This is a genomic window from Halolamina salina (genome assembly GCF_054653455.1).
In genome coordinates, this window is the sequence record NZ_BAAIGE010000002.1 from 2,401,291 (window position 1) to 2,454,097 (window position 52,807).

At 70.1% G+C, this 52,807-nt stretch carries 61 protein-coding genes and 2 tRNA genes (2 of these 63 running past the window's edge); 32 read left to right on the top strand and 31 right to left on the bottom strand.

The genetic code is table 11. The annotated features are described in order from the left end of the window. Window positions 1–430: the 5' portion of a DNA polymerase sliding clamp gene (locus ACYQZ5_RS12835; protein WP_459846395.1), read on the bottom strand. Its footprint begins 365 nt before the window's first position; 430 of the gene's 795 nt are visible here — the first part of the coding sequence; it begins with the start codon at window positions 428–430; the stop codon falls past the left edge of the window. 113 nt (window positions 431–543) lie between these two features. Here ACYQZ5_RS12835 and ACYQZ5_RS12840 point away from each other — a divergent pair, with 113 nt between their 5' ends. Continuing rightward, a complete protein-coding gene (locus ACYQZ5_RS12840) occupies window positions 544–1,101 on the top strand; it encodes a DUF8102 family protein (protein WP_379731655.1) in 558 nt (185 codons plus the stop codon). Here the strand turns inward: ACYQZ5_RS12840 and ACYQZ5_RS12845 are convergent. From ACYQZ5_RS12845 to ACYQZ5_RS12870, 6 genes are all read right to left on the bottom strand, one after another. Then, window positions 1,098–2,210 (bottom strand): ABC transporter substrate-binding protein, encoded by a 1,113-nt coding sequence (locus ACYQZ5_RS12845; protein ID WP_379731656.1) that lies wholly within the window; start codon window positions 2,208–2,210, stop codon window positions 1,098–1,100. The genes ACYQZ5_RS12840 and ACYQZ5_RS12845 overlap by 4 nt on opposite strands. A gap of 312 nt (window positions 2,211–2,522) precedes the next feature. Next, a tRNA-Ser gene (locus ACYQZ5_RS12850) sits at window positions 2,523–2,607 on the bottom strand. 41 nt (window positions 2,608–2,648) lie between these two features. Beyond that, complete coding sequence (locus ACYQZ5_RS12855; RefSeq protein ID WP_379818710.1) at window positions 2,649–3,143, bottom strand: DUF7519 family protein; 495 nt, start codon at window positions 3,141–3,143, stop codon at window positions 2,649–2,651. 55 nt (window positions 3,144–3,198) lie between these two features. Continuing rightward, window positions 3,199–4,473 carry a DUF58 domain-containing protein gene (locus ACYQZ5_RS12860; protein WP_459846398.1) on the bottom strand — a complete coding sequence of 425 codons (1,275 nt, stop codon included), beginning with the start codon at window positions 4,471–4,473 and terminating at the stop codon, window positions 3,199–3,201. Next, entirely contained in the window at window positions 4,470–5,030 is a 561-nt protein-coding gene (locus ACYQZ5_RS12865; RefSeq protein ID WP_459846400.1) for a DUF7269 family protein, read from the bottom strand. Before ACYQZ5_RS12865 ends, ACYQZ5_RS12860 begins: the two co-directional genes overlap by 4 nt. After that, window positions 5,027–5,989, bottom strand: a complete 963-nt coding sequence (locus ACYQZ5_RS12870; protein WP_459846403.1) for a DUF4129 domain-containing protein — start codon at window positions 5,987–5,989, stop codon at window positions 5,027–5,029. Before ACYQZ5_RS12870 ends, ACYQZ5_RS12865 begins: the two co-directional genes overlap by 4 nt. Window positions 5,990–6,109: 120 nt before the next feature. Here ACYQZ5_RS12870 and ACYQZ5_RS12875 point away from each other — a divergent pair, with 120 nt between their 5' ends. Further along, window positions 6,110–7,159 carry an NAD(P)/FAD-dependent oxidoreductase gene (locus ACYQZ5_RS12875; RefSeq protein ID WP_379818665.1) on the top strand — a complete coding sequence of 350 codons (1,050 nt, stop codon included), beginning with the start codon at window positions 6,110–6,112 and terminating at the stop codon, window positions 7,157–7,159. On the opposite strand, the gene ACYQZ5_RS12880 is transcribed toward ACYQZ5_RS12875, so the two are convergent. Continuing rightward, window positions 7,146–8,204 (bottom strand): zinc-dependent alcohol dehydrogenase family protein, encoded by a 1,059-nt coding sequence (locus ACYQZ5_RS12880; RefSeq protein WP_459846405.1) that lies wholly within the window; start codon window positions 8,202–8,204, stop codon window positions 7,146–7,148. The two genes, ACYQZ5_RS12875 and ACYQZ5_RS12880, sit on opposite strands and share 14 nt — an antisense overlap. Before the next feature lie 54 nt (window positions 8,205–8,258). Continuing rightward, the gene (locus tag ACYQZ5_RS12885) at window positions 8,259–8,687 is read right to left on the bottom strand and encodes a nuclear transport factor 2 family protein (protein ID WP_379733109.1); all 429 of its coding nucleotides are present in this window, start codon (window positions 8,685–8,687) and stop codon (window positions 8,259–8,261) included. A 125-nt stretch (window positions 8,688–8,812) separates the two neighbouring features. On the opposite strand from ACYQZ5_RS12885, the gene ACYQZ5_RS12890 reads away from it, so the two are divergent. From ACYQZ5_RS12890 to ACYQZ5_RS12930, 9 genes are all read left to right on the top strand, one after another. Then, the gene (locus tag ACYQZ5_RS12890) at window positions 8,813–9,718 is read left to right on the top strand and encodes an NAD(P)H-binding protein (protein WP_379818662.1); all 906 of its coding nucleotides are present in this window, start codon (window positions 8,813–8,815) and stop codon (window positions 9,716–9,718) included. After that, on the top strand, window positions 9,718–10,422 hold the full coding sequence (locus ACYQZ5_RS12895; RefSeq protein ID WP_379732748.1) for a DUF7530 family protein: 705 nt from the start codon (window positions 9,718–9,720) through the stop codon (window positions 10,420–10,422). The genes ACYQZ5_RS12890 and ACYQZ5_RS12895 overlap by 1 nt, the downstream gene beginning before the upstream one ends. Before the next feature lie 122 nt (window positions 10,423–10,544). Further along, window positions 10,545–12,776 carry a type II/IV secretion system ATPase subunit gene (locus ACYQZ5_RS12900; RefSeq protein WP_459846408.1) on the top strand — a complete coding sequence of 744 codons (2,232 nt, stop codon included), beginning with the start codon at window positions 10,545–10,547 and terminating at the stop codon, window positions 12,774–12,776. Beyond that, window positions 12,773–14,680, top strand: coding sequence for a type II secretion system F family protein (locus ACYQZ5_RS12905; RefSeq protein ID WP_459846410.1), 1,908 nt, complete (start codon window positions 12,773–12,775; stop codon window positions 14,678–14,680). The genes ACYQZ5_RS12900 and ACYQZ5_RS12905 overlap by 4 nt, the downstream gene beginning before the upstream one ends. Beyond that, window positions 14,677–15,483, top strand: a complete 807-nt coding sequence (locus tag ACYQZ5_RS12910) for a DUF7289 family protein (protein WP_459846412.1) — start codon at window positions 14,677–14,679, stop codon at window positions 15,481–15,483. Before ACYQZ5_RS12905 ends, ACYQZ5_RS12910 begins: the two co-directional genes overlap by 4 nt. Next, the gene (locus ACYQZ5_RS12915; protein WP_459846414.1) at window positions 15,480–15,950 is read left to right on the top strand and encodes a DUF7266 family protein; all 471 of its coding nucleotides are present in this window, start codon (window positions 15,480–15,482) and stop codon (window positions 15,948–15,950) included. The genes ACYQZ5_RS12910 and ACYQZ5_RS12915 overlap by 4 nt, the downstream gene beginning before the upstream one ends. Then, window positions 15,947–16,603, top strand: a complete 657-nt coding sequence (locus ACYQZ5_RS12920; RefSeq protein WP_459846416.1) for a DUF7263 family protein — start codon at window positions 15,947–15,949, stop codon at window positions 16,601–16,603. The genes ACYQZ5_RS12915 and ACYQZ5_RS12920 overlap by 4 nt, the downstream gene beginning before the upstream one ends. Further along, on the top strand, window positions 16,596–17,003 hold the full coding sequence (locus ACYQZ5_RS12925; RefSeq protein WP_379818161.1) for a DUF7262 family protein: 408 nt from the start codon (window positions 16,596–16,598) through the stop codon (window positions 17,001–17,003). Before ACYQZ5_RS12920 ends, ACYQZ5_RS12925 begins: the two co-directional genes overlap by 8 nt. Next, a complete protein-coding gene (locus tag ACYQZ5_RS12930; protein WP_459846418.1) occupies window positions 16,991–17,539 on the top strand; it encodes a DUF7261 family protein in 549 nt (182 codons plus the stop codon). Before ACYQZ5_RS12925 ends, ACYQZ5_RS12930 begins: the two co-directional genes overlap by 13 nt. Before the next feature lie 10 nt (window positions 17,540–17,549). Here the strand turns inward: ACYQZ5_RS12930 and ACYQZ5_RS12935 are convergent, their stop codons facing one another. Both ACYQZ5_RS12935 and ACYQZ5_RS12940 read right to left on the bottom strand, forming a co-directional pair. Then, the gene (locus ACYQZ5_RS12935) at window positions 17,550–17,921 is read right to left on the bottom strand and encodes a hypothetical protein (RefSeq protein WP_379732024.1); all 372 of its coding nucleotides are present in this window, start codon (window positions 17,919–17,921) and stop codon (window positions 17,550–17,552) included. Window positions 17,922–17,979: 58 nt separating this feature from the next. Beyond that, window positions 17,980–18,591: a translation initiation factor IF-2 subunit beta gene (locus ACYQZ5_RS12940; RefSeq protein ID WP_379732023.1), complete on the bottom strand. Its 612-nt coding sequence runs from the start codon at window positions 18,589–18,591 to the stop codon at window positions 17,980–17,982. Window positions 18,592–18,748: 157 nt separating this feature from the next. Between ACYQZ5_RS12940 and ACYQZ5_RS12945 the strand changes: the two genes are divergently transcribed. The 3 genes from ACYQZ5_RS12945 (at window position 18,749) to ftsZ (ending at window position 20,816) form a co-directional block, all read left to right on the top strand. After that, window positions 18,749–19,252: a double zinc ribbon domain-containing protein gene (locus ACYQZ5_RS12945; protein WP_379732022.1), complete on the top strand. Its 504-nt coding sequence runs from the start codon at window positions 18,749–18,751 to the stop codon at window positions 19,250–19,252. A gap of 187 nt (window positions 19,253–19,439) precedes the next feature. Then, window positions 19,440–19,613, top strand: a complete 174-nt coding sequence (locus ACYQZ5_RS12950; protein WP_379732021.1) for a transcriptional regulator CdrS — start codon at window positions 19,440–19,442, stop codon at window positions 19,611–19,613. Window positions 19,614–19,616: 3 nt separating this feature from the next. Next, complete coding sequence (ftsZ, locus tag ACYQZ5_RS12955) at window positions 19,617–20,816, top strand: cell division protein FtsZ (RefSeq protein ID WP_379818160.1); 1,200 nt, start codon at window positions 19,617–19,619, stop codon at window positions 20,814–20,816. Between the two features lie 42 nt (window positions 20,817–20,858). Here the strand turns inward: ftsZ and ACYQZ5_RS12960 are convergent, their stop codons facing one another. From ACYQZ5_RS12960 to ACYQZ5_RS12970, 3 genes are read right to left on the bottom strand one after another with little or no spacing between them, the layout of a single operon-like run. Beyond that, complete coding sequence (locus ACYQZ5_RS12960) at window positions 20,859–21,503, bottom strand: DUF7095 family protein (protein ID WP_379732095.1); 645 nt, start codon at window positions 21,501–21,503, stop codon at window positions 20,859–20,861. Between the two features lie 43 nt (window positions 21,504–21,546). Further along, window positions 21,547–22,848 carry a threonine synthase gene (gene thrC / locus ACYQZ5_RS12965; RefSeq protein WP_379818159.1) on the bottom strand — a complete coding sequence of 434 codons (1,302 nt, stop codon included), beginning with the start codon at window positions 22,846–22,848 and terminating at the stop codon, window positions 21,547–21,549. 42 nt (window positions 22,849–22,890) lie between these two features. Next, window positions 22,891–23,271, bottom strand: coding sequence for a helix-turn-helix domain-containing protein (locus ACYQZ5_RS12970; RefSeq protein ID WP_379732098.1), 381 nt, complete (start codon window positions 23,269–23,271; stop codon window positions 22,891–22,893). 116 nt (window positions 23,272–23,387) lie between these two features. Between ACYQZ5_RS12970 and ACYQZ5_RS12975 the strand changes: the two genes are divergently transcribed. The 8 genes from ACYQZ5_RS12975 (at window position 23,388) to ftsY (ending at window position 27,738) form a co-directional block, all read left to right on the top strand. Next, window positions 23,388–24,077, top strand: a complete 690-nt coding sequence (locus ACYQZ5_RS12975) for a DUF5828 family protein (RefSeq protein WP_379732099.1) — start codon at window positions 23,388–23,390, stop codon at window positions 24,075–24,077. A 111-nt stretch (window positions 24,078–24,188) separates the two neighbouring features. Beyond that, window positions 24,189–24,719, top strand: a complete 531-nt coding sequence (locus ACYQZ5_RS12980; RefSeq protein ID WP_379818158.1) for a hypothetical protein — start codon at window positions 24,189–24,191, stop codon at window positions 24,717–24,719. Window positions 24,720–24,769: 50 nt separating this feature from the next. Beyond that, entirely contained in the window at window positions 24,770–24,922 is a 153-nt protein-coding gene (locus tag ACYQZ5_RS12985; RefSeq protein ID WP_049981178.1) for a 50S ribosomal protein L39e, read from the top strand. After that, complete coding sequence (locus ACYQZ5_RS12990; protein ID WP_379732532.1) at window positions 24,922–25,200, top strand: 50S ribosomal protein L31e; 279 nt, start codon at window positions 24,922–24,924, stop codon at window positions 25,198–25,200. The genes ACYQZ5_RS12985 and ACYQZ5_RS12990 overlap by 1 nt, the downstream gene beginning before the upstream one ends. A 6-nt stretch (window positions 25,201–25,206) precedes the next feature. Further along, window positions 25,207–25,872 carry a translation initiation factor IF-6 gene (locus ACYQZ5_RS12995; RefSeq protein ID WP_379818157.1) on the top strand — a complete coding sequence of 222 codons (666 nt, stop codon included), beginning with the start codon at window positions 25,207–25,209 and terminating at the stop codon, window positions 25,870–25,872. A 133-nt stretch (window positions 25,873–26,005) separates the two neighbouring features. After that, window positions 26,006–26,182: a 50S ribosomal protein L18Ae gene (rpl18a, locus tag ACYQZ5_RS13000; RefSeq protein WP_379732530.1), complete on the top strand. Its 177-nt coding sequence runs from the start codon at window positions 26,006–26,008 to the stop codon at window positions 26,180–26,182. Further along, window positions 26,182–26,640, top strand: a complete 459-nt coding sequence (gene pfdA / locus ACYQZ5_RS13005; RefSeq protein WP_379732529.1) for a prefoldin subunit alpha — start codon at window positions 26,182–26,184, stop codon at window positions 26,638–26,640. Before rpl18a ends, pfdA begins: the two co-directional genes overlap by 1 nt. A gap of 6 nt (window positions 26,641–26,646) precedes the next feature. After that, window positions 26,647–27,738 carry a signal recognition particle-docking protein FtsY gene (ftsY, locus tag ACYQZ5_RS13010; protein ID WP_379818156.1) on the top strand — a complete coding sequence of 364 codons (1,092 nt, stop codon included), beginning with the start codon at window positions 26,647–26,649 and terminating at the stop codon, window positions 27,736–27,738. Between the two features lie 13 nt (window positions 27,739–27,751). Here ftsY and ACYQZ5_RS13015 read toward each other — a convergent pair whose 3' ends face one another. After that, complete coding sequence (locus tag ACYQZ5_RS13015; protein WP_459846425.1) at window positions 27,752–28,900, bottom strand: PQQ-binding-like beta-propeller repeat protein; 1,149 nt, start codon at window positions 28,898–28,900, stop codon at window positions 27,752–27,754. A gap of 78 nt (window positions 28,901–28,978) precedes the next feature. Here ACYQZ5_RS13015 and ACYQZ5_RS13020 point away from each other — a divergent pair, with 78 nt between their 5' ends. The 7 genes from ACYQZ5_RS13020 to ACYQZ5_RS13050 all read left to right on the top strand — a co-directional run bounded on the left by ACYQZ5_RS13020 (window position 28,979) and on the right by ACYQZ5_RS13050 (window position 34,756). After that, window positions 28,979–29,500: an Ntn hydrolase family protein gene (locus ACYQZ5_RS13020; RefSeq protein WP_379818567.1), complete on the top strand. Its 522-nt coding sequence runs from the start codon at window positions 28,979–28,981 to the stop codon at window positions 29,498–29,500. A gap of 43 nt (window positions 29,501–29,543) precedes the next feature. Next, on the top strand, window positions 29,544–30,203 hold the full coding sequence (locus ACYQZ5_RS13025) for a twin-arginine translocation signal domain-containing protein (RefSeq protein WP_379732259.1): 660 nt from the start codon (window positions 29,544–29,546) through the stop codon (window positions 30,201–30,203). A gap of 39 nt (window positions 30,204–30,242) precedes the next feature. Continuing rightward, the gene (locus tag ACYQZ5_RS13030; RefSeq protein ID WP_379818565.1) at window positions 30,243–30,809 is read left to right on the top strand and encodes a hypothetical protein; all 567 of its coding nucleotides are present in this window, start codon (window positions 30,243–30,245) and stop codon (window positions 30,807–30,809) included. Between the two features lie 63 nt (window positions 30,810–30,872). Further along, complete coding sequence (locus tag ACYQZ5_RS13035) at window positions 30,873–32,252, top strand: signal recognition particle protein Srp54 (RefSeq protein WP_379732257.1); 1,380 nt, start codon at window positions 30,873–30,875, stop codon at window positions 32,250–32,252. Between the two features lie 74 nt (window positions 32,253–32,326). Continuing rightward, window positions 32,327–33,577 (top strand): MFS transporter, encoded by a 1,251-nt coding sequence (locus ACYQZ5_RS13040; RefSeq protein WP_459846427.1) that lies wholly within the window; start codon window positions 32,327–32,329, stop codon window positions 33,575–33,577. A gap of 43 nt (window positions 33,578–33,620) precedes the next feature. Then, window positions 33,621–34,202, top strand: a complete 582-nt coding sequence (locus ACYQZ5_RS13045; protein ID WP_379818564.1) for a magnesium transporter — start codon at window positions 33,621–33,623, stop codon at window positions 34,200–34,202. Further along, a complete protein-coding gene (locus ACYQZ5_RS13050; RefSeq protein WP_379730870.1) occupies window positions 34,199–34,756 on the top strand; it encodes a magnesium transporter in 558 nt (185 codons plus the stop codon). The genes ACYQZ5_RS13045 and ACYQZ5_RS13050 overlap by 4 nt, the downstream gene beginning before the upstream one ends. Here the strand turns inward: ACYQZ5_RS13050 and ACYQZ5_RS13055 are convergent. The 3 genes from ACYQZ5_RS13055 to ACYQZ5_RS13065 are packed head-to-tail and all read right to left on the bottom strand — an operon-like array spanning window position 34,753 to window position 37,043. Then, the gene (locus ACYQZ5_RS13055) at window positions 34,753–35,997 is read right to left on the bottom strand and encodes a chloride channel protein (RefSeq protein ID WP_379730869.1); all 1,245 of its coding nucleotides are present in this window, start codon (window positions 35,995–35,997) and stop codon (window positions 34,753–34,755) included. The genes ACYQZ5_RS13050 and ACYQZ5_RS13055 overlap by 4 nt on opposite strands. Then, window positions 35,998–36,465 carry an RNA-binding domain-containing protein gene (locus ACYQZ5_RS13060; RefSeq protein WP_379730868.1) on the bottom strand — a complete coding sequence of 156 codons (468 nt, stop codon included), beginning with the start codon at window positions 36,463–36,465 and terminating at the stop codon, window positions 35,998–36,000. Continuing rightward, a complete protein-coding gene (locus tag ACYQZ5_RS13065; protein WP_379730867.1) occupies window positions 36,462–37,043 on the bottom strand; it encodes an AAA family ATPase in 582 nt (193 codons plus the stop codon). Before ACYQZ5_RS13065 ends, ACYQZ5_RS13060 begins: the two co-directional genes overlap by 4 nt. A gap of 84 nt (window positions 37,044–37,127) precedes the next feature. Here ACYQZ5_RS13065 and ACYQZ5_RS13070 point away from each other — a divergent pair. Then, window positions 37,128–37,227, top strand: a tRNA-Arg gene (locus ACYQZ5_RS13070). A 492-nt stretch (window positions 37,228–37,719) separates the two neighbouring features. Here ACYQZ5_RS13070 and thsA read toward each other — a convergent pair. The 12 genes from thsA to ACYQZ5_RS13130 all read right to left on the bottom strand — a co-directional run bounded on the left by thsA (window position 37,720) and on the right by ACYQZ5_RS13130 (window position 50,770). Continuing rightward, window positions 37,720–39,372, bottom strand: a complete 1,653-nt coding sequence (gene thsA, locus ACYQZ5_RS13075; RefSeq protein ID WP_379730872.1) for a thermosome subunit alpha — start codon at window positions 39,370–39,372, stop codon at window positions 37,720–37,722. Window positions 39,373–39,616: 244 nt separating this feature from the next. Continuing rightward, window positions 39,617–41,047: a V-type ATP synthase subunit B gene (locus ACYQZ5_RS13080; RefSeq protein WP_379730866.1), complete on the bottom strand. Its 1,431-nt coding sequence runs from the start codon at window positions 41,045–41,047 to the stop codon at window positions 39,617–39,619. After that, on the bottom strand, window positions 41,047–42,813 hold the full coding sequence (locus ACYQZ5_RS13085; RefSeq protein ID WP_379730865.1) for an ATP synthase subunit A: 1,767 nt from the start codon (window positions 42,811–42,813) through the stop codon (window positions 41,047–41,049). The genes ACYQZ5_RS13080 and ACYQZ5_RS13085 overlap by 1 nt, the downstream gene beginning before the upstream one ends. Before the next feature lie 2 nt (window positions 42,814–42,815). Beyond that, window positions 42,816–43,142 (bottom strand): V-type ATP synthase subunit F, encoded by a 327-nt coding sequence (locus ACYQZ5_RS13090; protein WP_379730864.1) that lies wholly within the window; start codon window positions 43,140–43,142, stop codon window positions 42,816–42,818. After that, on the bottom strand, window positions 43,139–44,194 hold the full coding sequence (locus ACYQZ5_RS13095; protein WP_379730863.1) for a V-type ATP synthase subunit C: 1,056 nt from the start codon (window positions 44,192–44,194) through the stop codon (window positions 43,139–43,141). Before ACYQZ5_RS13095 ends, ACYQZ5_RS13090 begins: the two co-directional genes overlap by 4 nt. Then, complete coding sequence (locus ACYQZ5_RS13100; RefSeq protein WP_379730862.1) at window positions 44,191–44,772, bottom strand: V-type ATP synthase subunit E; 582 nt, start codon at window positions 44,770–44,772, stop codon at window positions 44,191–44,193. The genes ACYQZ5_RS13095 and ACYQZ5_RS13100 overlap by 4 nt, the downstream gene beginning before the upstream one ends. A gap of 21 nt (window positions 44,773–44,793) precedes the next feature. Beyond that, window positions 44,794–45,051, bottom strand: coding sequence for an ATP synthase subunit K (locus tag ACYQZ5_RS13105; RefSeq protein WP_053946888.1), 258 nt, complete (start codon window positions 45,049–45,051; stop codon window positions 44,794–44,796). A 183-nt stretch (window positions 45,052–45,234) separates the two neighbouring features. After that, the gene (locus ACYQZ5_RS13110) at window positions 45,235–47,379 is read right to left on the bottom strand and encodes a V-type ATP synthase subunit I (RefSeq protein ID WP_379732118.1); all 2,145 of its coding nucleotides are present in this window, start codon (window positions 47,377–47,379) and stop codon (window positions 45,235–45,237) included. Continuing rightward, window positions 47,366–47,698: an ATP synthase archaeal subunit H gene (gene ahaH / locus ACYQZ5_RS13115; RefSeq protein ID WP_379732117.1), complete on the bottom strand. Its 333-nt coding sequence runs from the start codon at window positions 47,696–47,698 to the stop codon at window positions 47,366–47,368. Before ahaH ends, ACYQZ5_RS13110 begins: the two co-directional genes overlap by 14 nt. A gap of 202 nt (window positions 47,699–47,900) precedes the next feature. Next, complete coding sequence (locus ACYQZ5_RS13120) at window positions 47,901–48,860, bottom strand: electron transfer flavoprotein subunit alpha/FixB family protein (RefSeq protein ID WP_379818559.1); 960 nt, start codon at window positions 48,858–48,860, stop codon at window positions 47,901–47,903. Continuing rightward, window positions 48,857–49,654: an electron transfer flavoprotein subunit beta/FixA family protein gene (locus ACYQZ5_RS13125; protein WP_379732515.1), complete on the bottom strand. Its 798-nt coding sequence runs from the start codon at window positions 49,652–49,654 to the stop codon at window positions 48,857–48,859. Before ACYQZ5_RS13125 ends, ACYQZ5_RS13120 begins: the two co-directional genes overlap by 4 nt. A gap of 66 nt (window positions 49,655–49,720) precedes the next feature. Then, on the bottom strand, window positions 49,721–50,770 hold the full coding sequence (locus ACYQZ5_RS13130) for a helix-turn-helix transcriptional regulator (RefSeq protein WP_379732516.1): 1,050 nt from the start codon (window positions 50,768–50,770) through the stop codon (window positions 49,721–49,723). Between the two features lie 96 nt (window positions 50,771–50,866). Between ACYQZ5_RS13130 and ACYQZ5_RS13135 the strand changes: the two genes are divergently transcribed. After that, complete coding sequence (locus tag ACYQZ5_RS13135) at window positions 50,867–52,174, top strand: DUF7096 domain-containing protein (protein ID WP_459846434.1); 1,308 nt, start codon at window positions 50,867–50,869, stop codon at window positions 52,172–52,174. A gap of 38 nt (window positions 52,175–52,212) precedes the next feature. Beyond that, the gene (locus tag ACYQZ5_RS13140; RefSeq protein WP_459846436.1) at window positions 52,213–52,704 is read left to right on the top strand and encodes an archaellin/type IV pilin N-terminal domain-containing protein; all 492 of its coding nucleotides are present in this window, start codon (window positions 52,213–52,215) and stop codon (window positions 52,702–52,704) included. Between the two features lie 22 nt (window positions 52,705–52,726). On the opposite strand, the gene ACYQZ5_RS13145 is transcribed toward ACYQZ5_RS13140, so the two are convergent. Continuing rightward, window positions 52,727–52,807, bottom strand: the 3' end of a protein-coding gene (locus tag ACYQZ5_RS13145; RefSeq protein ID WP_379732342.1) for a methyltransferase domain-containing protein. It continues 543 nt past the right edge of the window; the window shows 81 of its 624 coding nt (coding positions 544–624); its start codon lies beyond the right edge, outside the window; its stop codon occupies window positions 52,727–52,729.

The following is a 52,807-nucleotide window of genomic DNA, read 5'->3' on the forward strand; positions in this document are numbered from 1 at the left end:
AGTCGTACTCCATCTCGGCGGGATCCAGCGGTTCGCGGATCGCCTCGGGGTCGATCAGCCCCAGCGTGTACGCGAGTTCGCCCACCAGCACGTGGAGCCGGCGGCGCTCGGCGTCGAGCACGAGTCGCACCGAGTCGCCGGAATCCGCGAGGCCGACCACCTCCGCGAGTCGCGCCACGTCCACGCCGACCGTCTCCCCGTTGGCCTCGTAGCGCTCGAAGGCGTCCGCGGGGAGGTCGATCGAGACGGCGGCGACGTTCGCGGGGTCGACCGCACGCACGCGGAGGCCCTCGACGGCCAGTTCGAGCCGGCACTCGTCGACCAGCGCGTCGAGCACCGCGAGGGACTCCGCCAGTCGGTCGGCGTCGATCGCGGCGTCGACGGCTGGGTTCTGTGGCAACGGAACGGTGGGGGAGACGGCTTCGGGCATGGGAGAGTTCGCGGCCGGACGGCCCAAAAGCGTTTCTCACAGGAAACCGGTAGATAATTCGATACCGAGTATGGAACGCCGTCTTTAACAGATAGCATACTCGGTATTGGAGTATGGACGACACCGGCCGCGACCGCGGGATACTGAGCGAGGCCGACCGCGCGTACCTGCGCGGGGAGGCGGAGTTCTCGAGCGTCCAGTCCGAGCGCAACGCCCGGGCGCGCATCCGCGATCGGCTGTTCGAGGCGGTGCGGGACTTCGAGCTGCTGGTCGAGCAGTTGGACGAGCGCGACCGGGAGCTGGTGTTCGAGAAGCGCTTCGGGAGTATGGCGGGCACCGAGGCGTTCGACGCGCTGGTCTCGGCGCTCGCACTGCTGTACCGGGGTATCGACGACACCGAACTCGAGTTCGAGGAGCTGCTGAACGAGGCGGTCAACGTCGCGGAGGCCGGCGAGGGGCGGGCGGCGACGGTCGATCTGGACGTGACCTACGAGCGGCTGAGTCCCGAGAGCCTGCTGCACAAACTCGAGAGCGGCGAGGAGCTGTCGCTGACGGAGTTGGCGTACCTCCACGGCCACGACGACGTGAGCCGGGACCGGTTAGCCAGATACGTCGCCGAAGATGAGCCCGTCGACGACGGCCGGATCCAGTCGAAGGTGACGGAGTTCTAGAACTCGCCGTTGACGATGTCGCTCACGCGGCCGGCGTCGTACAGCCGTTCGTCGACGCCGTAGAGGTCCTCGGCCAGCCGCTGGGTGACGACGAAGTGCGTGATCGGGCCTTGGTACAGCGGGCCGGCGCGGTACACGTCGCCGTTCTGGACCGCGGTCAGGTCGCTGGCGACGTCGTGGTTCTCCATGAACGAGACGACCGTGTTCTGGAACTCCTCGGCGGTCTGGTGCTCGTGGCCGCGGCAGAGCAGCACCTCGGGATCGATTTCGAGCAGCGTCTCGTAGTCGACCTCGCTGCGGTTGCTGTGGAAGTCGCGCACCTCGGTGTTCGCGAAGGCGTCCTGCACGCCCAGTTCGCGGAGGTGCTTGAAGCTCGTCCCCTCGCCGACGATGTACGGCGAGAACGACTCGGGCTCGTTGCCGGCGGCCCAGACGACCGCGGCCTCGGGGCGCTCGCCCTCGGCGGGCACGACCCCCTCGACGTTCGACTGGAACTCGGAGTGCAGGTCCGTGAACGCGTCGTAGCGCTCGGTCTCTTGGAACACCTCGGCGAGCTTGCCGAACGCCTCGTAGAGGTCGTAGTACTGGTACTCCTCGTGCCAGCCGTAGCCGGTCGAGAAGATGCTGTTGCCGAAGAACGGCCCGACGTTCTCCTCGATCTCGTCGACGTCGGCCTGCTCCCACCCGCTGAAGCGGTTCATCAGGAAGTTCGGGTCGATGACGTGGACGTCGGCACCGAGCTCGTAGAACAGCTCCTTGCTCACGCCGTCCTGATAGAGGTCGGTCATCCCCTCGGTGTCGACGCTCACGCCGTCGATCTCGTCGTAGTACTGGGTGTGGTAGCGGCTGGTGAGCCACAGCGCCTCCGGCGGCGCCTGCCCCAGCGCGATCCCCATGTCGGCCCAGCTGCCGTTGTTGGCGACCCACGTCTCGGGGACGCCGTCGAACTCGACTTCGCCCACCGGCTCCATCGAGACGGTGTAGCTGCCGCCGTTCCCGGCCGGGGTGTCGGTCCCGTCGCCGCCGGTACAGCCCGCCAGCAGGCCGCTGGCGACGACGGCACCGCTTGCCAGATACGCTCGACGCGTCGACTTCGGTTGGTCGTCCATACGGATTAGGCCGACCTAATCGTGTATAAGCCCGTCGAAGTTTAGGCGGGCCGAAATCGTGTCGGGACGCGGAACAGTCCGGCCGTTCCGGCGGCGTGCGGGCCGTTCGGACGGTCCGTTCGACGGCGCCGAAGCCGAGCCACTGCTCGGGCGTGTCTGAGTGGAGAACCGCCGAGGAGGGGTTCGAACTACGGCCGTTCCGCTCACTCCGTTCGCTCCACTCCCTGATTCAAATCCTCCGTACAGCTTCGACCGCGTACGGCGCCGTGCCCGGATCCGACGCTCCGGGCTGGGCGCGTTGTACTACAGAAACGCCGAGGAGGGGATTTGAACCCCTGAGTCCGTGAGGACAGTAGATTTCGAATCTACCGCCTTGGCCAGGCTAGGCTACCTCGGCTCATCCAATCGTGGGACGTGCTGCGGTTAATCGGTTACGGTTCAGCGTAACGCGTTCAGCAGCGCGACCGCGCCGACCACCAGCAGGAACACCGACGCGATCGGCTGCCCGCCCGCGGCGGCGACGTACACGCCGAAGCCGACGGCGACGGCGAGGCTGCCGACGAGGAACGACGACGCGACGTGGACGACCTCCGCCCGTGTCGTGTCGGTCTCTTTCCCCAGCTGCTCGCCGACGGAGACGGCGTTGCTGGCGGCGTCCCACGCGAGCACCCCGAACAGCGCGCCGATCAGCACCGGCAGCGGCGGCGCCCCCGTGTAGCCGGCGTACAGCACGCCGAGCAGCAGGAGGCCGCCGCCGTTGGTGACCAGCCGACGCGACGCCCGCGCCAGCCCCGCGGCCAGCACGAGCAGTCCGATGCCCGAGACGGCGGCGCCGGTCGGCGCCACGAGCGCCGTCGCGGTGATCGACAGCAGCGCGAAGCCGCCCGAGACGGCGACGCCGAATCGGGACGGCTCGCGGGTGATTTCGCTCATCGCTCCCACCTCCGCTCGTGACGGCGAGCGGTCTTGTGGGCTCGAGGAGCGCAGGTCATCGAGACCACCTCCGGGTCGCCCGCGCGAGATCGACCGCCAGCGGGCGCTCGCCCCAGTCGATCACCCGGATGCCGTGGCTCCGGAGGTCTCGGAGCCGCGTGTCGCGTTCGAGCCGGGCGAGGCGGTGGGGGGCGGTGTCGTCGGTCGTCGGGTCCGGGCTGATCAGCGTGAGCTGGTGGCCGTAGGCGTCGAGCCGCTCGGCGACCGACGCGATGTAGTCGTCGGTGACGGGGCTGAACAGCACGATCTGGGCGTCCGCGGGGAGCCGGCGGCGGAGGCGCCGCAGCGAGATCGAGGGGTAGAACGGTCCCTCGGCGGGCGAGACCGAGAACGCCGCGTGGTCCGCGAGCAGCCGCCGGGCGGTCGCGCGGTGCTGTTCGCCCGTCGCGGGCGCGAGCCAGCACTCCTCCGGGCCGAAGCTCGCGATCCCCACCCGGTCGCCCGTCGACAGCAGCGCCGAGAACGCCTCGCCGGCGGCCTCGACGCTCCGCTCGACGGCGTTGGGCGTCTCCTCGTCCGGCGCACGGTACGCCTCCTCCCGGGTGTCGATCAGCAGCACCACCGTCGCCGCTCGCTCCTCGCGGAACGAGATCGTCGAGAGCTCGCCGCTGCGGGCGTAGCGGTTCCAGTCCACCCGCGAGAGCGGGTCGCCCCGGCGGTACTCCCGGGTGGAGTGGAACTCCAGCCCGGAGCCGGCCACGTCGGTCGCGACCCGGCCGGAGTACGGCGTCGTGAGCCCGCGCAGCGGGAGGTCGCTGCTGGCCTCGAGTGTCGGGAGACAGCGCAGCGTCGTTTCCGCCTCGACCTCGACCGAGCGCTCCCGGGAGCCGCTGGCGTTGCGGACCACCGCGGTCAGCGGCTGCCACTCGTGGCGCCCGCGGCTCGTCGTCACGGTGTAGCTGAACGTCGCGCGCTTGCCCGGCCGGAGCGCGGTGCCCAGCCGCGCGGCGCCGTCGGTGACGGAAAGCCCCGGCGGGACGCCGTCGATCAGCCGGAGGTCCGGCAGCGTCGCGGCCCCCTCGTTCTCGACGGTGACCGTCACCGTCACCTCCTCGTCGGGCGCCGGCGACTCCTCGGACAGCTCCCGCTCGACGCTGAGCGCGGCCGGCGGCGCCTCGCCCAGCCGGGCGTACGCCGAGAACCCCACGCCGACCAGCGAGACGAGGAACAGCGCCGGCCGCTGGAACGGAAGCCCCAGTGCGAACGCGACGAACGCCAGCGCACCGATCCCCGCCCAGTGCTCGGTGTCGATCGCCTCGCCCGCGCTCATCGGCCACCCCCGGACGCGAGCTCCTCGACCACGCGGACCGTGCGGCCGAACGCCGCCTCGTACTGCGAGAACGGCGCCGCCGCGAGCAGGCGCGCCCGCTCGGCGGGGGCGAGCCCCACGTCACGGCTCAGGAACCACGCCGCGACCGGGTCGTCGGTCCACTCGCCGTCCTCGATCCGGTCGCGCGCCTCGTCCTCGGAACAGCCCTCGGCGTCGGCGATGGCCGCGGCCGCGACCGCGACGAGCCGCTCGCGGAGCTGATCGCGGGATCGGTTGACGCCGCGGGAGCGGTTGCTGGCGAACCCCATCAGCTCGCGGAGGTCGTCGCCGGGAGCCGGCGCCTCGTAGCGCCGCTCGGGGTCGCCGGTCTCCGTCTCGTAGATCGGCGTCCGGCGCCGGGCGAGGACGGTGCTCACCGACTGGATCCCGGCGGCAATCGCGACCAACAGCACGAAGATCCAGCTCCCGGGGAGCAGCCCCGCGAACTCCTGCTGGAACGAGACGAACAGCCCCACGAGCACCGCGACGGCGCCGAGGCCGGCGAGGGAACGCCTCATTCCGCACCCTCCTCGGCGTAGCTCTCCTCGATCCGCCGCAGCGCCGCGGTCGCGCGCTGCTCGCGCTCGGCGGTCACCTCGCGGTCGCCGTACCGCACTTCCTCGAACAGGTCCGTAAGTTCGCGCACGTCGTCCGGCTCCATCCCGGCGTCGACGGCCGCCGCCGCGAACTCCGCCGGCGTCGAGGACTCGGGGTGCTCGACCGCGAGGTGGGTGGTCATCTCGACCCAGGCGCGGAACACCTCGTTGTCGAAGGAGTCGCCCGCCTCGATCCGGTCGGCGGCCTCGCCGGCGAGCCGGCCGACCGCCGCGATATCGGGGTTCACCTCCTCCTCGTCCGGCTCGCGGTCGATCTGTGAGTCGACAATGTCGTCGGCCGAAGCGATGTACAGCAGCACGATCGCCGCGATAAGCAGGACGACGAGGACGATCACGAGCAGCACCGACGGCTGGCTGGTCGCGGTGTCCGCGGCGGCACCGAGCCCGCCGCTGCCGCCGCTGCTCCCGTTGACGGTCCGGCTTCCGTTGGCCGGCTGCTGGGCCGGCGACGCCTGCTGGATCGTCTGACAGGTCGCGAGCGCGTACCAGAGCATGTAGACGATCGGCCCGTAGAGGACCGCCGTCACGGCGCCCATCGCCGCCGAGTCGGTTCGCCGCCAGACGTAGCCCGCGAGCGCGACGACGGAGCCGCCGAGCAGGAGCTTCGCCGGGAGCGTCTGGAGGACGGCGATGCAGGCGCCGCCGACCTGTCCGCCCAGTTGCATGGCACTGGCGCCGGTCCCGCTTCCGTTGTCGCCGCCGCTCCCGCCGTTCCCGCTCCCGAAGCCGCTCCCGCTCCCGGAGCCGAGCCCTGACCCCGAGTCGGTGTCGGCAGGGTTCTCCAGCGTGGCGCCCGCGGCGCCGATGGCGAGGAGGGCGAGGAGGGCGAGGACGATCGCGACTGCAGTGTCCCGCTGCACACCGCGTGGTTGTTACAACCAAGGTATAGTGGTTTCGTTGACGAAAGCGATCGTCGTAGGGAACCGACCCGGCGTGCCGGCACCGGCCCGCTTGATACGTCCGGCGCCCGACACCCCGGTATGCCAGAGATCGGAGTCGTCGGCGCCGGGAGCGCGGCCGCCGCGGCGACGTTCGCCCTCGACGAGTCGCTGCCGGACGCCGAGGTGACCGTGCTGGAGAAGTCCGGCGGGCTCTGTGGCCGCGCGGCCACCCGCCGACACGGGGACCTGACGTACGACTACGGCGCGAACTACGTCAGGTCCGACAGCGACCGGGCGAACGAGCTTCTGACTCGGACGCTGGACGACGACGGCCTCGTCGACGTGACCGACCGGATCTACACGTTCGACGAGGCGGGCGAGGTGACCCCCGGGCGGAAGCCCGACGGCCACAAGTGGTCCTACCGGGCGGGGCTGACACAGATCGCCAAGCGGCTGTTCGGGCGGACCGACGCCGAGATCCACCGGCGGACGCGGGTCGAGACGCTGCGGCGCGACGCCGACGCCGAGACGTGGACGCTCGTCGACGCGGACGGCGAGGCGTGGGGACCGTTCGACGTGCTCCTCCTCAATCCGCCGGCGCCCCAGACCGCCGACCTGCTCCGCGGTGCGGAGTGGGAATCGCCGGTGAAGCAGCCCATGCTCGATGCCGTCTCGGACGTGCCGTACCGAACGATCTGGACCGCCGTGCTGCACTACCCCTTCGATCTCGATTTGCCGTACTACGCGCTCGTCAACACGGACAAGGAGCACGCCGTCGGCTGGCTCTCCCGCGAGGAGTGCAAACCCGGCCACGTCCCCGACGGCGAGTCGCTGCTGGTGGTGCAGGCCAATCACGACTGGTCGGTCGCGCACTACGACGACGACCCGGCGGCGAACGTCGACACGCTCGCGGCCCACGCCGCCGAGATCGTCGGCGACGAGCGGCTGGCCGATCCCGACTGGACCGACCACCAGGGGTGGCGCTACGCGCTGCCAGACGCCGGCGTCGCCGCCGACCCGCTCGACGCCGCCGAGGCCGAGGGGCTGTACTGTACGGGCGACTGGGTCGCCGGCGAGGCCCGCCTCCACGCCGCGCTGGAGAACGGGCTGGAGGTAGGCGAGAGGATCGCGGCGGCTACTCGAACGTGAGGATCTCGATCCCGTCGGTGTCGTAATCAGTCATCGCCGCCAGCCGGTCGGAGACGCCGTCGAGTCCCACCTCGCGGCCGACGAGCGCGCCCGGGTCGAGCGTCCCGTCGTCGACCATCGCCAGCAGTTCGTCGAAGCGTGCGGGCGGCATCCCCCGCGAGCCGAGCCAGTCGATCTCCCAGCGGGTCATCCAGTCGGTCGGCAGCGACACCTCGCCCTTCTCGGCGTCGGTCGTCAGCCCCACCTGCACGTGGGTGCCGCGGGAGCGCAGACACTGGACGGAGTTCCGTGCGGTCTCCGCGCGGCCGAGCGCGTCGAGGCTGACCGCGGCACCGCCGTCGGTGATCTCGTGGATTCGCTCGACGGCGTCGGTCTCGCTCCCGTTCACCGTCTCGCTCGCGCCCACGTCCGCGGCGCGGGCGAGCGCGGCGTCGCTCACGTCGACCGCGATCGGTCGCGCCCCGAGCGCGTCGGCGATCTGGACCGCCGAGAGGCCGACGCCGCCGCAGCCGTGGACCGCGACCCAGTCGCCGCCGCCCACGTCGGCGCGGTGGGCGAGCGCGTGGAACGCGGTCATGTACCGACAGCCGACCGCGGCCACGTCCCGGAAGCTCACGCCGTCGGGCAGCGTCTGGAGGTTGTGGTCGGCGTGGGGGACGCCCACTCTCTCGGCGAACGCGCCGGGCACGTCGGACTCGAACCCCAGCGCGAGGCCGTCCTCGCAGGTGTTCCCGTGGCCGGTCCGGCACTCCCCACAGCCCCCGCAGCCGAGGCTGAACGGGACGACCACGCGGTCGCCGACCGCGACGCGGTCGACGTCCTCCCCGACTTCGACGACGCGGCCCGCCGGCTCGTGGCCGAGCACGTAGTCCAGCGGCACCTGATCGTCGGCCCACTCGCCGTGGCCCTGCCACGCGTGCCAGTCGCTCCGGCAGATGCCGCAGGCCTCGACCTCGACGACGGCGCCGTCGGGCGTGGGCTCGGGGTCGGGTAGCTCGGTCACGTCGAGCGGTTCGCCGTACTCGCGGAGCACTGCGGCGCGCATTTGACCGGCGTTGGGGTGGGGTGTGGGTAGGGTTGTCGGTGACCCCCCGACTGCTCAGAGCCAGGGATACTGCGCCGTGTCCCGCCCGGCGTAGTCCGGGTCGAGGTAGATGAACAGCCGCGCGATCTCGCCGTCGCGTACCTCGAACACGTCACACCAGCGCCCGCCGCCCGGCTCCCCGTCGGGTCGCCACTCTGTCCCGTCGGCGGTCTCGCCGCTACTCGTCCCCTCGACGACGACCGTGTCGCCGTTGATGACGTAGTTGAACGTCTCGTAGTCGTGGTTCATCGCGTTCACCACCCCGCCCACGTCGCCGAACATCTCGCCGATCTCCTCCCGCCCGGTAGCGATCCCCCACTTCGGGTAGAACACGCGGGCGTCCTCGGCGAACAGTTCGAGCAGGTCGCCGCCGCTGTCGAGCCGTCGGAAGTAGTCGAGCACGATGCCTTTCCGGTCGATGTCGGCCTCGGTCAGTTCCCGCATAGTCGTGCTAACATTTACCACAGAATAACGCTACCGGCAGTGACACGACCGTCACGAGCCTGCGACCCGCTCGGCGGCGGCGAAGCCGGCACAGCACCTAAGCGGCGGCGGACCCCATCGTCGCTATGAACGTTCTCGTCACGGGCGCGACCGGGTTCGTCGGGGGACGGCTGATCCCGGCGCTGCTCGACGCCGGCCACGAGGTGTCGGCGCTCGTCCGGGACCGATCGACGTACGACGCCCCCGAGGGCGTGACCGTGTTCGAGGGCGACGTGCTGGAGCCGTCGGGGCTGGACGACGCGCTGGAGGGCGTCGACGCCGCCTACTACCTGATCCACGCGATGGGCGGCGGCCGCGGCTTCGAGGAGCGCGACCGGCGGGGCGCACGCAACTTCGCGAGCGCGGCCGAGCGGGCCGGCGTCGACCGCGTGCTCTACCTCAGCGGCCTCGGGGTCGACGGCGACGACCTCTCGGCCCACCTGCGGTCCCGCCGGGAGGTCGAGACGGTGCTGGGCCGCGGGGAGTACGACCTGACCGTGCTCCGGGCGGCGATCATCGTCGGCGCGGGCAGCGCCAGCTTCCGGATCGTCCGCCAGCTCGGCTCGCGGCTCCCCGTGATGATCACGCCGCGCTGGGTGTCCACGCGGGTCCAGCCGATCGCGATCGACGACGTGATCGCGTACCTCGTGGGCGCCCTCGACGAGCCCGAGACCGCCGACGGGACGTTCGAGATCGGCGGGCCGGAGGTGCTGACCTACCGCGAGATGCTCGCGACCGTCGGTCGGGTCCTGATCGGCCGGGAGCCGTTGATCGTCCCCGTGCCGGTGCTCACCCCGCGGCTCTCGGCGTACTGGGTCGACCTCGTCACCGACGTGCCCGCGGGGGTGGCGTACCCGCTTATCGACGGCATGGCGACGGACGTAGTCGTGACCGACGACCGGATCCAGTCGCTGGTGCCGATCGAGCGGACTCCCTTCGAGGCGGCCGTGGAGCAGGCGCTCGACGAGGAGGCGGCCGGCGAGGAGGCCTGATGGCGCCGAATCTGGGGGAGACGTGGGTGTACGAGAGCCTCGTGAGCGCGGTGCCGGGGCTGGACCTCTCGGACCGGGCCGCGCTGCTCACGCAGTTCGTCGTCTTCGAGGCGATCGTCCTCACGGTCGCGGCGGTCTACGACCTCTGGACGGCGGTGCCGGCCGGCACCGCGGCGATCGTCGTCGCGGTCGCGGGTAGCTGGCTGATGCTGACGTTCAGCCGGACCGTCCGCCGGCTCCAGCCGCCGAGGACGTACCGCCGGCTGCTGTTCGGCTCCAGCATCGAACTCGCGCTCAGCGTGCTCGCGTTCGTGCTGTTCGTGACGTACCTGTTCGTCGTCGATCCGCGGGACGGTGGCTCGCTGCTGACGGAGCTGTTGGGGCCGGAGCCGCCCGTGATCGCCGTCGTGCTGCTGTTGCTGGTCACGTGGGACGTGATCTACCGCATCGGCGCCTGCTGGTGGGCGACGGTCGTGGGGTTCTGGCGCGCGCTCCGCCACGACTTCGACCGCGAGACGACCGCGAAGCTGACCCGCCTCGACGCGCTCAACGTCGCGTTCGCCGGCGTGCAGGTGGCGATGGTGCCGTTCGTGCTCGGCCACCCGGTGCTCGTCGCCGCGGTCGTCGGCCACCTGTTCGCCGTCGTCGTCGTCTCGATCGCGACGGTCGCCCTCCAGCGGCGCGCTATCGACGGCGGCGAGTGAGCGGCGTTTCTCGATAGCCGCCGGGAGAGCACGCTCGGCCGCGCAGGAAGGATATTTTCAGAAATTAATTCTTCGTCAAAACGTTTAAACCAGATAGCGAAACAACGGTTCCCAAGACCACCATGTCCACCCCGGAGCCACGGTTCGACCGCGTGCCGGCCCCAGCCCCGCCACAGCACGGCGACGCGTGGTACGCGCCCGACACGCTCGCCCAGTACGAGAGCGCGCCCGGCGTCGTCGCCACCGTCTCGCGGAACGGGGGCGAAAAGCGGGCGACCGAGTTCGCCTACGACGCCCGGGAACCGCCGCTCTCGCCGAGCGAGCGGGCCGAACTCGACCGCGTCCGGGACCACTTCGCCGGCACCCGGCGCCGCCGACCCCTCACGCGACAGGGCGCCGTCGAACGCGCCGAGTCGGGGCTTCCGCCGAAGTACGAGCGCACCCTCGACCGCCTGCTCTCGGGCGGGCCGGGCGCGCGCCGGCGGCTGCACTACCACGCGCTGCGGGACCTCCGCCTGCTCGGCGACGCCACGCCGCTGGCGCTGGACGACGAGGTCGGCGTCGCCGACAGCGAGGCCGCCGCCGACGGCAGCCTCGTGGTCCACACCACCGACTTCGCCCCCGCGGTGACCGATCTCGACGCCGACGGCGCGTTCGTCGACCGCGTGGCCGCCGAGCGACTGCGGCGCTACGAAGTCGAGTTCGCGGGCTACCCCGTCCCGGTCGTCCTCTACCGCGACGGCATGCTCGGGAGCGACCGCTTCGCCACGCGGTACGCGGTGTTGGAGCCGGACCTGCTCCCGGGCGACGAGGCGCTCATCGCGGAGTGCAAGGAGCGCGTCTGGGAGGCCAGCACCGAGGACGTGATCGGCGACGGCGTCGACCGCCGCGCGTTCGTCGCCGAGCGCGCGCGGCGGCTGCTTTCCCGCCGACTCACCGGACGGAACACCCGGGAGTGGCTGGCGTCGGTGCGCTACCGGGTCCGGTCGGCGCTGGCCGACCTCGGCGTGGGGCTGCCGCCGGTCGACGACCGCTACGCGGCGGACCGACTCGACGACCTCGTCTACCACGTCCTCCGCGACTACGTCGGGGAGGGACCGCTGACGGTGCCGATCCGGGACCCGAACCTGGAGGACATCGAAGCCAACCGCGTCGGCGAGCGCGTGAAGGTCGTCCCGCGCAGCGAGATCGCCGACGGGGGCCGGGTGCCGACGAACCTCGCCTTCGACACCGAGAGCAGCTTCGTCAACGTCGTCACCCAGTTGGCGGCGAGCGACGGCGTCGAACTCGACGCCTCGAACCCCAGCGCAAAGGTGAACCTCGACCCGCCGGGCGTCGCCGAGACAGTGCGGTGTGCGGTCGCGCTGCCGGTCATCAGCGAGGGCGGCCCGCACGTCTCCATCCGGAAGCAGGCCGCCGAGGCGATGACGCCCGTCGATCTGCTTCGGAACGGCACGCTGTCCGTCGATCTCGTCGCGCTGCTGTGGCTCTGCTACGAGCATCAGGGCGTGGTGCTGTTCTCCGGCCCGACCGGGGTGGGGAAGACGACGCTGATGAACGCCCACATGCCGTTCGTCCCCTACGACGACCGCCCGGTCTCGATCGACGAGGGGTCGCGGGAGGTCCGCCTGCCCCACGAAACCGGCGTCTCGCTGACCACGCGGGACCACGAGAGCGAGTACAAGCGGGTGACGATGGCGGATCTGATGACCGAGTCGAACTACCTCAACCCCGACACGGAGGTGATCGCGGAGATCAACACGCCCGAGAGCTTCGAGACGTTCGCCGAGACCGTCAACACCGGCCACGGCGTCGTCGGCACGACCCACGCCGAGGACGTCCGCACGCTCGTGAACCGCGTGGTCGAACAGGGCGTCCCCGCCTACCTGCTCGAGGAGATCGACCTCGTCGTCTTCCCGCATCGCTCGGACGGCGATCGCTACGTCGCCCGGGCCGTCGAGTTCCTCACGCCGGAGCAGGCCGACGAACTCCCACCCGGCGCGGGGGAGGTGATCGAGAAGGGCGACACCACGATCTGCTTCAACGAGGTGTTCGCCCGCGACGTGACCGGGGAGTTCTCCCTCGCCGGGCCGAGCGACCCCGCGGCCCCCGACGACCGCGGGTTCCGGCTGTTCCACCGGATCGCCGCCGCGACCGATCGCTCGCCGGAGGCAGTCGAACAGGAGTTCCGTCGGAAGCGTCGCTACGTCGAGTTTCTCGACGACGAGGGCGTCCGGGCGTTCGGCGAACTGTTCGACCTGCTCGCGGATCTCCGCACCGACGAGGCGGCGACCGTCGAACGTCTCCGGCGGACCGCGGTCGCCGACGGCGGCGGCGGGGAGGACGAGCGATGAGCACCGAGCGCGGTCCCCCCAGCGCGGTCGACGCCGACGCCACGTCCTCTCGGCTCTCGGCAGTCGATCGGACGCTGTACACACTGTTCGCGAGCGAGGCCGACGCCGCGCGCCACAGCGCCCACCGCGAGCAGTACCGCGGCACCGACCTCGGCGTCGGCTTCGACGTGTACGTCGCCCGGCTCCACGGGCTGGCGTGGCTGACGGCGGTGCTGGCGGTCGTGCCGACGCTCGCGATCGCGCTGGCGGCGCCACCCGGCACGTACGACGCGCTCGCGGGACTGCTCGCGCGTGTCGCGCCCGTTGGCGTCGCCCCGCGGCCGCCCCGCTTGCTCGTCGGCGCCGTCGTCGGAAGACTGGTCGGTGTCGTGGCCCGCCGCGGGGTGATCGCCCTCGGCGGGCGCTACCTCGGCTGGCTGGCAAGCGCCCGGAAGGCCGACATCGAGCGCACCCTCCCCGGCGCCGCCCGCTACCTCCATGCACTCTCCTCCGGCGCCGACGGGCCGCGGGCGATGCTCCGGAAGGTCGCCGAGAACGACGCCTACGGCGAGACCGCGGTCGCGGCGCGGAAGGTGCTCAACACCGCCGCACTCACCGGGAGTCTCGACGAAGGACTGCGACGTGTCGCCCGCGACACCCCCTCGCGGGACACGCTCGCGCCGTTCCTGTTGAAGTTCCGCGAACACAGCGAGCAGGGCGGCGACGCGCTGGCGAACTACCTCGGGCTCGAGGCGCGGATGCTCGGCCACCAGCGCTCGCAGGCTCAGCGGCGCAACGAGGGCTTCCTCGAACTGGTCGCGGAGCTGTTCGTCGTGCTGCTCGTGATGCCCGCGCTGCTGGTGGTCGTACTGACGGTGATGAGCGTGCTCGCGCCGGGGCTCTCGGCCCCCCTCCCGACGCCGCTGGGGTCGATCACCCAGCGTGCGGCGCTCATCTACGGCGCCGCCGGCTTCGTCCTGCTCGTCGGCGCCGGTGCGGCGGCGACGGTGGGCCACCTCCGCCCGACCGAGCGGCAGGTGACGTACAGCCGGCCCGAGGGGGCGATCGCGACGCTGCGCTCGGCGCCGACCAACCCCGCAAGCGCCGCGCTCGTGCTCGCGCCGCTGGCGCTCGTGGGGATCGGCGCGGGACACCTCGCCCGGATCCATCCGCTCGGCTCGCTGCTCGCGGGCTACGTCGCGTGGGGGATCCCGGTCGGCGCCGTCGCGGTCCGCCGCGCACGTATCGACGACGCGAAAGACCGGGAGATACAGGAGTTCGTCCACGCCGTCTCGGGCCACGTCGGGCTCGGGCGACCGTTCGGCGAGGCGGTCGAGCTGGTGGCCGAGGACGTGGATCTCGGCCCGCTGCAGGGCGACGTGGCGTCGCTGGCGTTCGACCTCTCGCTGTCGGACAGCCCCGCGGGGACGGATCGCCGGACTGCGGCGCTGTCGCGGTTCGTCGATCGCGTGGGCACACCGCTTGCGGCCCAGACGATGGGGCTGGTGACGGGGGCGCTCGACGCCGGCAGCGACACCGAGTCGGTGTTCGAGACACTCCAGACCGAGGTCGGGCAGCTGTATCACGAAAAGAAGGCGCTTCGCAGCGACCTCGCGGTGTACGTCGGCGTCGGCTGGGTGACGGCGCTGCTGGTGGTCGCGATCGTCCTCGCGGTCGACCTGTACGTGCTCGACGGGTTCAGCCAGCTATCGGCGATGCCCGGCTCCGCCGGGTTCGCGCTGGACCCGAACGCGATCCAGCCCGAACGCGAGCGGTTCCGGTTCGCGGTCGTCGCCGTCGCCACCTCGATCGCCGCGGGCTGGTTCGCGGGGATGGCCAGCCGCGGCCCCTACGACGCGTTGCTGCACTCCAGCCTGCTGGCCGGACTGACCGCCGCGGTGTTCGCGGGGGTGGGGCTGGCGTGAGCGACACCACCCCACGCCGTCGGGGGCAGTCACAGCGCGACGGCGACACCACCCCATGCCACCGAGCGCAGTCGCAGCGCGGCGGCGACAGCACTCCATGCCGCCGCGCACAATCCCACGTCGTCGGTGTCGCGCTCCTCCTCGCGATCACCACGATCTCGATGGGCGCGCTCACGGCGGGCGTCGGAGACGTGGTCGAGAGCAACGCCGCGGCGGCCGACGCCGACCGCGTCGCTGACGCGCTCGCGGCGATGGAGCCGTCGGAGTCGACCGGCGTCGAACGCCACGACCTCGCGTTCGGCGAAGGGAGCCTGACTGTCGAATCGCGGACGGTCAGACTACTCGACGGCGACGGGGTCGTCGCCGAACACGAGGCGGACGCGCTCGTGTTCGAGGCGGGCGAGCGCCGGGTGACGTTCCTCGCCGGCGCCGTCGCCCGCGGAGCCGGGAACGCCTCCCTGCTGGACGAGAGGCCGCCGATCGCGACCGGGGACGGCCTCCTGCTCGTCGGCCTGCCAGTCCTGAACGCGAGCGGAACCGCCTCGGTCGCCGGGGAGAGCGTGTCGGCGACGCTGCGGACCGAGACGAGCCACGAGCGCCGCGAACTCGGCGGCGGCGAGTACCGCCTCGCGGTCGAGACGGCGACGCCGGGCGCGTGGGAGCGCTACTTCGCCGAGACGAACGCGAGCGTGAGCCGGCGGGCGTTCGACGGCGACGAGCACGCGAGCGTCGTCGCCGCGTTCCCCGGCGAGCGGACGGGGTATCTCGTGATTCACGAGACGAAACTGGAGGTGGAGACGTGATCAGTGACGATCGCGGGGTCACGCCCGCGGTCGGGAAGGCGCTGGAGGTCGGGATCGTCGTGCTGTTCGTCGGCGCGATGACGACCGCGCTGTACGGCGGTGCGGTGCCCGACTACCGCGACGCGGTCGGCACCGAGGTCGGCGACCGCGCGGTCGTCGCGGCGGCCGAGCGCGTCGAGAACGCGGTGCCGCCGGCCGCGAGGGGCGTCCGGACCGTCCACGGCGTGGACCTCCCGCGGTCGATCCGGGGCGAGAACTACCGGATCGCCGTCGAGAACCGGACCCTGGTGCTCGATCACCCCTCGCCAGCCGTCGACGCCCGCGCTCGGCTCGCACTCCCCGAACGCGTCGACTCCGTCGACGGCGCGTGGCGGAGCAGCGACGACACCGTAGTGCTCGTCACGGGCGATCGCGGGGGACTCTCCGTCGAACTCACGGCGCGGGAGCATCTGGGGGGTGAGGGATGAGCGACGCCCGCGGGCAGGCGAACCTGCTCTCGCTGGCGGTCGCGCTCACCGCCCTGGTGTCGGCAACCGCACTGGGGCTGGTGGTCGCCGACGGGGCGTTGGCGGGAGCCGACCGCGAACCCGGCGAGCGCCGCGCCGCCGGCGCCGCGGCCGAGCGGCTCGTGAGCGCCGACGCGACGACCGTGCGGGAGAACGTGCTCGATCGGGAGACAGTCGAGGCGCTCTCCCCGTCCGACCTCGACGCGCTCGCGCCGCCGGTCGCGAACCGCTCGGTCCGGGTCCGGCTGGATGGTGAGACGATACTCGAACGCGGTGATCCCACCGGCGCGACCGTCGAGCGAGTGGTGCTCGCCGCCGAGCGCACGACGCGCTCTCGATCGGTCGCCGTCGGCGACGGCGACGGGCTCACGCTTCCCCGCCGGACCGACCGCGTCGAGCTGACGTTCGGTCCCGGCTCGACGGTGGAGACGGTCCGGGCCAACGGCCGGGTCGTGCTCCACGACCCCGGCGGGCTCGCGGGGCAGTTCGTCGTCGAACCCTCGCGGTACGAGACGGTCACGCTCACCTTCGAGGGTGGCACGGCACAGGTCGGCGTCGAGTCGCGGCCGCTGCGAACCGAGAAAGCCACCCTCCGGGTGACCGTCGATGGCTGACCGCGGCCAGCTCTCGCTCACGATGGTCGAGGCCGCCGTCGGGGTGTTGCTACTGTTCGCGGCGACGGCGACGTTCGCGCTCGGGCTGCCCGCCGCCGGCGCCGACGAGGCCCAACTCGATCGGTACGCGGAGGACGCCGGCACGGTGCTCTCCCGCGAGCCGCCCCAGCACGGCGGGCTGACCCGGCTCTCCGAGGTGACACGGTCCCAGTCGGCGTTCGAGCGCGAGCGGGCGGCACTCGCCCACCGCGTCGAGCGGATCCTGCCGGAGAACCTCATGTACCGGGTCGAGACCCCCCACGGCGCCGTCGGCTTCCGGCGTCCGACAGGCGTGCCGACGGGGCGAGCGACGGTGCCGACCGTGGGCGGCCGGGTGATAATCAGGGTGTGGTACGCGTGAGCCGGGAGACGGGGGTTCGAGGGAACGATCGCGGGCAGACGGTGCTCGTCGCGGCGGCGATGCTGGCGCTGGCACTGCTCCCGCTGGGCTTTGCGTACCTCCAACTGGGGTACCACGAGGACGTGGCGGCGTCGACGGCGCCGGAAACGCCCGGCAGCGAGACGATCCGCCTACTCGAACGCGCGGTGTACGACGCCGGCGGCGAAGCGGTCGGCCACCCGTGGCAGGGTCGAACCGGCGCGGTCGCGCAGGTAAACGCGTCGCTCGCGCCGCGGGAGCGGGAGATCGAGGCCGCACAGGTAGAACGGGGGGTCGCGGTCCGGATCGAACGCAACGGGAGCGCCGCGGACGCGTGGGCAACGGAGAACTGTCCGAGCGGTGCGGGGCGGCTGTTCGGCGACTGTGACGCGATCGGCGGGATGGTGGTTCAGGAACGAGCGGGCGAGACGCACCTGCTGGCGGTCGCGTACGACCTCCGAGTCGTCGACGACCGCGGGGAGACGGCGCTGACCGTCGTGGTCCGGGCCGACGGGTGAGAGGGGGTGACTACGCCTCGTCCTCGTCGATCTCGTCGACGACGCCCGTGGTCTCGCGTTCGGTCTCGGCGATCTCCTCACGCTCGGTCGTCGCGGGGTCTGCGTGTTCGGCCTCGCCGAGCTCCTCCATGATCGCGTCGCGGGCGGCCTGTTCGTCCTCGAACTCGTCGTCGAGGCGGTCGAGCACGCTGCCCAGCGACTCCTCCTCGGCGACCACCTCGTCGGGGGCGTCCCGGAGCTCCGCCCGGATCTCGGCGCTGTTGCTCGGGAACTTCACGTCGTCGACGGCCGACTCGAACTCCGAGAGGATCTCCTCCTGTCGCTCGCGGCGGTCGCGTTGGCGGCGTTCGGCCTGCTCGTCGGGGGGAACATCGTCGGACATACCCCAAGGTAGGGCGTCGACAGTCAAGGCAGTGGTGGCCGGCAGGAGCGTCGGGCGGCTAGTTCACTTTCCGGGCGAACACGAGGTTGCCCGAGACGTTGTTGACCCGGGCGCGCACCGTCTCGCCCTCCTCGGCGCCGGAGACGAACATGGTGTAGTCGCCGCGCTTGGCGACGCCGTCGCCCTTCCGGCCGGTGTCGGTGATCTCGACCTCGTACGTCTCGCCCTCCTCGATGTCGGTGGTGGTCTCCTGACTGCTGCTCGTGGACTGCTTGGTGACCGGGCGGAACGCCCCACACGCCTCACAGCGCAGCATCATCGTGCCGTCCTCGTTGACCAGCCGGGTGTCGGGGAGGCCACACTCCGAACAGCGGACGAACTCCTCGATGTAGCTGTCGATGGCGGCCTGGATGTCCCGCTGGGAGAAGCTCCCGTTGTAGCGCGAGCGGCCGTCCTCGAACTGGCCGGCGGTGCCGAGCTCGCTCTGGATCTCACGGTGGAGGTGTTCGGACTCCCGGGAGAGCGCATCGGCGATCTCCTTGAGGTTGGTAAAGCGGGTGAACGCCCCGTCTTTCTGTACCTGCGGGTCGGGGACGCTGAGTCGCTCGTCGCTCCCGCCCAGTTCGGGCACGTTCTCGAGCGCCCGATCGAGTTGCTCCTCGTACTCCATACCCGTGATAACCGGCGGAGGAGGTTTATGACTTCCGAGGGGACGGCGAGTACATTCTGACCAACGCGTGCGCGAGCGCGGGCGTAAACGGGGGTGTGACCGTCGCTCCGCCGGGTCTGGGGAAACTACTTAACGGGTGCGACCCAACTTCCCCGGTGTGAGCAAGATCACCTTCCGCGCCGACGACGCGCTCGTCGAGCAGCTGGACGCGCTCGACGCGTCCAAAAGCGAGGTGATGCGCGAGGCGCTGCGGGAGTTCCTCGACCGCCACCCCGACGTGGGCGGCCAGCGGGAGGTGACGGGAGACGCCAGCGGCGAGCAGTCGGCGACGGCCGACGACGAACGGGCGGCGACAGCCGACAACAAACGGGCGGCAACGGCGCCCGAACTCACCGTCAACATCAACCTCGACGGTGAAGCGAGCGTCGACGGTGCCGACGGGACGAACGTCGACGTCGCGACGGAGACGGCGGACGACGAAGAAGCGTGTAAACAGTGCGGAGCGGCCGTGAGCGCCGACCACTCGTTCTGCCCCAACTGCGGCGAGGAACGCCGGCAGCAGGCACACTGCGAGTGCGGCGAGGAAATCCGCTCGGACTGGACGTTCTGCCCGGGCTGTGGCCGCCGCAGTCCGACCTCCGAGCTGTTCGACCGGGCGTAGCCCGTGTCTGACAGCGCCGTCCGATGTCTTACATCCGGGCGAAACCGGCGGAAGCTTTTTATCAGATAGCTACGTTGGTGTGCACGCGTAAGACGGTCGTCTTACAGAGCCGGCGGGGCGGGGAACCCGGCCGGACGGGACTGTAGGCGACGGCTCGCGCCGGTTCGTCTTACCGGGGGAAACCAACATGGAGCGTGTCACACTGCGAATTCCACGACAGCAGGTCGAAGAGGTCGAACAGATGGTCGAGACTGGGGAGTTCCCCAACCGTAGCGAAGCGATTCGCTCGGCCGTCCGCGAGATGATCGACGAGAACGACACGGCCGACGGCGGCCGTGATCGCAGCTGGGCCAAGGTGTAATACATGCAGGACATCGTTCAGGACGCACTCGACAACGCGGAGGCCGAGCAGCGATCGATGCAGGACATCGACACCGACGACGACGAGTTCGGGGATCCCCGGATCGTCATCGTCGGTGCCGGCGGGGCGGGGAACAACACGATCAACCGCCTCTACAACATCGGCGTCGAGGGCGCCGAGACCATCGCGATCAACACGGACAAGCAGCACCTGAAGATGATCGAAGCCGACACGAAGATCCTCGTCGGCAAGTCCCTCACTCAGGGGCTCGGTGCGGGCGGCGACCCCGAGATGGGCGAGCGCGCCACCGAGATGGCTCAGGGGACGATCAAGGAGGTGCTGGGCGACGCGGACCTCGTGTTCGTGACCGCCGGCATGGGCGGTGGCACCGGTACCGGTGCCGCGCCCGTCGTCTCGAACATCGCCAAGGAGCAGGGTGCGATCGTCGTCGGGATGGTTTCGACGCCGTTCAACGTCGAGCGCGCCCGTACCGTGAAGGCCGAAGAGGGGCTGGAGCGGCTGCGCGACGAGGCGGACTCGATCATCGTCCTCGACAACAACCGACTGCTGGACTACGTCCCGAACCTGCCGATCGGGAAAGCGTTCTCCGTGATGGACCAGATCATCGCGGAGACGGTCAAGGGCATCTCGGAGACCATCACCCAGCCCAGCCTGATCAATCTGGACTACGCGGACATGTCCACGATCATGAATCAGGGTGGGGTCGCGGTGATGCTGGTCGGCGAGACCCAAGACTCCAACAAGACCGACGAGGTGGTCAACGACGCGATGAACCACCCCCTGCTGGACGTGGACTACCGCGGCGCCACCGGCGGCCTCGTCCACATCACCGGCGGTCCCGACCTCACGCTGAAGGAGGCCGAGGGGATCGCCGACAGCATCACCGAGCGGCTGGAGGCCAGCGCCAACGTCATCTGGGGCGCCCGGATCCAGGAGGAGTACAAGGGGAAAGTGCGGGTCATGGCCATCATGACCGGCGTCCAGTCGGCGCAGGTGCTCGGGTCGGGCACGCAGCAGCAGGCCAACGAGTCCCGGCGCGCGCTCAACGAGGACGACCTCGAGAACGTCGACTTCGACGCCAAGAGCAACGCACAGCAGGCGACCCAGCGCGGCGGCGCGGCCCGGGACGGCGGCGGCCGCGACCACGACGACAGCGACAGTAACGTCGACGTCATCCGCTGACGCGGCGCCGTTCTCCCGTTTTTCGCCCCCGACCAGCCGTGGCTACACCACGTCGCCGCGGACGGTCGCCCCGTCCTGCTTCTCGCGACGCTCTCGGACTGCCTCGGCGGCGGCTCGGGCGTCGTCCTCGTCGGCGCCGAGCATCTCCAGCGCCCCGGGTAGCGTCGGGAAGGCGAGTTCGCCCGCCCGGAGCTTCTCGATCGTCTCCGTCTCGCGCTCGCCGTCGGTCCAGAGGCAGGCCCCACGAGGGTCGAGCACCTGTTCGTAGGCATCCCGATCCAGCGCGCCCTGCAGCCGCTGGGTGACGTTGTCGCCGAAGGGGGCGTTACACACTTCGAGGTGGATCGGCTCGTCGGGATCGGTGAGGTGGGCGGCGAGACACTTCTCGGGTGCAGCGTAGCCGTTCTCGCTGGCACGCAGGCAGTCGGGGAACTGTTCGGCCCACTCGGCGCGGACGGTGCTGCCGACGCCTTTCACGCCGTACTCCCGCTCGAAGCGGTCGGCGGCCTCGTCGTCGCTCTCCAGCAGGATGTCCTTCGTGAGGTAGACGTCGAGGCGGTCGACGGGGTCGAGCCCGAGCGCGGCGTCGCCGTAGAGCCAGACCTCTCGGACCGGCACGGGCATCGTATCGGACTCGATCGTGTCGAGCAGGCGCTCGATTCGGTCGAGCGCGGCGGCACGCTCCATGCGGCAGGAGAACGGGGCCGCGAGCAAGAGGCTGACGCTGTCGTTATTCGCCGACTAACTCCAAGACCGCGTCCACGTCGTTTCCGACCGGCTCGGGGTCGTCACTGGCGGCGGTCGCGGCCTCGGGGTCCTTCAGCAGGTGGCCGGTGGTCAGACAGACCACGCGCTCGTCGGCGTCGATCTCGCCGCGTTCACGGAGCTCCCTGAGGCCGGCGATCGAGGCGGCAGAGGCGGGTTCGACGCCGATTCCCTCACGTGCGAGCTCGCGCTGGGCCTCGGTGATCTGCTCGTCCGTGACGGCGACGGCAGTCCCCCCTGTCTCTCGCACGCCGGGCAGCGCCTTCGGCGCGTTCACGGGCTCGCCGATCCGGATCGCGGTCGCCCGGGTCTCGACGTGGTCCCAGCGCTCGACGCCCTCGGCACCGCTCTCGATCGCCTCGACGAACGGGGCGGCGCCAGCCGCCTGGACGCCCGTGAGCTTTGGAACGTCCGCACGCGCGAGCGCGCCGGCCTGCACGAGTTCGCGGAAGCACTTGTACAGCGCCGCGGTGTTGCCCGCGTTCCCGACCGGGAGCACGATCCGGTCCGGGAAGCCGCCCTCCTCGTCGCGGAAGCGTTCGAGGATCTCGAGGCCGATCGTCTTCTGCCCCTCCAGCCGGAATGGGTTGAGGGAGTTCAGCAGGTACGCCTCGCCGCGGTTGGCGAGTTCCTGGACGATGTCGAGGCAGTCGTCGAAGTTGCCGTCGACTTCGAGGATGCGCGCGTCGTGGATCGCGGCCTGTGCGACCTTCCCGGCGGCGACCTTCCCGGCGGGGAGGAGGACGAGCGTCTCGAGGTCGGCGCGGGCGCCGTAGGCCGCGAGTGCGGCGGAGGTGTTCCCCGTCGACGCGCAGGCCAGCCGATCGACGCCGACGGCGGCGGCGGCGCCGACGCCGACGGTCATGCCGCGATCCTTGAAGCTCCCCGTCGGGTTCATCCCCTCGTGTTTGACGCGGAGGCGGTCGAGTCCGAGATCGGCCTCGATCCCGGGCACCTCGTAGAGGGGCGTGTCGCCCTCGGGGAGGCTCACCCCCGCGGGGTTCTCGGGATCGACGGGGCCAGTGCGGCCCGTCTCGAAGGGGAGCGCGTCGGCGTAGCGCCAGACGCCCCGGCCGGAGAACTCGTCCCAGTCGGGCAGGTCGGCGTAGCGGACTTCGAGCAGGCCGCCGCAGTCGTCACACGCGTACCGCACCGCCGCGAACGGGGGGTAGGTGGCGCCGCAGTCGATACAGGCCAGCCAGCAGTCGGCGTCGACGCCGTCGGGCCGGGTCGGCGCCGGGGCGTCGAGCGAGAGCGCGTCGGTCATCGGAACGGACTGGGAGCGCGGGGGAGAAAAGTGGGCCGACGATCAGTCCCGGCCGAACTCGTCGATGCGCTCGTGGACGCGCTCGACCCACTCGTCCAGCGCCTCGTGGAGCATCCCCTTGGCCTCGGGGAGCGGGACGGCGGTGTACTCGTACACGTAACCGCCGGGGTCGAGCAGGCGGCGCCGGCGCTCGACCAGCCCCTTCTCCAGCAGCGCCGTCAGCGAGCGGTTGACGTTGCTTCGGTCGCGGTCGAGCTCGTCGGCCAGCTCCGCGACGGTGCTGTCGGGGCTGTCCAGCAGGAGGAGGTACGTCCGGCTCTCGGGGGCCTGCACGCCGAACACGCAGGAGAGGATCGCCCGGAAGTCGGGGGAGTCCGTCTCGACGAGGTCGGGGATCGCCGGGCTGCTCGCGGTGTCGCTCATACCGGCGGTCGGCCGTCCGGCGCTAAAAGCCGAGTGGCACCGGCACCGGTCGTGTGCCGTGGGAACACGGACTGCGTGGACTTATGTGGCCGCACGACGTTCGTTCCGGCGAGAAGATGGAGGAGAGCATCGCCGGCTTCAAACAGCGCGGCTCGTGGGGCGACATCGTCGAACACGGCGAGCGGATCAGCCGTGCGCTCCGGGACGCCGGCGTCGACGGCGAGGCGTTCGAGGAGTGGGACGAGTGGCGCCCGAAGGCACACGAGACCCTCGGCGAGGACGTCGAGGAGAAGACCGCCGAGCAGGCCAGCATCAAGGAAGGCCCCGGCGAGCGCGAGGGGAAGGGTCCCGAGGACGACATCAAGTCCGCGGGCGAGAAGCTGACCGAGTCCTACGAGAAAGTCGAGGAGGGCGACAACGGCGGCGCGATCGAGCGCTGGCAGGACTCCATCGACTACGCCACCCGCGCGGCGGACTCGGCGGGCCGGAAGGCGATCCGGACCGTCGAGGACACCGTCTACCGGAAAGTGATGACCCAGCTCGCGCCGTACTACTTCGACAACGAGCTGATCAGCGCGAACGTCCAGCGCAGCTCCCGTGGCGACGGGACCGAGTTCGTCTTCGAGGTGAACGTCAACGACGACGAACTCAAAGACGAGGTCAGCGAGCGGCTCGCGCAGTACGACGACGAGGTCGATCGCTGGCACGTCGACACCGAGAAGCAGGTCGAGACCGCCGAGGCCGCCGAAGGTGCGGAGTTCTCCTCGCCCGATAACGAAGGGAGTTCCAAGTCGACGACGAACTAAGGCTGGGCCCTCAGCCGCGACATTCGTCGTCGGCTTGGAAGAAGTCGACGACGAACTGAGGCTGCGACGGCGACCACAACCGATTTCTCCGTTCTCCCGAGGGATGTCACCGTGACCGACTGGACCGAACGCGGCGAGCCGATCCCCGTCGAGACCGTCCTCCGCGAGTGGGTCGAGCGCGAGGCCCGGAAGGACGCCTACCCCGACGCCGACCCGGCCGGCTGGGACCGCGAGCGACTCCTGCGGGAACTCACCGAGACGTACGAGGAGCCCGCCGAGCCGGTCGTCGACGGCCGGGAGTGGTACGCCGTCGAACTCGACGGCGACGAGGTAGGGGAGTTGGGGACGTTCCCGGGGTCGGGGTGGGAGTGGCTCTCCGCGGACGGCACCGTCGCGGGCGCGGTCGAGCGGCTGGACGACGGGTCAGTCGCCGCGGAGGTCCCCGGGGCGGCCGAGAAAGTTGCGTGGTTCGCCGAGCGTCCCGCCCGGGCGTTCGGTGCCGCCGTCGCGTGGCAGCGCGACGGCGAGTGGCCGCCGCTGCTGCTCGACGGGAACCACCGGGCCTGCGGCGCCTATCGGGCGGCCCGGAGCGGTGAGACCGTCTCGCTCACCGTCCACCTCGGGGTCGAAACCGGCCCCTGAGCGCACGGATGAACAGCGTTTTACGTCGAGCGAGGGAACTGGCGGCCACTATGGGGAAGAAATCGAAAGCGCAGAAGAAGCGACTCGGGAAGAAGGAGCGACAGAACTCTCGCGTGCCCGCGTGGGTCATGATGAAGACCGACATGGAAGTCACCCGCAACCCGAAGCGGCGCAACTGGCGGCGGTCTAACATCGACGAGTAATGAGCGCGAGCGACTTCGAGGAGCGGGTCGTCACCGTCCCGCTCCGCGACGCGAAGAAGGCTCCGAAGCAGGAACGGGCCGACGCCGCGATGGCGATCGTCACCGAGCACCTCGCGACCCAGTTCTCCGTCGAGGAGGAGGAGGTCCGTCTGGACCCGGCCGTCAACGAGGCCGTCTGGGAGCGCGGGCGAAGCAAGCCCCCGAGCTCGATCCGCGTGCGGGCCGCACGGTTCGACGAGGACGGCGAGACGGTCGTCGAAGCCGAGCCGGCGGAGTAACACGCCGTGTTCCGCGCGGCTTTCGCCGGCTCCTCGTACGTCGGGGTGTTCGCGCGAGCGACCGAGGACTGTCTGCTGATCCGTCCCGACGCCGAGGAGGACGTGATCGAGGGGATGACCGACGAGCTCGGCGTCGACGCCCTGCCGACCACCGTCGCCGGCTCCAACACCGTCGGCGCGCTGGCGGTCGGCAACGAGAACGGCCTGCTCGTCTCGGGCCGGGTCACCGAACGCGAGCGCGAGCGCATCGAGACGGCGACCGACAAGCCCGTCTACGGGCTGCCGGGGAAGATCAACGCCGCCGGCAACGTCGTGCTCGCCAACGACAGCGGCGCGTACGTCCACCCGGACCTGACCGACGAACAGGTCGGCGTCGTCGAGGAGGCGCTCGCGGTCCCCGTCGAGCGCGGCTCGCTGGGCGACGTGGACACCGTCGGCACCGCCGCGGTCGCCACCAACGAGGGCGTGCTCTGTCAGCCCGACGCCCGCGAGGCCGAACTGGAGACCGTCGAGTCGCTGCTCGACGTGTACGCCGACGTGGGGACGATCAACTACGGTGCGCCCCTCGTCGGCTCGGGGCTGGTCGCGACCGACGAGGGCTACGTCGTCGGGCAGGATACCACCGGGCCGGAGCTGGGCCGCATCGAGGACACGCTGGGCTACCTGGACTGAGCCGCGGGGAGCGACCGGGAGTGACAGCCGTGTCACTCCCGCGAAGCTCGATGCCGTGGCTCGACTGCGCCCACCGCTACCGAGCGAGTACCCTTTCGGAAGCTACTTCCCGCTCGCCCGGCCATTTTCGGCTATGAGTCAGTTTACTGTGAGCGGTACGTTCGAGGCCCGGGACGGGCGGCAGGCCTTCGAGCGGAGCGTCGACGCCGAGAACGAGTCGGTCGCCGAGGAGCACGTGCTCTCCCAGTTCGGCGCGGAGCACAACCTCCAGCGCACGCAGATCGAGATCGAGGAGGTGACCGCCGCATGATGGGTGGTGGCCAGCAGCAGCTGCAGCAGCTCTCCCAGGAGCTGGAGGAGCTCGACATCGAGATCGAGGAGAAGGAAGCCGAGATCGAGGAGTTCCAGGAGGAGAAGGCGGGCGTCGACGACGCCATCGAGGCGATCGAGACGCTCGACAGCGGCTCGACGGTGCAGGTGCCCCTCGGCGGCGGCGCGTACGTCCGCGCGGAGGTTCAGGACATCGACGAGATCATCGTCGACCTCGGCGGCGGCTACGCGGCCGAGCAGGAGCAGGGCGACGCCATCGACGCCCTCGAGTCGAAGAAGGAGTCCCTCGACGACCGCATCAGCGAGGTGCGCGAGGAGATCACCGAGCTCGAGGAGGAGAGCGCCGAACTCGAACAGCGCGCCCAGCAGATGCAGCAGCAGATGCAGCAGCAGCAGATGCAGCAGATGCAGCAGCAGGGCGAGGACGGCGGTCAGTAAGGCCCCATGTTCGACGGACTGAAGGATAAGCTCGGCTCGTTCCGCGACGACGTCGAGGAGGAGGTCGAGGAGAAGGAGGCCGAAGCCGAGGCTGCGGCGGAAGCCGAGGCGGACGAGGCTGAACCGGCGACGGAGGCCGACGAGGACTCGACCCCCGCCGCGGCGCCGGACCGCGAGTCGAGCGACGAGGCGGACGACGACGGCGGCCCCGGCCGGCTGCGGCAGGCCGCCGCCTTCGCGACCGGGCGGGTCATCATCGAGGAGGAAGACTTAGAGGAGCCGCTCTGGTCGCTGGAGATGGCGCTTTTAGAGAGCGACGTGGAGATGAGCGTCGCCGAGGAGATCCTCGACGCGGTGCGCGAGCAGCTGATCGGGGAGACCCGAAAGCAGGTCGACACCACCGCCGAACTGGTCGAGGAGGCGCTGCACGACGCGCTGGTCGACGTGATCTCCGTCGGCCAGTTCGACTTCGAGCAGCGCATCGCCGAGGCCGACAAGCCCGTGACGATCGTGTTCACGGGCGTCAACGGCGTCGGCAAGACCACCTCGATCGCCAAGATGAGCGAGTGGCTGGGCAAGCGCGGCTACAGCTCCGTCCTCGCGAACGGCGACACCTACCGCGCCGGCGCGAACGAGCAGATCGAGAAGCACGCCGAGAACGTCGGCCGGAAGGTGATCTCCCACGAGCAGGGCGGTGACCCTGCCGCGGTCATCTACGACGGCGTCGAGTACGCCGAAGCCAACGACGTGGACGTGGTGCTGGGCGACACCGCCGGCCGCCTGCACACCTCCAACGACCTGATGACCCAGTTGGAGAAGATCCACCGCGTGGTCGACCCCGAGATGACGCTGTTCGTCGACGAGGCCGTCGCCGGACAGGACGCGGTCGAGCGCGCGAAGGAGTTCGACGACGCCGCGGAGATCGATGGCACGGTGCTGACGAAGGCCGACGCCGACTCCTCCGGCGGCGCCGCGATCTCGATCGCCCACGTGACGGGCAAGCCCGTCCTCTTCCTCGGCACCGGGCAGGGGTACGACGACATCCGGGCGTTCGACCCCGAGGCGCTGGTCGACGAGCTACTCGCCGACGAGGAGTAGCGCCGCCCCGGTCTCAGTTCTCGCAGGCAGTACACGCGATCAGCTCGTCCCTGCGCCGCGCGAGCACACCGTTGCCCAGTGGCATCGCCGCCGACACGTCGTCGATCCGCCAGCGCTCGCTCCCGTCGGCGAGATCCAGCGCGACGACGCCGTCCGCACCGACGAGCACGCTGTCGCCGACGACCGCTGGCCGGTCCGGGCTGTCGAGGTCGGTCGACCACTGCTTCTCGCCGGTGTCGCGGTCGATCCCGTGAACCGTTTCGCCGTCCGAGAGGGCGAGCCGCGCCCCGAGCCCCGCGGGCGGGGGGAACGCCGGCCGGTCGTCCCGCGTCGCCGTCCTCCACTGGCGCTCCCCGGTCGCGGCGTCGAGCGCCACGAGTTCGGACTTCACGGGGACGAGCAGGAGCGAGCCGCTCCGAGCGGGCGCCCGGAACGCGCGCAGTCCCGGCACCGACCACAGAATCTCGCCGTCGCGCCTGTCGAGCGCGTACACCCCGCGGTCGCTCTCGCTGGTGACAGTGACGTACACTCGCTCCTCGTCGACCGCCGGCGGGTAGGGGGTCGCCGGAGCCTCCTCGGGGTCGCCGAACGGCTGGCGCCAGCGCTCCCCGTTTCCCACCTCGTAGGCGTACGCGCCGTCGGCGTCGCCGCCGAACAGGACGCCGCCGGCAGCCCGCGGCGTCGTCGGGTAGTTCGCGAGCGAGTGGCGGTCGACCACCTCGCCGCCGTCGAGCAGGTGGAGGGCGGCGCCGTCGTCGGTCTGGAAGACGACTGCGGTGTGGCCGTCGACGAGGACCGGCGGCGCGGCGATCGTCGCGGGGAGTCGGGCGTGGTCGGTTCGGTCGCCGGTCCGCACGTCGAACTGGCTCCAGACGCCGGCGTCCCCGCTGCGGCCGAGCGCGACGAGCCGGTCGCCGCCGGCGACGACGCCCGCGAACGCGTCCAAACCGCCGTCCGGCGCGAGCGTCGCGCGCCAGCGTTCCGCGACCCGTGCGGGTGCGGGCAGGTCGGGCGCCGCGGCGGCGTTCCGGGCGTCGCCGCCGGAATTGGGCCACTCGATTCCGGCCGGTTCGGCGGGCGTACAGCCGCGGCCGGCACAGCCCGCGAAGCCGAGCGCCGTGCCGGCGCCGATCGTGGCGAGCAGATCGCGTCGGGAGGGCATTCGTCCGAGAGTGGGCGCGGACGCACTTGGCCGCTGTGGCGCGGGAGCGTTTTCCGTCGGGGCGCCCAACCCCGGCCCATGCCCACCGTCGTCGCGTTCGAGACCGAGGGAGGCGCCGTGCTCGCGGCCGACCGACTGGTCGTCGACAACGACACCGTCAGCAGCAAGCACGCCGACCGGATCGCCGAGTTCGGCGACTGCGGCGCGGCGGCCGTCGCCGACCCGGGCGAGTTCCGGCGCGAGCTCGACGGGAAACGCCGGGCGTACGAAAGCGACCACGGCGAGAACCCCGGGATCGAGCCGTTCACCCGGATGGCGACCGGAATCGCCGAGGCAGTTGGAACCGACGCCGCCGTGGCCGCGCGGGACGGCGAGGGTCACGCGCAGGTCCGGGCGGTGTACGCCGACGGGAGCGTCATCGACGACTCGCCGGTCGCGCTCGGGACGGGCGCGGAGCTGGCGTTCGGCCGGCTGGAGGCCGGCGTGCCGAGCGACCTCGACGAGGCGGAGACGTTCGCGCGGGAGGTTATCGAGGGCGTCGCCCAACGCGACACCCGCACGGGCGAGGACGCGGACGCCTGGACGCTCACGAGCGAGTGACGCGCGGCGAAAAGTAATTAGCTGTTTGAAACGAGTGACGGGTATGAGTGACGAAAGGATCGAGCAATCACTGAGCCGGCGGAGCGCGATCAAAGCCGGCGTCGCCGTCGGTCTCGGGGGCGCGCTCGCCGGCTGTTCGACGCCGGGCAGCGGCGGCGGCGACGAGATACGGCTGACCGAGAGCTTCGAGGACGGCCTCGGCGGCTGGGAGACGGCCGCCCACATCGGCCCGGAGGAGGAGCTGTCGGATTTCGAGTGGGCCATCGAGCGCTCGCAGGAGCAGGCCAGCGAGGGCGACTGGAGCCTCTCGGTGGTCACCGAGGGCGACCACGACGACGGGACGGCGTGGGCGACCACGGAGCTCTCGCCGGGCGACGCCGAGGCGTTCGAAGTGAGCTTCGACGCCTGGAGCGAGTCTGAGTCGTTCAACATCCTCCGCAACGTGGTCTCGTATCTCGGCCCCGAGGCGCCGACCGAGGAGGGCGACTTCCCCGATCCGGGGGTAAGCTCCTCGGACGTCGACGGCGCGCCCTACGGCGGCCTGCGCGAACCGCTCCACCTCGCGGCGGGCTGGCGCGAGTACAGCTACACGTGGGAGCCGGACTCCGTGCCGGAGACGCTGTACTTCTCGATCGGCGTGAGCGTCGTCTGGGAGGCCGACGCCACCCACTACGTCGACGACGTGCGGGTCGTCCGGCTGTAGGGGACAAAACACACCTTACTGGGGCGGAAACTGCGATCCATGCGTCTCACGCGGCGACGGGTCCTCGCTTCCGCCCTCCTCGCGGGGCTGAGTGGCTGTGCCGGGAGTGAGGACCGGCGGAGCCAGACGCCGACGATGACCGAACGCGGGTACGAGGAGCGCGTCGACGACCCCGAGAGCGTGACCGTTCGACACGCCGGGGGAGAGCCGGCAGTCCGGTCGACGCTGGTCAGCCCGACGATGGAGTGGGACAGCGAACGGTGGCTCGTCGGGTCGCGCGACGAACTTGAGGCGCTCTACTTCTCGGCGGACGCGACCGGCGTCGACGCCGCCGAGGCGTTCCTCGCCGGGACTGACCTTTCGGCCGAATCGGTGCTCGTCCACCAGTATCGAGTCGACGAATGTGTCGACTGGGAACTGCAGCGACTCCAGTGGCGCGAGGCCGAGCAGGGACCAGCCGGCAGCGTCGCCGTCGAACTCCGGTACGAGTCGACGGAGCGAGGGTCGGACTGCGAGCGCGGTGACGACGAGGACGTCGCCGCGACGTTCGTCCGCATCCCGGCGACGTTCGAGCGGGTCACGAGGTTCGGCAGTTGGGTGTCGTAGCGGCCACGGCGACCCGTTCGGACGGACAAGCGTTTATGGGTCGGCCGCCAACGGTGGGGTAAGATGGTACTCGACAATCTCGGGAGCTCCCTCCGGGGCACGATGGACACGCTCCGCGGGAAGTCCCGCCTGGACGAGGAGGACGTCCAGGAGATCGTGAAGGAGATCCAGCGCTCGCTGCTGCAGGCCGACGTCGAGGTCGACCTGGTGATGGATCTCTCCTCGAACATCGAGGAGCGCGCGCTCAACGAGGAGCCGCCCGGCGGCACCTCCGCGCGGGACCACATCCTCAAGATCGTCTACGAGGAGATGGTCGACGTCGTCGGCGACTCCACCGAGATCCCGCTTGAGCCCCAGACGATCATGCTCTCGGGGCTGCAGGGGTCGGGGAAGACGACGACCGCCGCCAAGATCGCGTGGTGGTTCTCGAAGAAGGGGCTGCGCCCGGCGGTCATCCAGACCGACACGTTCCGGCCCGGCTCCTACCAGCAGGCCAAGCAGATGGCCGAGAACGCGGAGGTGCAGTTCTACGGCGACCCCGACGCCGAGGACCCCGTGAAGATCGCCCGCGACGGCCTCGAAGCCACCAGCGACGCCGACGTGCACATCGTCGACACCGCGGGTCGGCACGCGCTGGAGTCCGAGCTGATCGACGAGATCGAGGAGATCGAGCGTGAAGTGAACCCCGACCGGAACCTCCTGGTGCTCGACGCCGCCATCGGGCAGGGCGCCAAGGAACAGGCCCGGGAGTTCGACGACGCCATCGGCGTCGACGGCGTCGCGATCACCAAGCTCGACGGGACCGCGAAAGGTGGCGGGGCGCTCACCGCGGTCAACGAGACCGACTCCTCCATCGCGTTCCTCGGCACCGGCGAGACGGTCCAGGACATCGAGCGCTTCGAGCCGGACGGCTTCATCTCCCGGCTGCTCGGGATGGGCGACCTCAAACAGCTCTCCGAGCGCGTCGAGCGCGCGATGCAGGAGACCGGCGACGAGGACGAGGACTGGGAGCCCGAGGACATGCTGGAGGGGAGCTTCACCCTGAAGGACATGCAGCGGCAGATGGACGCGATGAACAAGATGGGGCCGCTCGATCAAGTGATGGACATGATCCCCGGGATGGGCGGCGGGATGATGGACCAGCTCCCCGACGACGCGATGGACGTGACCCAGGACCGGATGCGCAACTTCGAGGTCATCATGGACTCGATGACCGAAGAGGAGCTCGAGGACCCCCGCTCCATCGGCGCCCAGCAGGTCAAACGCATCGCCCGCGGCTCGGGCACCGACGAGGAGACGGTGCAGGAGCTGCTCCAGCAACACAAGATGATGGACAAGACCCTGAACCAGTTCCAGGGGATGGGCGACGGCGACATGCAGCGGATGATGAAGAAGATGCAGGGCGGCGACGGCGGCGGCCTCGGCGGCATGGGGCCGTTCTGAGGCCGGTCGTCGATACCGAACCGCGTTCGCCGCATCCGCGCGCTTTTTGCCCGCGGCCGGGGTAGCCCGCCCCGATGGAGCTTCGCCGCCTCGCGCGCTACGACGCGCTCGTTCTCACCACGCTCTTGTGGTTCATGGCGAAGTTCGTGCGCTACCTGTTCCCGCCGCTTTTCGACCCGTTTCAGGTCGCCTTCGGCGTCTCCAACACCGCGACCGGGCTGGCGTTCTCCGCGCTGATGACCGTCTACGCGCTGATGCAGTTCCCCTCCGGCGTGGTCGCCGACCGCCGGGGACCGGTCCGGGTGATCGCCGCCGGCGCCGTCGTGGCGGCTCTCGGCTCGCTCGCGCTCGTCGTGCCGCTCCCGCTGCCGGACCTCCCAGTGCCCGTCGGTCCCGTTTCGGCCGTGCCGGGGGAGTTCCTCGGCGTTGTCGCCGGGATGCTCCTGATCGGCGTCGGGACCGGCGCACACAAGACCGTCGCCGTTCGCCTGCTCGCGACGGTCCACGAGCAGCGGACGGGGCGGGCGCTCGGCGTGCTCGACACGGTCGCGGCCTTCGGCGGCGTCGCGGCACCGCTGGCGGTGACGTACGCGCTGCCGGACTGGCGGGGGCTGTTCCTCGCGAGCGGTCTCGCGGTCGCCGCGCTGACCGTGCTGTTCGTCCGACGAACGCCGCGACATCTGGAGGGGCGCGGCGCCGCCGATACGGGCGACGAAGGAAGCAGCGGGGTCGACGGCTCGCTGCTCGGCTACCTCGGGCTGCTGCGGGCGCCCCGGGTGGCGCTGTTCGTCGGCGTCACCGTCGCGTTCGCGTTCGGCTACAACGGGGTGGTGGCGTTCCTGCCGAGCTACCTCGCCGCCGACGCGGGCGCGGGGCTGGGACGCGCCGTCGGCAACACGATCTACTCCGCGCTGTTCGTCGTCGCGCTGGTCCAGTTGGGGACCGGCGAGCTCACCGACCGCGTGGGGCGGCTGCCGATGCTGTTCGCGACCGTCGTCGCCGCGGTCGCCGGCGCGGCGCTGCTGCTCTCGGTGCGTGGCGTCGCCGCCGTCGGCGCCGCCGTCGTGCTGTTCGGGATCGGCGCCCACGGCTTCCGGCCCGTGCGGAGCGCGTACCTGATGTCGCTGCTGCCCGACGACGCCGCCGGCGGGGGGCTGGGCGTCGTGCGGACAGTGTTGATGACCGCGGGCGCGATCGCACCGGGGGTGACCGGCTTCCTGATCGACACGCGGGGGTACGACGCCGCGTTCGCGGCGCTCGGCGGGTCGCTGGTGGTCGCGCTCGTGCTGCTGGGGCTGATCGCGTTGCTGAGTCGCGAGGGGTAGCCGGCTCGGGGGTTTTTCACCGGCGACGCCGACGCTCCAGTCGATGAGCGTCCTCGCCGTCGCCCGGGAGGCGTACGAGTCGGCGCTGCCCGCGCTGGGGGCGAGCGTCGTCGGCGGCCTGCTCGCGGGCGTCGTCCTCGGCGGGATGCAGGCCGAACTCCGGGCGGTCCCCGGGCTGCTGGTGCTCGTGCCGGCGCTGCTGGCGACCCGGGGGAACGTCTACGGCAGCCTCGGCGCGCGGCTCTCGACCGGTCTCCACCAGGGGCTGGTCGAGCCACGGGTCGACCTCGGCAACCGACGGCTGCGCGGGGCGATGACGGCCGCGCTGGCGAACGGCCTGCTCGCGAGCGCCGTCGCCGCCGTCGCGGTGTTCCTGCTCCTCACGGCGTTTGGCGATACAGTCGCACCGGTGACGACGCTCGTGGCGGTCAGCCTCGTCGCGGGGCTGCTCTCCGGGGTCGCGCTGACCGCGGTCGTAGTCGTCGTCGTGTTCGTTGGCTACCGCAACGGGTACGACCCCGACACGCTGGTCGGGCCGGTCGTGACGACGACCGGCGACGTGTTCGGCGTCGCCTTCCTGCTGCTCGCGGTGCGGGTCGTGCTGGCGCTGGGAGGTGGGGCGTGACGACCGACTGGACGGTCCGGGCGATCACGCGGGCGACGCTGCCCGTGTTGCTCGTGATGACGATGGTCGAGGTCGGCTCGGGGCTGGTGCTCGGCACGTTCGAGGCCGAACTCTACCGGTACCCGACGCTGCTGGTGCTCGTCCCCGTCACCATCGGCACCGCGGGCAACCTCGGCAGCGTGCTCGCGTCGCGGCTCTCGACGGCGTTTCACCTCGGGACGCTCGATTTCTCGCCGACCGACGAGTCGCTGGCGGGCAACGCGGTCGCGACCGTCGCGCTCGCGGTGACGCTGTTCCCCGTCGTCGGCGCCGGCGCGTGGGTGCTGCAGTCGCTGCTCGGCGGGGTGCAGTTGGCCGTCGGCACCGTCGTCTGGATCTCGCTGTGCAGCGGCGTCGTGCTGGCGGTGCTCGCGGTCGCGGTTACGCTCGGCGCGACGTACGTGGCCTACCGCTACCGGCTCGACCCCGACGACGTGGTGATCCCCGTGGTCACGAACACCTGCGACGTGCTGGGCGTGGTGGTGCTGTTCGCGGTGGTACAGCTCGCGCTCTAGTCCCCGGTGTCCTCGTCGAACGCGACCAGCGGCCCCTCGTGTTCGCGGCGGGGCTGCTCGGTGCCGACGAAGCCGACCGACGGGCCGACGACGAACGAGGCGAGGCTGCCGAGGAACACGGGGACGATCGCCGCACCGTTGGTCAGCGAGATGGCGATCAGCGCGGAGGACAGCGGCGTTCCCGTGATCGTCGCGTTGAACGCCGCCATCCCCACCAGCATCGCGATGGGGGCGGGCAGGCCGGGGACGACCAGCGAGAGCGCCTGCCCGATCACCGCGCCCATGAACATGTGGGGGATGATCAGCCCGCCGTGCCAGTTCCCTTGGATCGTCAGCGCCGCGGCGATCATCTCCCCGCCCAGCACCGCGATCAGCAGGCCGAGCGAGTGCTGGCCGTTGAGCACCGCGTTGATCTGGGCGCCGCCGTAGAAGTAGGTGAGCGGGAGCGCGTAGCCGAGCAGCCCGATCCCGAGCCCGGCGACGGTCGTCCGGACGATTAGCCGCGGGGAGTAGCGGTTGAGCAGGCGGCCCACGACCGAGAACACGCGGTCGTACACGTGCGCGATCGGGACGACGGCGACCCCGATCAGCAGCGCGGCGCCGAGGTGCCACGGCGCGTACTGGTAGAGGAGGTCGGCCTCCCAGACGTTGAACAGTGAGAGCCCGCCCATCGAGACCATCACCAGGTAGCCCGAGAAGCTCGCGACCAGCGTCGGCACGATGGCCTCGTAGTACTCGATGCCGCGGCGGTGGGGGAGTTCGAGCCAGAGCAGCGAGCCCCCGATCGGCGCGCCGAGGATCGTCCCGAACCCCGCACCCATCCCCGCGAGCGTGAGCAGTTTGCGGCCGCCGGCGTCGAGGCGCTCGCCGACGCGGGTGCCCAGCGAGCCGCCGACGACGCTCATCATCCCCTCCGGGCCGGCGCCCTGCCCGGCGATCAGGCCGATGAAGTTCGAGGGGACGACGGGGATGTTGTCGCGGGCGGGGATCGCGCCGTGTTCGTGGAAGTCCCGGACGACGGCGGCGAGCGAGCCGGGGTAGTGGCTCAGCGTCCCGATGGCGCCGATGAGGACGCCCGCGACAGTGCTGACGACGATCCGGTGCCACGGGACGACGGTCCCACCCCAGAGCAGGTCGAGGCCGGCCTTCCACGCCAGTCGGAACCCCGTGGCGAACAGGCCGACGGCGACGCCGACGACGGCCGCGAGAACGAGAGTGCGGTGGTACCGCCCGAGGCGCATCTATCCGTCGGAGGCGCCGTCGGCGGGTTCGTGGTAGTCGTCCGAGTCCCGCCGGTCCGTCCCGGGGTCGACCGGGCGTCCCTCCTCGGTTGGCGGGGCGACGTGGTCGATGAAGGACTCCACGTCGGGCTCGCGTACGTCGACCCGGACGTGGATGTCGCCGAGTTCGTCCTCGGACCCCACCGCGAAGTTGACGACGCCCTCGAAGGCGGGCTGTTTCTTCAGGTCGAACGCGAACCCCTCCTCGTCCATACCGTTGTAGAACTCCCGGCGCGCGGTGTCGAGGATCTCCTGTTCGTGGAGCACGTCCGAGAACGCGTCGAGCGAGTGGCTCTCGGCGACGAAGCGGTCGGGCTCGCGGCGGAACTCCGCGTCGGGGAAGAGGTTGGTGACGGCGTCCTCGACGCGGTCGGCCACCTCCGTCGCCTGTACCGGGACCTCGATCGTGACGTCGATGCTGTAGATCATTGGTGGGCTTCGTCGTCGATGTCGGTCGTCCCGCGCTCCAGCACCGCCCGGACCTGCTCGCGGAAGCGCTCCAGCGAGTCGTCGTTGTGGATCGTGAGGTCGGCGGCGTCGATCACCTCGCCCATCCCGAAGCCGAGTTCGCGCTCCTCGCGCTCCCGGAGCTTCTCACGGTCGAGGTCGGTCGCCTCCCGGCCGCGGTCGCCCAACCGCTTGGCGCGCAGGTCGAAGGGGGCCTCGATGGAGACGAGCAGGAAGTCCTCGCCGAAGGCGTCGACGAACCGCTCCACTTCGGCCATCGAGCGCAGGCCGTCGACGAGCACGACCGGCTCGCCGTCCTGCTCCTCGGCGGCCTCCCGGACCATCGGGATACAGCGGTCGGCGATGGCGGTCTCGCCCTCCTCCTCGCGGAGCTGTTGGGCGATCTCGCCGTGGTGTTCGCTCGGGTCGAGGCCGCGCCGCCGGGTCTCCTCCCGGATCACGTCGCCCATCGTCACGACGGGGAGCTCCTCCTCCCGGGCGACCGCGGCGGCCTCGCCCTTGCCGCTGCCCGGCAGCCCGACGGTGCCGATGATTCGCATCGGCTCGGGGTTCTCGGCTGGCGGGGTTAAGGGCTACGGGACGAACCCGGCCGCTTTTGCTCGCCGAGGGTAATGGACGTGTGAGGGCGCGTAGCTCAGCTGGACAGAGCGTCGGACTTCTAACCCCGGTGGTCCCGCGGGGGGAGCAATCCGGTGGTCGTGGGTTCGAATCCCACCGCGCCCGTTTTCCGGCGAGCGAAGCGAGCCGTGAAAACGGCACGTGGGGTTCGAATCAGGGAGGTCGCGCGCAGCGAAGCGAGCACGTCCGACCGTGGTTCGAATCCCACCGCGCCCGCTGTCTACGGAGAACGGGAGCAGCAGCGGCGCCACACCCTGCAGTCAGTCGACGACGTTCACGAACCCCAGCCGTTCGAAGCTACTCGCTCGTTCTCGCGGTACGTCCCGAGAACCCGGCGCTGAGCGTTCAGTAAAAAGACCGGGACGCAAGCCCCGGCTCTCGAAGCGGGACCGACAACCCGCCGGCCTGCCTCTGACAACCCGACGGACCAGTCGGGTATCTGAGGGGAGGAAACGCGTTCACTAATAAATTCCGGAGGGATACGTCGACCGAAACGGGCGACAGCGTCCGGAGCGGGTCCGAAAAACGTCGATCGTTCGGCGATCGGTGCTGCGGGAAACGGAAGGCGGCGGGGTGGCGTTAGTTAGCGGCCTACTTTCACATCGCGCCGCCCATGCCGCCCATACCGCCCATGCCGCCCATGCCGCCGCCCATACCGCCGGCGGGGCCGTCGTCGCCGTCGTCGTCGCCGACCTGACCGCCCGCGAGGTCGCCCGCGGCGATCACGTCGTCGATACGGAGGATCATCGTGGCGGCCTCCGTGGCGGACTCGACTGCCTGAGTCTTCACGCGGAGAGGCTCGACGACGCCGTCCTCCTGCATGTCGATGATGTCGCCGGTGTAGGCGTCGAGACCCGTGGTGAAGTTGCCGGCGTCGTGGCTGGCGCGCAGGTCGACCAGCGAGTCGATCGGGTCGAGACCCGCGTTCTCGGCGAGCGTGCGCGGGATGACCTCCAGCGCGTCGGCGAACGCCTCGACGGCCAGCTGCTCGCGGCCCCCGACGGAGTCGGCGAACTGGCGGAGCTGGAGCGCGAGCTCGGTCTCGGGGGCGCCGCCGCCGGGCAGCACCTTCCCGTCGACCAGCGTCGTGCGAACCACGCCGATCGAGTCGTCGATGGCGCGCTCGAGCTCGTCGACCACGTGGTCGGTGCCGCCGCGGAGGACGAGCGTGACCGAGCGGGCCTCCTCGACGTCCTCGACGAAGATGCGCTCGTCGCCGCCGATGTCCTTCTGGGCGACGCTGCCGGCGAAGCCGAGGTCCTCCTCCTCGATGTCCTCGAGGGCGGAGACGGTCGTCGCGCCGGTCGAGCGAGCCAGCGCCTTCAGATCGTCGTTCTTGGCGCGACGGACCGCGAGGATGCCCTCCTGTGCGAGGTAGTGCTGGGCGATGTCGTCGATGCCGTCACCGACGAACACCACGTCCGCGCCGACGTCGACGAGGTGGTCGACCATCTCGCGGAGCTGCTCCTCCTCCTGCTCCATGAACTGCTGGAGCTGGTCGGGGTCGGTGACGTTGACCTCGGCGTCGATCTCGGTCTCCTTGACCTCGATGGCGCCGTCGAACAGCGCGACGTTCGCGTCCTCGACGGCGTAGGGCATGTTCTCGTTGACGCGCTCCTTGTCGACGATGACGCCCTCGATCAGCTCGGAGTTCTCGATGGAGCCGCCGACGACCTTCTCGATCGAGACGTTGTCGGTGTCGATACCGCCCTCGTCACGCACCGCGAGCACGGCGTCGACGACCAGCTCGGCCAGCTGCTCCTTGGCCGTCTCGGCGCCCTTGCCCGTCATCGCCGTCTCGGCGATCTTGGTCAGGGTGTCGTAGTCGTCCGCAGTGACCTCGATGGCCTCCTCGTTCAGGATCTCCTTGGCCTTCTCGGCGGCCTGTCGGTACCCCTGCGCGATCGTGGTGGGGTGGACGTCGGACTCGACCAGCTCCTCGGCCTGGTCCAGGAGCTCACCGCCGACGACGACGGCGGTCGTGGTGCCGTCGCCGACCTCCTCCTCCTGGGTCTCGGAGACTTCGACGATCATGTTGGCCGCGGGGTGGTCGATGTCCATCTCCTTCAGGATCGTCACGCCGTCGTTCGTGACGACGACGCCGCCCGAGGAGTCGACGAGCATCTTGTCCATGCCTTTGGGTCCGAGCGTGGTGCGGACCGACTCGGCGACGGCCTTCCCGGCCGTGATGTTCATCTCCTGGGCGTCCTTCCCGGAGGTTCGCTGGCTGTCCTCGGAAAGTACGATCATGGGCTGGTTGCCCATCCGCTGTTGCTGGCTCATGTGTACTGATAGATTGTCCATGGTTCTATAAAGATGTTTCGTTCAAAGCGTGAGACACCCACGCATACAGCCCCAACGACGGCTTGACAACAGTTCACACGGCCTGTTTAAGTAAGATTGTCGCCAGTCGGCTTCTACACTGTAGTCCTTCGCGGGCGCGTGCGTCGAGGAAAGAAAACGGAGAGAGGAGATGCCGCGAGCCGTGACCGGCTTAGTCGTCCGCGGGCGCTTCCCCGGAGTCGGCGTCGGCGTCGACTGAGGGGTCCTCGACGTAGTACTCCTCGATCAGGTCCTCGCCGATACGGTTGAGCTCCGTCTTCGGGAGCAGCGAGATGAGCTCCCAACCGATGTCGAGGGTCTCCTCGATGTCGCGGTTGGTCTGGTAGCCCTGATCGATGAACTCCGACTCGAAGCGGTCGGCGAAGTCGAGGTACTTGTTGTCGGTCTCCGACAGCGCCTCGCGGCCGACGATGTTCACGAGGTCGCGCAGGTCCTCACCCTCCGCGTACGCCGCGAACAGCTGGTCCTTGAGGTCGCCGTGGTCCTCGCGGGTGAGTCCCTCGCCGATACCGTCGTCCATCAGCCGGGAGAGGCTGGGCAGGACGTTGACGGGCGGCTCGAGCCCCTTGCTGTCGAGGTCCCGGTCCATCACGATCTGGCCCTCGGTGATGTAGCCGGTCAGGTCCGGGATCGGGTGGGTGTCGTCCTCGCCGGGCATGGTGAGGATCGGGATCTGCGTCACCGAGCCCTCTCGGCCGTCGATACGGCCGGCCCGCTCGTAGAGCTGGGCCAGGTCGGTGTACATGTACCCGGGGTAGCCACGCCGGCCGGGGACCTCCTCACGCGCGGCGCCGATCTCTCGGAGCGCCTCGCAGTAGTTGGTCATGTCCGTCAGGATCGTCAGCACGTGGTACCCCTTCTCGAAGGCGAGGTACTCGGCGGTGGTCAGCGCCATCCGCGGCGTGACCGTCCGCTCGACTGCCGGGTCGTCGGCGAGGTTCATGAACACGACCGAGCGTTCCAGCGCGCCGGTGCGCTCGAAGTCGGCCATGAACTCGTTTGCCTCCTCCTGGGTGATCCCCATGGCGCCGAACACCACGGCGAACTCCGACTCCTCGCCGGCCTCGTCCTCCTCGGGGACGGTCGCCTGCCGGGCGATCTGGAGCGCGAGCTCGCTGTGGGGCAGCCCCGACGCGGAGAAGATCGGCAGCTTCTGGCCGCGGACCAGCGTGTTCATGCCGTCGATGGCGGAGACGCCAGTCTGGATGAACTCCTCGGGGTACTCCCGGGAGACGGGGTTGATCGCCTCGCCGACGATGTCGTGGCGCTCGTCGGGGACGATGTCGGGACCGCCGTCGATCGGCGTGCCCGACCCGTCCAGCACCCGCCCGAGCAGGTCCTCGGTGACGGGCATCTTCAGCGTCTCGCCCGTGAACCGCACGGACGCGTTGCGGTCGATACCGCTCGTGCCCTCGAACACCTGGATCGCGACGAGCTCGTCGGCGGACTCGAGCACCTGCCCACGGAGCTGTCGCCCGTCGGCAGTCTCGATCTCCACCATCTCGTCGTACCCGATGGACTCGTCGACCTCGGCGAAGACGAGCGGGCCGGAAATCTCGGTGATGGTTTGGTACTCTTTCATCAGTAGAGCTCGCGAAGTTCGGTCTCGATCTCGTCTTTCAGCTCCTCGACGTGGTCCTCGACCTCGTCGTCGGGAGTGGTCGCGATGCGGTTGAGCTTCGGCGCGGCGTCGATGCTGGTGATCTCGTCGACCGGGACCCCGGCGTCGAGCGCCTCGAACGCCTCGTCGTTGAACTTCTTGATCGCACCCAGCATCTGGAACGTCTTCTCGGGCGGACAGTACTGGTCCACCTCGATGAAGGCGTTCTGCTGGAGCCACCCCTCGCGGATGTAGCGCGCGACCTCGAGGGTGAGCTGCTGGTCGTCGGGCAGGGCGTCCTCCCCGACGAGCTGGACGATCTCCTGCAGCTCGCTCTCCTCGTCGAGCACGTCGACGGCCCACTGTCGCCGGTCGGGCCACTCGGGGTCGACGTTCTCCTCGAACCACTCGTCGAGCTGGTCCTTGTACAGCGAGTAGGACTCGTCCCAGTTGATCGCCGGGAAGTGCCGGCGCTCGGCCAGGTCGGAGTCCAGCGCCCAGAACGTCTTGACGATACGCAGCGTGTTCTGGGTCACCGGCTCCGAGAAGTCACCGCCCGGCGGCGAGACCGCGCCGATCACCGAGATCGAGCCCTCGCTGCCGTTGATGTTCTCGAAGTAGCCGGCCCGCTCGTAGAACTGGGAGAGGCGGGCGGCGAGGTACGCCGGGTACCCCTCCTCGCCGGGCATCTCCTCCAGCCGGGAGGAGATCTCGCGCATGGCCTCGGCCCACCGGGAGGTGGAGTCGGCCATCAGCGCCACGTCGTACCCCATGTCGCGGTAGAACTCCCCGATCGTGATCCCCGTGTACACACAGGACTCCCGCGCGGCCACGGGCATGTTCGAGGTGTTCGCGATCAGCGTCGTCCGCTCCATCAGCGGGTTCCCGGTCTGGGGGTCGGGCAGCTCCGGGAAGTCGTCGATCACTTCGGTCATCTCGTTGCCCCGCTCGCCACAGCCGATGTAGACGACGATGTCGGCGTCGGCGAACTTCGCGAGGCTCTGCTGGGTGACCGTCTTCCCGGAGCCGAACGGACCCGGGATCGCGGCCGTCCCGCCCTTCGCGAGCGGGAACAGGCCGTCGAGGATGCGCTGGCCGGAGATCAGCGGCTCGGTCGGGGTCTGCTTCTCCTCGACCGGCCGGGCCTCACGAACCGGCCACTCCTGGTGCATCTGGATCTCCTCGCCGTTCTCCAGGGTGACGATCGTCTCCTCGACGGAGAACTCGCCCTCCTCGACGGACTCGACGGTGCCGCCCTCGTAGTCCGGCGGGACCATGACCTTGTGGTCGATGGTCTGGGTCTCGGGCACCTCGCCGACGATGTCGCTGGGTTCGACGGTGTCGCCCGGCTCGACTTCGGGGCGGAACTCCCACTCCTTCTCCATGTCGATGCCGGGTGCGTCGACACCGCGGTCGAGGAACGCCGACCCCATCTTCTCCTCGAGGACGTCCAGCGGACGCTGGACGCCGTCGTAGATGGAGTCGAGCATCCCCGGCCCCAGGTCGACCGTCAGCGGCTCCCCCGTGTTGATCACGGGTTCGCCGGGGCCGACCCCGGAGGTCTCCTCGTACACTTGGATCGTCGTGACGTTGCCCTCGATCTCGATAACTTCGCCCATCAGCCCTTCGTCGCCCACGTAGACGACGTCGTTCATCCGGGCGTCGAGGTCGACGGCGGTCACGACCGGACCACTCACGCTCTCGATCTGGCCGCGGTCTTCCGCGGCGACGTCTGTTGCCTGACTCATTGTTAGTCCTCGTCGTCCATCAGGTCGATACCGATGGCTCGTTTGATCTGGTCGCGCAGCCCGCCGCTGCCGGCGCCGCCGCCGAGCGTGACGAACGTCGGCTCGACGCTGGTCTCGACGTCCTCGCGGGTCCCCCGCGAGAGGTAGTCGAGGTCGTCGTCGTGCATCACGACGATGCCCACGTCGTCGTCGGCGATCGTCGACTCGACGGCGTCGTCGAGCCGCTCGGCCTTCTCCTCCTCGGGGACGTCCTCGAACTTCCGGACGCCGGCGAGGCGGAACCCGGTCGTGAACTCCGGGCTCCCGATCACGGCGATCTCCTGACTCATCGTACCACCAGTTCCGCCCGAATGTCGTCGGGGTCGAGCCCCGCCTCCTTGCCTCGGGCGATGGCACGGATGTTGTCCGCCTCACGCTCCTTCGCGAGCACGAACGCGATCACGGGACACACCGACATCGGGTGTGCGTGGGCCGCGTTGCGTGCGTGCTCGAGCAGCGCCGCGTCGAGCGCCTGCTCGAACTCGATGAGGCTGTCCGCCTCGGCGAGATCGTCGAGCGCGGTCGAGAGCTCGTCGCCGTACCGGCTCTCGCGGATGTGCTCGACCAGCTGCTCGATATCCCGGGACAGCGCCGACAGCTCCTCCGGCTCGAACAGCGCGCCGCCCTCGATGTAGTACTCCGCGGGATCGATCTCGGCGCCGCTGCGGGCGAGCCGGAGCGCGTTGCGCGCGTTCCGGAAGTCGATCTCCGCCTGGAGGTACTCGGCGTACGCCGACTCCGGGCCGGCGCCGGAGACGCTCGTCACGCCCTCGAACAGGTTCTCGTAGTACGCCCGGTCGATGGCGTTCTCCAGGGGAACGAGCGTCCCGGTCTCCTCGTACTCCTCGGCGGCCGCCGCGAGGGCGTCGCCGAAGATGGTGCCGTCGAGCAGGTCGACGATCGCCTCGACGCTCTCGGCCTCGACCAGCTGGTCGAGGAGGGCGTCGTCGAACTCTCCGGCACGGATCAGGTCGTCCTCGACCGCCTCCGCGTCGGTGCCGGCGTAGATGCCGCGGACGGCCGTCTTCACGTTCCACGCGTCGAACTTCCGCAGGTAGCGTGCGACCTGCTCGTAGAGGCGGCCGTCCGCCCACGCGAGCAGCTCGTCGAACGTGTCAGCCAGCCCCGCGTTCAGCCCGTACTCGAGGAGGTCGACGCCGGAGAACCGCGAGCCGAGCCGGTTGATCGGCCCCTGGTACGTCGACTCCTCCATGTAGCGGGTGATCTCGTCGGGACTCATCCGCACCAGCTTCCGGTAGTCCTCCTCGTCGAACAGCGTCGCACGCCGGGCGCTCACGCGAGCGTTGACGTACTCCGGGTTGGAACTGCCGGTAGCGCTCATTCTTCGAAGAGTTGTTCGCTGATGCGTTTGAGCTCCTCGTCCCAGACCTCCGCGATCACGGAGTCGAAGGTGTTGTCGACGCTGACGCGGGAGCTCTCGCTTCTGACCACGACGCCGCCGAGGCAGTCCTCGGTGCCGGCGAACGACCAGCCCTCGTACTCCGAGAGCAGGTCGGTCAGTAGCTCCTCGTCGGCGGCGCGGCCGTACACTTCCACGTCCGCGTCATCGTCGAACTCCTCGGCGGCCGAATCGAGCAGCGAGCGGGTCAGCTCCTCGCGGCGCTCGCCGTCGATCTCGGCGACGCGCTCCTCGAGCTGCTCGCGGACCTGCTCCAGCACGTCACGACGGGCTTCCAGGCGCTTCTGCTTGGCCGTAAGCTTCGCGCTCGACAGCGCCTGTTCGCGCTCCTCGTCGATCTGTGCCTCGACGTCCTCCTCGCGCTGCTGTACAATCTCCTCGGCGTCGGCCTCCGCCTCCGAGATGATCTCCTCTGCCCGGCTCTCGCCCTCTTCGCGTATCTCCTCGGCACGCGCGCGGGCTTCGTCTCGAACGTCCTCGACGACGGTTTCCAAGCTCATGAGCGGAAAGGGAGAGGAAAGTTACGCCAGGATCATGGCGACCAGCGCGAAGATGAGGATCGTCTCCGGCAGGACGGTCAGAATCAGTGCCTGCACGAAGAGATCGTCGTCCTCCGCGACGGCGCCGACGGCGGCCGAACCGATACCTCGCTCCGCGTAACCCGCGCCGAGGCCGGCGAGGCCGACGGCGAGGGCTGCCATACCGGTCGAGGTGATGGCGGGGCCGCTGGCTCCTTCCTGCAGTACGAGACTTGCGAATTGGGGTGCGCTTTCGAACATATGGGTATCAACTCGGGTTCGTAGTCGGTCGTCTCCGAACAAGCCGTAGTTGGCCCCACGACGGTCATAAACCTTCCCAAAGTCCCCGAGAGAACCGTGCGAGTCGGCCACATACGCGCTGCTGCAGCGGGTGTCAGCCGCCGAAAAATCGTCAGCGGTACAGAACGATCCGCGAGGGTGGCGTCAGTCCTGTCGGCTGAACTGACGCTCGTGCCCGAACGGCTCGTACTCGCGGCCGCCGCCGTCGAAGAACTTCGAGAAGAACTCGTAGTACTCCAGGCGCACCGCCTGCAGGCCGGCGCTGGTCACGCCCAGCGCGAGCACCAGCACGTGGCCCAGCACGAGCACGAGGATGCCGCCGATCAGCGACGCCACGCCGCCGTGCATCAGGCCGCCGAACATGATCTCGGTGACCTCGTGGCCGTGGTACATGTCGCCGACCTCGTAGGCGTGGCCGGTCATGAAGTGCCACGACGCGTGCTCGCCCTCGCCGGTGACGGCGACGCCGAAGAAGAACAGGTTGACCGCGAAGGCCATCCCCGCCTTCGCCAGCAGCACCGCCGCGAGTCGGGCGTAGGAGAGCACGTTCACCAGCGCGTCGAAGATCTCGACGAGCTCGGCGGGTGCGCCGAGGCCCAGCAGCAGAGCGCCCAGCAGGAACAGGCCGATCCCGGCCTGCCCGACGATCACCGGGAAGCCGCTGAAGCCGAGCGCGAACGCCGCCTTCTCGCCGCTGTTGAACACGGTGAAGATGAACTCGGGCTTGGAGTTCTGGAACCACTTGCTCGCGATGAAGATCCAGAGGCCGTTCATCGCGAAGATCCACGAGAGCTTCTCCACGACCGCCGCACGGATGCCGTGGAACTGCAGTTCCTCGAAGAACCCCAGCACGTAGCCGATGTTGAGGTGGACCAGCGCGGCCATCGCGCTGATCAGGATCCAACCGGGGACCCAGTAGCTGTACTCGGGGATCAGCCCCTTGTGCAGCGGCGCGTGGCCGCCCCAGACGACCTCACTGACGGTGTGCAGGCCGAAGATCTCGCCGTAGAGGAAGCCGAAGACGATCGTCGCCAGCCCCGCCGCGATCGTCACGCCGCCCATGCTCTTGAAGCCGGGACTGTCGTACTGCGTGTAGAGGAAGCCGCCGATGGCGGTGTACACCAGCCCGTAGCCCACGTCCCCGATCATGAAGCCGAAGAACAGCGGGAACGTCAGGAACAGCAGCGCGGTCGGGTCGAACTCGTCGTAGTTCGGCCGGCCGATCGCCTCCACCAGCACCTCGAACGGCTGGACGAGGCCGTTGTTGTCCTGGACGACCGGCGGCTCGTCCGTCCCGATCGTGGTGCCGCCGTCGGCGACGGCCTCGCCGTGCTCGTGGACCGCCTCGCCGTCGGACTTGAAGGCGGCGCGCTCGACCTCCTCGACCTCGATGCGGTCACCGAGCTCGTCTTTCAGCGCGGCGTTGACCGACTCGTACTCCTCGGTCGGCACCCAGCCCTCGGCGACGAACGTGTTCGCTGTCGTCGCGAAGGAGAGCGGCGCCTCCGCCTTCTGGACCTGGATCGAGAGGTGCTCCTCGGCGGCCAGCAGGAACTCGGCGTGCTCGCCTCGGAGCTCGTCGAGTTCGGACTCGATCTCGTCGATCTCGGACTCGATGCCCTGTTTCTCGCTCTCGAGTTCGCGGACGTAGGACTCCGGGGCGACCTCGGCGTCGGGCACGTCGATCGACGTGAACGCCGCGCCGACGAGCGCGTCGTCGAGCACGCCCTCGGCGTGCTCACTGGGGTAGACGAACACCGCGAGCACGTCGCCGCCGGAGAAGATCTCGTACTGGCGGACGCCCTCGGCGTCGAGCAGTTCCCGCTCGACGGAGTCCTCGTCGCCGCGACCCACCGCGACTTCGAGGCTGTCGTACCCCGACAGCAGGTTCAGGTCGATCCCGAGGTCGACGAACGGGCGTGCGGCGTCGAGCCGCTCCTCGATCCCGCGGAGCTCGTCCCGCAGGTCGTCGCGCTCGTCGTCGAGGTCGTTGACGCGATCCCGCAGCTCGGGGAGTTCCTGCTCGATCTCCGCCTCGGAGACCGTGCGGCTGGCGTCGACCGACTCGGCGTCGACGCCGAGCATGCTCTTGAGCGAGCGGACGGTCACCAGCTTCTCGGAGGCCTGCTCGGCGTCGGCTCCCGGATCGCCGGGCTCGAACCCCTCCCACGAGCCGTCGTACTCGGAGACGTCGAGCACGTTCGCGTCGTGGACGACCTCGATAACCGACCCCATCACCTGCTTGGAGCCGGCCACCGAGAGCTTGCTCATCCGCTTAGGCCTGAGCATGCACCGCCTCCACGAACTGGTCGACCGCGGAGTCCACGGCCTCCTCGATGTTGTTTTCGGCCTCCTCGATCAGGGCCTCGCGCTCCTCCTCGCCCTCCTCGAGGATCTCTTCTTTCTCCTGCTCGATCTCCTCGCGGGCCTCCTCGAGCCGCTCGGCCTCGAGCTCGTCGGCCTCTTCTTCGGCCTGTTCCCGGATCTCGGTGGCCTCCTCCCGGGCCTCCGCGATCCGTTCTTCCTTCTCCCGGCGAGCCTCCTCGACGATCTCGTCGGCGTCGGCCTCCGCCTCCTTGATCCGATCAAGAACTTCCGGTCTGGGCATTAGCTGATCGGTTCGTGGTTTTTCCGGGCCGTATAAGGTGTTTGCGAAAGCGAGCGGGGTGAGTGTCAGCAGTTCCGACCGCGAGCGAGGGCGGAGCCCGAGCGAGCGGCCTTTTGGCATGAACGGGTTTTGCGGGGGTCTGGCCGCAGCGGGCGACTACGTCGCCCGCGAGGACATGCCCCCGCAAAAGAGGTTCAGGTTCCTAGTTGAACTCCTCGATCAGCGCCGGCACCACGTCGAACAGGTCGCCGACGATGCCGTAGTCCGCGATGTCGAAGATCGGCGCGTTGGGGTCGGTGTTGATCGCGATGATCGTCTCCGCGCCCTTCATCCCGGCGACGTGCTGGACCGCGCCAGAGATCCCGATCGCGAGGTACACTTTCGGCGTCACCTGCTTGCCGGACTGACCGACCTGTCGGTTCTTCGGCAGCCAGTCGTTGTCGACGATCGGCCGGGAGGCCGACAGCGTCGCCCCCGTCGCGTCACACAGGTCGCGGATCAGGTCGAGGTTCTCCTCCTCCTCGATCCCGCGGCCGATGGAGACGAGGAACTCCGCCTCGGAGATGTCCACGTCGCCGCCGCCGACCTCCTCGAACCCCTGGACGCGGGCGCCGTCGTCGACGCCCGACGCGTCGAACTCGAAGGGGGTGATCTCGGCGTCGCCGGCGCCGTCGGCGGCGGGCCACTCGCCGCTGCGGATGCTGACGACGAACTGGTCGCCCGCGACCTCGACGCTCGTCTCGACCTTCGAGCCGTACATCTCGCGGGTGACGGTCAAGCCGTCGTCGTACGCGATGTCGACCGCGTCGGTGGCGTACGGCAGGCCGAGCGAGTCCGCGACCGCGGGCGCGTAGTCGAGCCCGTTGACCGAGTTCGGCAGCAGCAGCGCGGCCGGCTCCAGTTCCGCGTGGAGCGCCTCCGTCGCGGCCGCGTACGTGTCGTGGTCGAACTCCTCGCCGGCGTCGGCGGTGTGGACGACGTCGACCCCCGGCGTGTTCAGCGACTCCGCGAACGCCTCGACGGGCCCGGAGATCACGGCGACGTGGAGCTCGCCGCCCAGCGCGTCCGCGAGGGCGCGCCCGGCGGTGATCCCCTCGTAGCTCACGTCCCGCAGGTCGCCGCGGCGGTGTTCGGCGACGAACAGCACGTCGTTCTCGCTCATTCGCCGACCACCCCCTTCTCCCGCAGCACGTCAGCCAACTCCGCGGCGGTCTCCTCGGGGCCGCCCTCGAAGATGGTCGCGTCGGACTCGCTCTCGGGCTCGTACATGTCGACCAGTTCGAGCGCGCCGTCGACGGTGTCGGCGTCGAGGCCGAGATCGCTCAGGTCGCGGGGCGCGATCTCCTTCTGCTGGGCCTGTCGGATCCCCCGGAGACTGGCGTATCGGGGCTCGTTGATCCCGGTCTGGATCGAGAGCACCGCCGGGAGGTCGACCTCGGTGATCTCCTCGACGCCGCCCTCCAGTTCGCGCCGGACGGTCGCGACGTCGTCGCCGGCCGCGTAGTCGAGGTCGTTGACGACCGCCGCCCACTGGTAGCCCACGCGGTTGGCGAGCGCGACGCCGGTCGCGCCGAAGGCGTCGTCGGCCGCCTGCACGCCCGTCAGCACCAGATCGGGCTCCTCCTCGGCGACGACCTGCTCGAACACGCTGACCTTCGCATCCACGTCGAGCAGTGTCTGCTCGGCGATGGCATCGTCCCAGACGCGGACCGCGCGGTCGGCCCCCTTCGCGAGCGCCATCCGGATCGTCTCCTCGCTGCGCTCGGGACCGATCGTGGCCGCGACGACTTCGACGTCCTCGTCGGCGGCCTCGGCGATCTGGACCGCCGCCTCGACGGCGTAGTCGTCCCACTCGTTGAGGTCGTACTCGAGGTACCGCTCGTCGATGGACAGCCCGTCGATCTCGAACTCGTCCTCGACGGCCGCCACCTCCTTGACGGTCACCAAAATCTTCATCGGCCCTGATTTCCCACGGCCGGGGGTAAATCCTTTCGCTATACCCCAGCGAACGGGAGCTTGCGGCTACTCCTCGTCCTCGCCGTCGGGCAGCGAGATCACGTTCTCCCGGCCCAGCCGGAGCTTCTCGATGCTCCCCTCGTCGGCCATCCGGGAGAGCAGCTGGGAGACTTTCGCGTCCGACCAGTCGGTCTCTTTCACGATGTCGGCCTGTCGCATCCGCCCGCCGTTCCGTTCGAGCAGCGCCTCGACGCGCTCCTCGTCGGAGAGCAGTTCGGGGTCGACCGCGGGCTCGTCGGGGTCGGACTCCTCGGTCTCTGTCTCGCCATCCTCGGTCGAGGGCTCCGAACGACTGCCGTTCGCGACCTCCGCGATGGGTTCGCCGCCGCGCCAGCGCCACACCGCCAGCACGATGACGGCGACGAACAGCAGCCCCAGCAGCACCGCGGCGAGGAGGTCGAACGCCCCACCGGGACCGTCCGGCGAGCCGGGCGACCCTCCGGGACCGTTGCCCGCCTCCGGGGCGTAGGTGATCGAGACCTCCTGCGGGTCGAACGACTCCGGGCCGACGACGACCAGCGACTCGTTCTCCTGCCGTGCCTCGATGCTGCTCCGCTGAATCTCGTACCCCGGGGGCGTCCGGATGGCGATCTCCTGACCCGCTTCGAGCGATCGCAGCCACGTGCCGTTCTCGGTCAGCAGCGCGTCGCTGAGTTCGTAGCCGTCGCCGGCGGGCGCGAGGAAGTTCGTCCAGTGGAACCGGAGCCGGAGCGTCCCCGTCCCGTTGCCCACCGTGTAGCTGCGCTCGACGTTCGTGATCGTCATCTCACGGTCGGTGAGCGACGAGGAGGCCGCCGCGGCCGACTCGAAGAAGGCGATCCCGGGCGAGCTCGGCACCTCCCCGTCCTCGAAGCGCTCGGCGTACGTACGGAACCCCGTCCGCTCCTCGTCGGTGTCGAACGGGATCGTGGTTCGGACCGTCCAGTTGGCGTCGCCGTCGGGCCGAAGGTCCACGTCGAACGTCGTCGTCGCCGCACCCACGTCGGGTGACTCTTGAGCTACTGCGGCGCCAGAGAGCGCGCTGACTAACAGGAGGGCGACGAAGACGTACCGCATGTACGCAGGGTTACACCCCCCGGGCAAAACGCTTTCTATCACCCCTCCGACGCGCTCCGGCGAGATTTAAGGGGGAGGCCGCAGTACGGTGGATCGATGAGGTCCCTCGCGCTGCTTTCGGTACTCGCCCTCTCCCTCGCGCTCGTGGCGCCGGCCGGCGTCGGCGCCGTCGCCACACCCGCGGACGCCCCAGTGGCCGACGGCCTCCCGAGCGACCTCGGCGTGTCGCCGACGGCCGGCTCCGGGACGACCGGCGAGGTGACGCCGGTCACGCCCGGACAAGTGGACGGGCCGACGAACGGGAGCAACCGGACCCGGGTGCTCGTCGTCCCCGACAGCGCCGTCCAGCGAACCGATATCCACGGTGCGACGCTGAACCTCGGCCCGGCGGCCCAGTTCAACGACAACATCAGCGCCGTCGAGGTCGAGACGGCCGCCGTCGTGGAGTACGTCCGGGCCGCCGAGGACGACAGCGAGCGAAGCCGGCGCATCATCGAGGCGTCCTCGACCGTCGAGACGGAGATCATCACGCTGCGGGACCGCCAGCAGGACGCGATCGAGGCGTTCAACGCCGGCGAGCTCTCGCCGGAGGCGTTCGTCGTCGAGCTCGCGACGATCGCGGCGAAGGCAGACGCGCTCGAACGGCGGATGGTGAGACTGACGAATCTGGCCGACGAGATCGACGGATTCAGCCTCTCGCGGCCGGCCGAGATCCGGTACGAGCTGCGGACGTTCGGCGGCCCCGTCCGCGAGCGAGCGATGGACGCGATCCGGGGGACCGACGGGCCGACGCGGTTCTTCGTCACCACCGGTCCCGAGGGGTACGAGCTGACGACGGTCGACGACGGCAGCTACTACCGCGAGGCGTACCGCGGCGCGGAGTACTCGGGTAACACCGACGCGACGATGAGTCCGGACGAAGCGGTCGACGTGGTCGAGGCGAGCTACCCGGACATATTCCGGCTGGGCGACCCCTCCGCGACCACCTCCGGCACCACCAACATCGTCACCGTCACCGCGCCGGACCGATCGCTGACCGCGTTCGTCGACAGCGGCAGGGAGGCCGTGTTCAAGGAGTACCAACGCTTCGCGCTCGACCAGTACGACTCCGACGCCGTCGCGTCGAACACGATCAACGGGATCAACGTCACCGTCAACCGCACGTACCCGGGCGGGCCGCTCCGGATCAGCGTCACCGACGCCGAGTCGGGCGAACCGATCGACCTCGCGATCACGCTGAGTCAGGGGCAGGCCGAGCGTATCGCGGTGGGGCGGACCGGCGAGGACGGCACGCTCTGGACGGTTTCCCCGCGCGGGAGCTACACGGTGCTCGCGGTCGGCGACGAGACGACCGCCGCGTACGTCGAGACGAACTCGACCGCCCCGCCCACGCTCGACGCCTGAGCCGAGAGTTGAAGTAGGGGAGCGCGGCCAACCCCGTCGTGCTCCCTGCGCTCCCATCGCCGACCGACACCGACCGGGCCGTCTCGCCGGCGCTCGGTGCGGTCGTGCTCGTCGGAATCACCGTCGCGGTCGCCGCCGTCGTCGGGACCGCGCTCCTCGGACAGGCGACCGCGCTGGGCGGCCCGGCGCCGACGGCGACGTTCGACCTCTCGGCCGAGGGTGACCGGATCACGATCAGCCACGCGGGCGGCGATCCCGTCGGTCTCGACGCGCTCCGGATCGAGATCGGCGTCGACGGCGAGAAGCTGGCTCACCAGCCGCCGGTCCCGTTCTTCGCCGCCGAGGGGTTCCACGGCGGCCCGAGCGGCGCGTTCAACCCCGAAACCGACGACGAGTGGGCGGTCGGCGAGTCCGGAACCCTCCGGGTCGCGGGGACGAACGACCCGACCCTCGAACCGGGCGCGCGGCTGACGGTGGAACTGTTCCACGGCGGGAAACGGATCGCGTCGCTCTCGACGCGGGTGGGCTGAGAAGCGGGCGGCGGTCGCGCGACTACTCCTCGGGGACGGTCGCGATCGTGACGATCGCGCGCGGGCTCCCGGGGTTGGCCTGCATCACGACGTGTTCGCGCTC

What these genes read in the sequence shown, in the direction of transcription:
- ACYQZ5_RS13135 (WP_459846434.1), top strand. Translation starts at nt 50,867, where the DNA reads ATGAGGTCCCTCGCGCTGCTTTCGGTACTCGCCCTCTCCCTCGCGCTC.
- ACYQZ5_RS13095 (WP_379730863.1), bottom strand. Translation starts at nt 44,194, where the DNA reads ATGAGCGCTACCGGCAGTTCCAACCCGGAGTACGTCAACGCTCGCGTG.
- ACYQZ5_RS12985 (WP_049981178.1), top strand. Translation starts at nt 24,770, where the DNA reads ATGGGGAAGAAATCGAAAGCGCAGAAGAAGCGACTCGGGAAGAAGGAG.
- ACYQZ5_RS12960 (WP_379732095.1), bottom strand. Translation starts at nt 21,503, where the DNA reads ATGGAGCGTGCCGCCGCGCTCGACCGAATCGAGCGCCTGCTCGACACG.
- ACYQZ5_RS13105 (WP_053946888.1), bottom strand. Translation starts at nt 45,051, where the DNA reads ATGTTCGAAAGCGCACCCCAATTCGCAAGTCTCGTACTGCAGGAAGGA.
- ACYQZ5_RS13090 (WP_379730864.1), bottom strand. Translation starts at nt 43,142, where the DNA reads ATGAGTCAGGAGATCGCCGTGATCGGGAGCCCGGAGTTCACGACCGGG.
- ACYQZ5_RS12990 (WP_379732532.1), top strand. Translation starts at nt 24,922, where the DNA reads ATGAGCGCGAGCGACTTCGAGGAGCGGGTCGTCACCGTCCCGCTCCGC.
- ACYQZ5_RS13085 (WP_379730865.1), bottom strand. Translation starts at nt 42,813, where the DNA reads ATGAGTCAGGCAACAGACGTCGCCGCGGAAGACCGCGGCCAGATCGAG.
- ACYQZ5_RS13100 (WP_379730862.1), bottom strand. Translation starts at nt 44,772, where the DNA reads ATGAGCTTGGAAACCGTCGTCGAGGACGTTCGAGACGAAGCCCGCGCG.
- ACYQZ5_RS13030 (WP_379818565.1), top strand. Translation starts at nt 30,243, where the DNA reads ATGCGTCTCACGCGGCGACGGGTCCTCGCTTCCGCCCTCCTCGCGGGG.
- ACYQZ5_RS12935 (WP_379732024.1), bottom strand. Translation starts at nt 17,921, where the DNA reads ATGTCCGACGATGTTCCCCCCGACGAGCAGGCCGAACGCCGCCAACGC.
- ACYQZ5_RS12940 (WP_379732023.1), bottom strand. Translation starts at nt 18,591, where the DNA reads ATGGAGTACGAGGAGCAACTCGATCGGGCGCTCGAGAACGTGCCCGAA.
- ACYQZ5_RS13110 (WP_379732118.1), bottom strand. Translation starts at nt 47,379, where the DNA reads ATGCTCAGGCCTAAGCGGATGAGCAAGCTCTCGGTGGCCGGCTCCAAG.
- ftsY (WP_379818156.1), top strand. Translation starts at nt 26,647, where the DNA reads ATGTTCGACGGACTGAAGGATAAGCTCGGCTCGTTCCGCGACGACGTC.
- ACYQZ5_RS12905 (WP_459846410.1), top strand. Translation starts at nt 12,773, where the DNA reads ATGAGCACCGAGCGCGGTCCCCCCAGCGCGGTCGACGCCGACGCCACG.
- ACYQZ5_RS12885 (WP_379733109.1), bottom strand. Translation starts at nt 8,687, where the DNA reads ATGCGGGAACTGACCGAGGCCGACATCGACCGGAAAGGCATCGTGCTC.
- thsA (WP_379730872.1), bottom strand. Translation starts at nt 39,372, where the DNA reads ATGATCGTACTTTCCGAGGACAGCCAGCGAACCTCCGGGAAGGACGCC.
- ACYQZ5_RS13055 (WP_379730869.1), bottom strand. Translation starts at nt 35,997, where the DNA reads ATGCGCCTCGGGCGGTACCACCGCACTCTCGTTCTCGCGGCCGTCGTC.
- ACYQZ5_RS13040 (WP_459846427.1), top strand. Translation starts at nt 32,327, where the DNA reads ATGGAGCTTCGCCGCCTCGCGCGCTACGACGCGCTCGTTCTCACCACG.
- ACYQZ5_RS12855 (WP_379818710.1), bottom strand. Translation starts at nt 3,143, where the DNA reads ATGAGCGAAATCACCCGCGAGCCGTCCCGATTCGGCGTCGCCGTCTCG.
- ACYQZ5_RS13060 (WP_379730868.1), bottom strand. Translation starts at nt 36,465, where the DNA reads ATGATCTACAGCATCGACGTCACGATCGAGGTCCCGGTACAGGCGACG.
- ACYQZ5_RS13120 (WP_379818559.1), bottom strand. Translation starts at nt 48,860, where the DNA reads ATGAGCGAGAACGACGTGCTGTTCGTCGCCGAACACCGCCGCGGCGAC.
- ahaH (WP_379732117.1), bottom strand. Translation starts at nt 47,698, where the DNA reads ATGCCCAGACCGGAAGTTCTTGATCGGATCAAGGAGGCGGAGGCCGAC.
- ACYQZ5_RS13065 (WP_379730867.1), bottom strand. Translation starts at nt 37,043, where the DNA reads ATGCGAATCATCGGCACCGTCGGGCTGCCGGGCAGCGGCAAGGGCGAG.
- ACYQZ5_RS12880 (WP_459846405.1), bottom strand. Translation starts at nt 8,204, where the DNA reads ATGCGCGCCGCAGTGCTCCGCGAGTACGGCGAACCGCTCGACGTGACC.
- ACYQZ5_RS12950 (WP_379732021.1), top strand. Translation starts at nt 19,440, where the DNA reads ATGGAGCGTGTCACACTGCGAATTCCACGACAGCAGGTCGAAGAGGTC.
- ACYQZ5_RS12865 (WP_459846400.1), bottom strand. Translation starts at nt 5,030, where the DNA reads ATGAGGCGTTCCCTCGCCGGCCTCGGCGCCGTCGCGGTGCTCGTGGGG.
- ACYQZ5_RS12975 (WP_379732099.1), top strand. Translation starts at nt 23,388, where the DNA reads ATGGAGGAGAGCATCGCCGGCTTCAAACAGCGCGGCTCGTGGGGCGAC.
- ACYQZ5_RS13015 (WP_459846425.1), bottom strand. Translation starts at nt 28,900, where the DNA reads ATGCCCTCCCGACGCGATCTGCTCGCCACGATCGGCGCCGGCACGGCG.
- ftsZ (WP_379818160.1), top strand. Translation starts at nt 19,617, where the DNA reads ATGCAGGACATCGTTCAGGACGCACTCGACAACGCGGAGGCCGAGCAG.
- ACYQZ5_RS13045 (WP_379818564.1), top strand. Translation starts at nt 33,621, where the DNA reads ATGAGCGTCCTCGCCGTCGCCCGGGAGGCGTACGAGTCGGCGCTGCCC.
- ACYQZ5_RS12840 (WP_379731655.1), top strand. Translation starts at nt 544, where the DNA reads ATGGACGACACCGGCCGCGACCGCGGGATACTGAGCGAGGCCGACCGC.
- ACYQZ5_RS12845 (WP_379731656.1), bottom strand. Translation starts at nt 2,210, where the DNA reads ATGGACGACCAACCGAAGTCGACGCGTCGAGCGTATCTGGCAAGCGGT.
- ACYQZ5_RS12860 (WP_459846398.1), bottom strand. Translation starts at nt 4,473, where the DNA reads ATGAGCGCGGGCGAGGCGATCGACACCGAGCACTGGGCGGGGATCGGT.
- ACYQZ5_RS12920 (WP_459846416.1), top strand. Translation starts at nt 15,947, where the DNA reads ATGAGCGACGCCCGCGGGCAGGCGAACCTGCTCTCGCTGGCGGTCGCG.
- ACYQZ5_RS13080 (WP_379730866.1), bottom strand. Translation starts at nt 41,047, where the DNA reads ATGAAAGAGTACCAAACCATCACCGAGATTTCCGGCCCGCTCGTCTTC.
- ACYQZ5_RS13125 (WP_379732515.1), bottom strand. Translation starts at nt 49,654, where the DNA reads ATGAAGATTTTGGTGACCGTCAAGGAGGTGGCGGCCGTCGAGGACGAG.
- ACYQZ5_RS13020 (WP_379818567.1), top strand. Translation starts at nt 28,979, where the DNA reads ATGCCCACCGTCGTCGCGTTCGAGACCGAGGGAGGCGCCGTGCTCGCG.
- ACYQZ5_RS12890 (WP_379818662.1), top strand. Translation starts at nt 8,813, where the DNA reads ATGAACGTTCTCGTCACGGGCGCGACCGGGTTCGTCGGGGGACGGCTG.
- ACYQZ5_RS12925 (WP_379818161.1), top strand. Translation starts at nt 16,596, where the DNA reads ATGGCTGACCGCGGCCAGCTCTCGCTCACGATGGTCGAGGCCGCCGTC.
- ACYQZ5_RS12970 (WP_379732098.1), bottom strand. Translation starts at nt 23,271, where the DNA reads ATGAGCGACACCGCGAGCAGCCCGGCGATCCCCGACCTCGTCGAGACG.
- ACYQZ5_RS13130 (WP_379732516.1), bottom strand. Translation starts at nt 50,770, where the DNA reads ATGCGGTACGTCTTCGTCGCCCTCCTGTTAGTCAGCGCGCTCTCTGGC.
- ACYQZ5_RS13025 (WP_379732259.1), top strand. Translation starts at nt 29,544, where the DNA reads ATGAGTGACGAAAGGATCGAGCAATCACTGAGCCGGCGGAGCGCGATC.
- thrC (WP_379818159.1), bottom strand. Translation starts at nt 22,848, where the DNA reads ATGACCGACGCGCTCTCGCTCGACGCCCCGGCGCCGACCCGGCCCGAC.
- pfdA (WP_379732529.1), top strand. Translation starts at nt 26,182, where the DNA reads ATGGGTGGTGGCCAGCAGCAGCTGCAGCAGCTCTCCCAGGAGCTGGAG.
- rpl18a (WP_379732530.1), top strand. Translation starts at nt 26,006, where the DNA reads ATGAGTCAGTTTACTGTGAGCGGTACGTTCGAGGCCCGGGACGGGCGG.
- ACYQZ5_RS12900 (WP_459846408.1), top strand. Translation starts at nt 10,545, where the DNA reads ATGTCCACCCCGGAGCCACGGTTCGACCGCGTGCCGGCCCCAGCCCCG.
- ACYQZ5_RS12895 (WP_379732748.1), top strand. Translation starts at nt 9,718, where the DNA reads ATGGCGCCGAATCTGGGGGAGACGTGGGTGTACGAGAGCCTCGTGAGC.
- ACYQZ5_RS13035 (WP_379732257.1), top strand. Translation starts at nt 30,873, where the DNA reads ATGGTACTCGACAATCTCGGGAGCTCCCTCCGGGGCACGATGGACACG.
- ACYQZ5_RS12875 (WP_379818665.1), top strand. Translation starts at nt 6,110, where the DNA reads ATGCCAGAGATCGGAGTCGTCGGCGCCGGGAGCGCGGCCGCCGCGGCG.